This window comes from Actinoallomurus sp. NPDC050550 (assembly GCF_040655075.1).
Classification (GTDB): Bacteria; Actinomycetota; Actinomycetes; order Streptosporangiales; family Streptosporangiaceae; genus Actinoallomurus.
Genome location: NZ_JBFAJC010000019.1, coordinates 110,897 through 167,788 on the forward strand (window position 1 = coordinate 110,897; position 56,892 = coordinate 167,788).

The 56,892-nt window shown below is 69.5% G+C and carries 56 protein-coding genes (2 of these 56 only partly in view); 21 read left to right on the forward strand and 35 right to left on the reverse strand.

What is annotated here, in order from left to right; genetic code table 11:
- Positions 1-415, forward strand: the end of a protein-coding gene (locus tag AB0I04_RS25870; RefSeq protein ID WP_360889287.1) for a DUF2207 domain-containing protein. Its footprint begins 1,241 nt before the window's first position; only the last 415 of its 1,656 coding nucleotides appear in the window; its start codon lies beyond the left edge, outside the window; the stop codon is at positions 413-415.
- Here the strand turns inward: AB0I04_RS25870 and AB0I04_RS25875 are convergent.
- Complete coding sequence (locus tag AB0I04_RS25875; protein ID WP_360889290.1) at positions 412-1,332, reverse strand: asparaginase; 921 nt, start codon at positions 1,330-1,332, stop codon at positions 412-414. The genes AB0I04_RS25870 and AB0I04_RS25875 overlap by 4 nt on opposite strands.
- A gap of 219 nt (positions 1,333-1,551) precedes the next feature.
- Between AB0I04_RS25875 and AB0I04_RS25880 the strand changes: the two genes are divergently transcribed.
- Genes AB0I04_RS25880 through AB0I04_RS25890 form a run of 3 tightly spaced genes read left to right on the forward strand, consistent with a single transcriptional unit; the run spans position 1,552 to position 3,362 of the window.
- Positions 1,552-1,878 (forward strand): YbaB/EbfC family nucleoid-associated protein, encoded by a 327-nt coding sequence (locus AB0I04_RS25880; RefSeq protein WP_360889293.1) that lies wholly within the window; start codon positions 1,552-1,554, stop codon positions 1,876-1,878.
- A gap of 19 nt (positions 1,879-1,897) precedes the next feature.
- Positions 1,898-2,800 (forward strand): hypothetical protein, encoded by a 903-nt coding sequence (locus AB0I04_RS25885; RefSeq protein WP_360889296.1) that lies wholly within the window; start codon positions 1,898-1,900, stop codon positions 2,798-2,800.
- A gap of 19 nt (positions 2,801-2,819) precedes the next feature.
- Positions 2,820-3,362 (forward strand): hypothetical protein, encoded by a 543-nt coding sequence (locus tag AB0I04_RS25890; RefSeq protein ID WP_360889299.1) that lies wholly within the window; start codon positions 2,820-2,822, stop codon positions 3,360-3,362.
- 34 nt (positions 3,363-3,396) lie between these two features.
- Here the strand turns inward: AB0I04_RS25890 and AB0I04_RS25895 are convergent, their stop codons facing one another.
- The gene (locus tag AB0I04_RS25895) at positions 3,397-4,221 is read right to left on the reverse strand and encodes a 3-keto-5-aminohexanoate cleavage protein (protein WP_360889302.1); all 825 of its coding nucleotides are present in this window, start codon (positions 4,219-4,221) and stop codon (positions 3,397-3,399) included.
- Positions 4,222-4,321: 100 nt separating this feature from the next.
- Between AB0I04_RS25895 and dtd the strand changes: the two genes are divergently transcribed.
- Positions 4,322-4,765 carry a D-aminoacyl-tRNA deacylase gene (gene dtd / locus AB0I04_RS25900; RefSeq protein ID WP_360889305.1) on the forward strand — a complete coding sequence of 148 codons (444 nt, stop codon included), beginning with the start codon at positions 4,322-4,324 and terminating at the stop codon, positions 4,763-4,765.
- Here dtd and AB0I04_RS25905 read toward each other — a convergent pair.
- The 3 genes from AB0I04_RS25905 to AB0I04_RS25915 all read right to left on the reverse strand — a co-directional run bounded on the left by AB0I04_RS25905 (position 4,762) and on the right by AB0I04_RS25915 (position 6,693).
- Positions 4,762-5,214, reverse strand: coding sequence for a hypothetical protein (locus AB0I04_RS25905; protein ID WP_360889308.1), 453 nt, complete (start codon positions 5,212-5,214; stop codon positions 4,762-4,764). The two genes, dtd and AB0I04_RS25905, sit on opposite strands and share 4 nt — an antisense overlap.
- Positions 5,215-5,303: 89 nt before the next feature.
- Positions 5,304-6,266 carry a glycine cleavage T C-terminal barrel domain-containing protein gene (locus tag AB0I04_RS25910; protein WP_360889310.1) on the reverse strand — a complete coding sequence of 321 codons (963 nt, stop codon included), beginning with the start codon at positions 6,264-6,266 and terminating at the stop codon, positions 5,304-5,306.
- Positions 6,267-6,276: 10 nt separating this feature from the next.
- Entirely contained in the window at positions 6,277-6,693 is a 417-nt protein-coding gene (locus AB0I04_RS25915; protein ID WP_360889313.1) for a Fur family transcriptional regulator, read from the reverse strand.
- Positions 6,694-7,046: 353 nt separating this feature from the next.
- On the opposite strand from AB0I04_RS25915, the gene AB0I04_RS25920 reads away from it, so the two are divergent.
- Positions 7,047-7,595 (forward strand): YciI family protein, encoded by a 549-nt coding sequence (locus AB0I04_RS25920; protein WP_360889315.1) that lies wholly within the window; start codon positions 7,047-7,049, stop codon positions 7,593-7,595.
- 30 nt (positions 7,596-7,625) lie between these two features.
- Here the strand turns inward: AB0I04_RS25920 and AB0I04_RS25925 are convergent, their stop codons facing one another.
- The gene (locus tag AB0I04_RS25925) at positions 7,626-8,111 is read right to left on the reverse strand and encodes an FABP family protein (protein ID WP_360889318.1); all 486 of its coding nucleotides are present in this window, start codon (positions 8,109-8,111) and stop codon (positions 7,626-7,628) included.
- Between the two features lie 98 nt (positions 8,112-8,209).
- Between AB0I04_RS25925 and AB0I04_RS25930 the strand changes: the two genes are divergently transcribed.
- The 3 genes from AB0I04_RS25930 to AB0I04_RS25940 all read left to right on the forward strand — a co-directional run bounded on the left by AB0I04_RS25930 (position 8,210) and on the right by AB0I04_RS25940 (position 10,062).
- Entirely contained in the window at positions 8,210-8,923 is a 714-nt protein-coding gene (locus AB0I04_RS25930; RefSeq protein WP_360889321.1) for a GIDE domain-containing protein, read from the forward strand.
- A gap of 115 nt (positions 8,924-9,038) precedes the next feature.
- Positions 9,039-9,689 (forward strand): GIDE domain-containing protein, encoded by a 651-nt coding sequence (locus tag AB0I04_RS25935; protein ID WP_360889324.1) that lies wholly within the window; start codon positions 9,039-9,041, stop codon positions 9,687-9,689.
- A 10-nt stretch (positions 9,690-9,699) separates the two neighbouring features.
- Positions 9,700-10,062: a DsrE family protein gene (locus tag AB0I04_RS25940; RefSeq protein ID WP_360889327.1), complete on the forward strand. Its 363-nt coding sequence runs from the start codon at positions 9,700-9,702 to the stop codon at positions 10,060-10,062.
- 10 nt (positions 10,063-10,072) lie between these two features.
- Here AB0I04_RS25940 and AB0I04_RS25945 read toward each other — a convergent pair whose 3' ends face one another.
- The 4 genes from AB0I04_RS25945 to AB0I04_RS25960 form a co-directional block, all read right to left on the reverse strand.
- Complete coding sequence (locus AB0I04_RS25945) at positions 10,073-11,497, reverse strand: metallophosphoesterase family protein (RefSeq protein ID WP_360889330.1); 1,425 nt, start codon at positions 11,495-11,497, stop codon at positions 10,073-10,075.
- A gap of 171 nt (positions 11,498-11,668) precedes the next feature.
- Positions 11,669-12,064, reverse strand: coding sequence for a VOC family protein (locus tag AB0I04_RS25950; protein ID WP_360889333.1), 396 nt, complete (start codon positions 12,062-12,064; stop codon positions 11,669-11,671).
- Between the two features lie 74 nt (positions 12,065-12,138).
- Positions 12,139-12,702, reverse strand: coding sequence for a thermonuclease family protein (locus AB0I04_RS25955; protein ID WP_360889336.1), 564 nt, complete (start codon positions 12,700-12,702; stop codon positions 12,139-12,141).
- A 481-nt stretch (positions 12,703-13,183) separates the two neighbouring features.
- Positions 13,184-13,444, reverse strand: coding sequence for a hypothetical protein (locus tag AB0I04_RS25960; protein WP_360889339.1), 261 nt, complete (start codon positions 13,442-13,444; stop codon positions 13,184-13,186).
- Positions 13,445-13,592: 148 nt separating this feature from the next.
- Here AB0I04_RS25960 and AB0I04_RS25965 point away from each other — a divergent pair, with 148 nt between their 5' ends.
- The 3 genes from AB0I04_RS25965 to AB0I04_RS25975 all read left to right on the forward strand — a co-directional run bounded on the left by AB0I04_RS25965 (position 13,593) and on the right by AB0I04_RS25975 (position 14,937).
- Entirely contained in the window at positions 13,593-14,063 is a 471-nt protein-coding gene (locus tag AB0I04_RS25965) for a hypothetical protein (RefSeq protein ID WP_360889342.1), read from the forward strand.
- Between the two features lie 82 nt (positions 14,064-14,145).
- A complete protein-coding gene (locus AB0I04_RS25970) occupies positions 14,146-14,415 on the forward strand; it encodes a hypothetical protein (protein WP_360889344.1) in 270 nt (89 codons plus the stop codon).
- Positions 14,416-14,445: 30 nt separating this feature from the next.
- Positions 14,446-14,937 carry a recombinase family protein gene (locus AB0I04_RS25975; RefSeq protein ID WP_360889347.1) on the forward strand — a complete coding sequence of 164 codons (492 nt, stop codon included), beginning with the start codon at positions 14,446-14,448 and terminating at the stop codon, positions 14,935-14,937.
- 187 nt (positions 14,938-15,124) lie between these two features.
- Here AB0I04_RS25975 and AB0I04_RS25980 read toward each other — a convergent pair whose 3' ends face one another.
- Positions 15,125-15,553 (reverse strand): hypothetical protein, encoded by a 429-nt coding sequence (locus AB0I04_RS25980; protein WP_360889350.1) that lies wholly within the window; start codon positions 15,551-15,553, stop codon positions 15,125-15,127.
- A gap of 178 nt (positions 15,554-15,731) precedes the next feature.
- On the reverse strand, positions 15,732-16,346 hold the full coding sequence (locus tag AB0I04_RS25985) for a TetR/AcrR family transcriptional regulator (protein WP_360889353.1): 615 nt from the start codon (positions 16,344-16,346) through the stop codon (positions 15,732-15,734).
- A 105-nt stretch (positions 16,347-16,451) separates the two neighbouring features.
- Here AB0I04_RS25985 and AB0I04_RS25990 point away from each other — a divergent pair, with 105 nt between their 5' ends.
- Positions 16,452-17,192: an SDR family oxidoreductase gene (locus AB0I04_RS25990; protein ID WP_360889355.1), complete on the forward strand. Its 741-nt coding sequence runs from the start codon at positions 16,452-16,454 to the stop codon at positions 17,190-17,192.
- Positions 17,193-18,127: 935 nt separating this feature from the next.
- Entirely contained in the window at positions 18,128-18,490 is a 363-nt protein-coding gene (locus AB0I04_RS25995; protein WP_360889465.1) for an IS110 family transposase, read from the forward strand.
- Positions 18,491-18,643: 153 nt separating this feature from the next.
- Here AB0I04_RS25995 and AB0I04_RS26000 read toward each other — a convergent pair whose 3' ends face one another.
- The 6 genes from AB0I04_RS26000 to AB0I04_RS26025 form a co-directional block, all read right to left on the reverse strand.
- Entirely contained in the window at positions 18,644-19,294 is a 651-nt protein-coding gene (locus tag AB0I04_RS26000) for a hypothetical protein (protein WP_360889357.1), read from the reverse strand.
- 512 nt (positions 19,295-19,806) lie between these two features.
- Entirely contained in the window at positions 19,807-20,355 is a 549-nt protein-coding gene (locus tag AB0I04_RS26005) for a dihydrofolate reductase family protein (protein ID WP_360889359.1), read from the reverse strand.
- Between the two features lie 52 nt (positions 20,356-20,407).
- On the reverse strand, positions 20,408-20,728 hold the full coding sequence (locus tag AB0I04_RS26010; protein WP_360889362.1) for a hypothetical protein: 321 nt from the start codon (positions 20,726-20,728) through the stop codon (positions 20,408-20,410).
- A 95-nt stretch (positions 20,729-20,823) separates the two neighbouring features.
- Positions 20,824-21,834: a sigma-70 family RNA polymerase sigma factor gene (locus tag AB0I04_RS26015; protein ID WP_360889365.1), complete on the reverse strand. Its 1,011-nt coding sequence runs from the start codon at positions 21,832-21,834 to the stop codon at positions 20,824-20,826.
- 20 nt (positions 21,835-21,854) lie between these two features.
- Positions 21,855-22,598 (reverse strand): alpha/beta hydrolase, encoded by a 744-nt coding sequence (locus AB0I04_RS26020; protein ID WP_360889368.1) that lies wholly within the window; start codon positions 22,596-22,598, stop codon positions 21,855-21,857.
- Positions 22,599-22,769: 171 nt separating this feature from the next.
- On the reverse strand, positions 22,770-23,786 hold the full coding sequence (locus AB0I04_RS26025) for a sigma-70 family RNA polymerase sigma factor (protein ID WP_360889370.1): 1,017 nt from the start codon (positions 23,784-23,786) through the stop codon (positions 22,770-22,772).
- A gap of 147 nt (positions 23,787-23,933) precedes the next feature.
- Here AB0I04_RS26025 and AB0I04_RS26030 point away from each other — a divergent pair, with 147 nt between their 5' ends.
- Positions 23,934-24,533, forward strand: coding sequence for a dihydrofolate reductase family protein (locus AB0I04_RS26030; protein WP_360889373.1), 600 nt, complete (start codon positions 23,934-23,936; stop codon positions 24,531-24,533).
- Positions 24,534-24,638: 105 nt separating this feature from the next.
- Here the strand turns inward: AB0I04_RS26030 and AB0I04_RS26035 are convergent, their stop codons facing one another.
- On the reverse strand, positions 24,639-25,151 hold the full coding sequence (locus tag AB0I04_RS26035) for a hypothetical protein (RefSeq protein ID WP_360889376.1): 513 nt from the start codon (positions 25,149-25,151) through the stop codon (positions 24,639-24,641).
- 555 nt (positions 25,152-25,706) lie between these two features.
- Between AB0I04_RS26035 and AB0I04_RS26040 the strand changes: the two genes are divergently transcribed.
- Entirely contained in the window at positions 25,707-26,735 is a 1,029-nt protein-coding gene (locus AB0I04_RS26040; RefSeq protein WP_360889379.1) for a hypothetical protein, read from the forward strand.
- A gap of 7 nt (positions 26,736-26,742) precedes the next feature.
- Here the strand turns inward: AB0I04_RS26040 and AB0I04_RS26045 are convergent, their stop codons facing one another.
- From AB0I04_RS26045 to AB0I04_RS26070, 6 genes are all read right to left on the reverse strand, one after another.
- Positions 26,743-27,078, reverse strand: a complete 336-nt coding sequence (locus AB0I04_RS26045; protein WP_360889382.1) for a DUF5955 family protein — start codon at positions 27,076-27,078, stop codon at positions 26,743-26,745.
- An 11-nt stretch (positions 27,079-27,089) separates the two neighbouring features.
- Positions 27,090-28,841, reverse strand: coding sequence for a hypothetical protein (locus AB0I04_RS26050; protein ID WP_360889385.1), 1,752 nt, complete (start codon positions 28,839-28,841; stop codon positions 27,090-27,092).
- A gap of 145 nt (positions 28,842-28,986) precedes the next feature.
- The gene (locus AB0I04_RS26055; RefSeq protein ID WP_360889388.1) at positions 28,987-31,860 is read right to left on the reverse strand and encodes an ATP-binding protein; all 2,874 of its coding nucleotides are present in this window, start codon (positions 31,858-31,860) and stop codon (positions 28,987-28,989) included.
- Positions 31,861-31,960: 100 nt separating this feature from the next.
- Positions 31,961-33,451: an AMP-binding protein gene (locus AB0I04_RS26060; RefSeq protein ID WP_360889391.1), complete on the reverse strand. Its 1,491-nt coding sequence runs from the start codon at positions 33,449-33,451 to the stop codon at positions 31,961-31,963.
- On the reverse strand, positions 33,451-34,434 hold the full coding sequence (locus AB0I04_RS26065; protein ID WP_360889394.1) for a phosphotriesterase-related protein: 984 nt from the start codon (positions 34,432-34,434) through the stop codon (positions 33,451-33,453). Before AB0I04_RS26065 ends, AB0I04_RS26060 begins: the two co-directional genes overlap by 1 nt.
- A 296-nt stretch (positions 34,435-34,730) precedes the next feature.
- Positions 34,731-41,021, reverse strand: a complete 6,291-nt coding sequence (locus AB0I04_RS26070; RefSeq protein ID WP_360889397.1) for a hypothetical protein — start codon at positions 41,019-41,021, stop codon at positions 34,731-34,733.
- A 913-nt stretch (positions 41,022-41,934) separates the two neighbouring features.
- Here AB0I04_RS26070 and AB0I04_RS26075 point away from each other — a divergent pair.
- Positions 41,935-42,075, forward strand: a complete 141-nt coding sequence (locus tag AB0I04_RS26075) for a hypothetical protein (RefSeq protein ID WP_360889400.1) — start codon at positions 41,935-41,937, stop codon at positions 42,073-42,075.
- A 1,111-nt stretch (positions 42,076-43,186) separates the two neighbouring features.
- On the opposite strand, the gene AB0I04_RS26080 is transcribed toward AB0I04_RS26075, so the two are convergent.
- Together AB0I04_RS26080 and AB0I04_RS26085 are read right to left on the reverse strand one after the other, a co-directional pair.
- Positions 43,187-45,121 (reverse strand): hypothetical protein, encoded by a 1,935-nt coding sequence (locus AB0I04_RS26080; protein WP_360889403.1) that lies wholly within the window; start codon positions 45,119-45,121, stop codon positions 43,187-43,189.
- Between the two features lie 175 nt (positions 45,122-45,296).
- Positions 45,297-45,695 carry a hypothetical protein gene (locus AB0I04_RS26085; RefSeq protein WP_360889406.1) on the reverse strand — a complete coding sequence of 133 codons (399 nt, stop codon included), beginning with the start codon at positions 45,693-45,695 and terminating at the stop codon, positions 45,297-45,299.
- A 102-nt stretch (positions 45,696-45,797) separates the two neighbouring features.
- Here AB0I04_RS26085 and AB0I04_RS26090 point away from each other — a divergent pair, with 102 nt between their 5' ends.
- The 3 genes from AB0I04_RS26090 to AB0I04_RS26100 are packed head-to-tail and all read left to right on the forward strand — an operon-like array spanning position 45,798 to position 47,475.
- The gene (locus AB0I04_RS26090) at positions 45,798-46,403 is read left to right on the forward strand and encodes a hypothetical protein (protein ID WP_360889409.1); all 606 of its coding nucleotides are present in this window, start codon (positions 45,798-45,800) and stop codon (positions 46,401-46,403) included.
- The gene (locus tag AB0I04_RS26095) at positions 46,400-47,020 is read left to right on the forward strand and encodes a hypothetical protein (RefSeq protein ID WP_360889412.1); all 621 of its coding nucleotides are present in this window, start codon (positions 46,400-46,402) and stop codon (positions 47,018-47,020) included. The genes AB0I04_RS26090 and AB0I04_RS26095 overlap by 4 nt, the downstream gene beginning before the upstream one ends.
- Entirely contained in the window at positions 47,017-47,475 is a 459-nt protein-coding gene (locus AB0I04_RS26100; protein ID WP_360889415.1) for a hypothetical protein, read from the forward strand. The genes AB0I04_RS26095 and AB0I04_RS26100 overlap by 4 nt, the downstream gene beginning before the upstream one ends.
- Here the strand turns inward: AB0I04_RS26100 and AB0I04_RS26105 are convergent.
- The 8 genes from AB0I04_RS26105 to eccD form a co-directional block, all read right to left on the reverse strand.
- Positions 47,429-48,544 (reverse strand): hypothetical protein, encoded by a 1,116-nt coding sequence (locus tag AB0I04_RS26105; protein WP_360889418.1) that lies wholly within the window; start codon positions 48,542-48,544, stop codon positions 47,429-47,431. The genes AB0I04_RS26100 and AB0I04_RS26105 overlap by 47 nt on opposite strands.
- 101 nt (positions 48,545-48,645) lie before the next feature.
- Positions 48,646-49,980, reverse strand: coding sequence for a S8 family serine peptidase (locus AB0I04_RS26110; protein WP_360889420.1), 1,335 nt, complete (start codon positions 49,978-49,980; stop codon positions 48,646-48,648).
- 102 nt (positions 49,981-50,082) lie between these two features.
- Positions 50,083-51,240 carry a hypothetical protein gene (locus AB0I04_RS26115; RefSeq protein ID WP_360889423.1) on the reverse strand — a complete coding sequence of 386 codons (1,158 nt, stop codon included), beginning with the start codon at positions 51,238-51,240 and terminating at the stop codon, positions 50,083-50,085.
- A 29-nt stretch (positions 51,241-51,269) separates the two neighbouring features.
- The gene (locus AB0I04_RS26120) at positions 51,270-51,701 is read right to left on the reverse strand and encodes a hypothetical protein (protein WP_360889426.1); all 432 of its coding nucleotides are present in this window, start codon (positions 51,699-51,701) and stop codon (positions 51,270-51,272) included.
- Between the two features lie 163 nt (positions 51,702-51,864).
- Entirely contained in the window at positions 51,865-52,158 is a 294-nt protein-coding gene (locus AB0I04_RS26125) for a WXG100 family type VII secretion target (protein WP_360889429.1), read from the reverse strand.
- Positions 52,159-52,188: 30 nt separating this feature from the next.
- On the reverse strand, positions 52,189-52,473 hold the full coding sequence (locus AB0I04_RS26130; protein ID WP_360889432.1) for a WXG100 family type VII secretion target: 285 nt from the start codon (positions 52,471-52,473) through the stop codon (positions 52,189-52,191).
- A 416-nt stretch (positions 52,474-52,889) separates the two neighbouring features.
- A complete protein-coding gene (gene eccB, locus AB0I04_RS26135; RefSeq protein WP_360889435.1) occupies positions 52,890-54,296 on the reverse strand; it encodes a type VII secretion protein EccB in 1,407 nt (468 codons plus the stop codon).
- Between the two features lie 11 nt (positions 54,297-54,307).
- Complete coding sequence (gene eccD / locus AB0I04_RS26140; protein WP_360889438.1) at positions 54,308-55,708, reverse strand: type VII secretion integral membrane protein EccD; 1,401 nt, start codon at positions 55,706-55,708, stop codon at positions 54,308-54,310.
- Positions 55,709-55,880: 172 nt separating this feature from the next.
- Between eccD and eccCa the strand changes: the two genes are divergently transcribed.
- Positions 55,881-56,892, forward strand: the start of a protein-coding gene (gene eccCa, locus AB0I04_RS26145) for a type VII secretion protein EccCa (protein WP_360889441.1). The gene runs 2,912 nt beyond the window's last position; the window shows 1,012 of its 3,924 coding nt (coding positions 1-1,012); it begins with the start codon at positions 55,881-55,883; the stop codon falls past the right edge of the window.

A 56,892-nucleotide genomic window follows, 5' to 3' on the forward strand; every position in this document is an offset into this window, starting at 1 on the left:
CGTCTATACGAACCTCGCCCTGATCGGTCTGGCGGTCATCATCGCCGGCGCGGCGCTGGCCGTCGGCGGCCAGTACATGCCCGCCAAGACCTCGCGGGGCGCGACCGTGCTGGCGCACACGCTGGGCTTCCGGGCGCACCTGTTCCGCGGCGAGCTGCCGGACACGCCCGCCGGTCACCGGGTGGCGCTGTTCTCGCACTACCTGCCGTACGCCGTGGTGTTCGACGTCGTCCAGCGCTGGGCGCAGACGGTCGCCGACGTCGGCGCGGGCAACGACGGTCCCTCGGACAACCTCTACTGGTACGAGGGGCCGGCCGAGTGGGACCTGTCGAACTTCGCCGAGTCGATGCGCACCTTCACGCTCGCCACGTCCGGCGCGATCTCCGCCTCGCGCCAGTTCCGCAGCCTCTCCTAGATATTCACCGCGCGGATCTCGCCGACGATCGCTTCGCCGCCGTGCAGCGGCACGGTGGCGAGCTCGTCGGGGACCTCGGCACCGAGGGCGCGCAGCGTCGCCACGGTCACCGGGGTCCGAGCGCGCATCGCCCCGTCGTCGATCTTGATGGCGCCGGCGCGGCCGTCCGCGAGCGCGAACGCGTCGACGCCCTCGGCCCCGCACTTGACCAGCAGGCCCGGTACGGCGGTCATGAGCCGGTACTCGTCGCGGTGGGTGCCCGAGGTCCACTCCGGATAGGCGCGCATCGCGTCGGCGAGACGCCGCTCCGGCGTGCCGGGTTCGGCGGTGACGATCGCGCGCAGCGCCCGCGCCACCCCGGTCAGCGAGACGGCGAACAGCGGCGCGCCACACCCGTCCACGCCGATCGCGACGATCCGCTCACCGGTGAGCTCCTCGGCCGTCTCCCGTACCGCCAGTTGCAGCGGGTGGCCGAACTCCAGGTACGACTCGGTCGGCCAGCCGTTGAGGACGCAGGTGGCGAGCATGGCGGCGTGCTTGCCGGAGCAGTTCATCCGCAGCCGTGACTTCTCGGCGCGGACGGCGACGTCCGGGTCCAGCGGCCACTGGGCCGGGCACTGGAGGGCGTCCGGCGTGAGCCCCGCGTCGGCGAGGATCTTGCGGGCGCCCTCCACGTGGAAGTCCTCCCCGGAGTGGCTGGCCGACGACAGCGCCAGGAACTCCCTTTCGAGGGCGAGGCCGCTGCGGGCCATCGCCACCGCCTGTATCGGCTTGTTCGCCGACCGGGGGAAGATCGGTTCGTCCGGGGACCCGATGCGTAGCGCCGGGGAGCCGTCGGCGGCCAGGGCGGCCACCGAACCGCGGTGCCGGGACTCCACGAAACCGGAACGTTCCACTTCAACGAGGACGGGGTGCATCTAGTCTCTTCGGGGGTCGACGGTCGGCTACTGCCGGCTGGCCGTGGACGACCTCGGGGTCGGCGTCGACCTCGGGGGCGACGCCGGCGGCGGCCGTGACCAGCACCTCGACACCCTATGCGAGTGACGGCCCGCCTCGCGCTGGGGCCTCAGCAGGTTGATCATGGGCCTGACGGCCGGTACCATATCTATAATTATGGTCGAAAAAGTAGAGTATTGATGAACTTCGACGGGGAAATGCTCGAAAGAGAGCTTCGGGAGGCCGAAGCACGCGTCCGGCAGGCCCGTGAGGAACTGTCGGCGCTCTCGGTCGAGGCCAAGAGCAAAGACGGCCTGATCGAGCTCACCGTCGGCAGCCAGGGCCGCCTCCACGCCCTGACGTTCGATCCGCGGGTGAAACGCCTCCCCGTGGAGGAACTCGCAGCTCGGGTCGTCGAGATGATGAACGACGCCCTCGATCTCCTGCTCCACGAAACGGCGGCCAAGACGAGCGCCATGTTCCCCGACTTCACCGCCGATCCGCCCTTCGGAGGCCCGTCCCGATGACCACATCCTGGGGGCGCCCGTGGCCGGGCTGAGCGACGCGCGCGGCGGCCTGTTCGTCGGCGGCAACATCGCACTCTTCGTCTTCTCGATGCTGGCCGTCCAGTACCCGGAGGGCGACCCGGGGAAGGCCCGTGAGGCGGGCACCGTGTGGGCCGGCCTCGTGGACGACGTCATCGAGTGGGGAAAGTACGGCGACGACGCCGCGCGCGCGATCGTCACCAACAACGCCGGCATAGGCGTCCAGGCCTTCGGCGACTTCTGGCAGCGCCACTTCTCGCCCGCCCCGCCCGCCGAGGGTGAGGCAGCGCGGCTCGCCGACCTGTGCCGACGAATGAGCGAGGCGTGCGAGGAGTTCGCATCGCTCGTCGAGAAGGCCCAGTACGCCTACTGGACCCTCGCCCTGGCCAACTTCGCCAGCCTGCTCTTCATCTCCATGTTCCCCTGGATGGCGGGCGCCGCGTACGAGATCGCCCAGTACCTGCTGAGACGTGCGCAGGCGGGGATACTGGCGAAGCTGCTCGAGAGCGCCATCGCCCGGATGCTGCTCGCCAAGCTGGCGGAGTACTCCATCGGCAGCGCGTTCTTCGCCGTCGGCGACGTCCTCGTGATGGACGGCGTCAAGGCGGTGCGAGGCGAGGACGTCGGCTCGTTCGGGGACAACTTCGACGAGGTCATGAAGGAGTTCGTCGCCTCCGTCGCCTTCTACGGCGTCTTCGACGCCGCCGCCAAGCCCGTCAGCAAGATCACCAGCAACCCGGACGTGCAGTACTTCGTGTCCCGCATGGCGGGAGGCTCCCTCGGATACGGCCCCACGTACGGGTACCTGAACGGCAAACGCGGCGACGACCTGGTCCCCACCTCCAAGGACACGATCCTGAGGACGATCCTCTACACGACCATGGCCCACAAGCCCGCCGGCTAGCCCCTTGGATGGCGCCCACGTGACCACTCCCACCCTGCCCCCGGACCCGCCGAGGTACGTCACCACCACTGGACCGGGCACTCCCCACGGCTCGCTGTGGGACATCGCCGAGGACGTGTTCGAGGACGGCACCCGATGGCACGACATCTACGCCGCGAATCGGGACGTCATCGGCGACGACCCGAACCGGCTCCGGGTCGGCATGCGACTCGTCCTGCCTCCCCTGGAGATCCGCCCCGCCTACATCCGGTCCGTCGCCAAGAGCCTGGACGATGAGGGCGTCGACATCCTCGCGAAGCTCGGCCAGGCCCGGAACAAGCTGGACGCCATCGGGAACTTCTGGGGCGGCGACGACCTGGGGACCAAGTTCTACAAGGGCGCGGACGGCCGGGCCGGGTACGAGGCCTCGGCCGACCACGCCCTCGACGGCGTCGCCGCGTTCGCCGACTTCTACCGGAACGTCGCGGGGCGGCTGCGCGACATGGCAGACCGCCACGACCAGATCGAATGGGAGAACACCATCCAGGCCCTGGACGTGGCCCTGAAGGAGGCCGAGAGCTGAGGAATCCGGAGTTCGCCGAGGGCGCTCGGCGGTCTCAGCGGTCCTTCACGCCCAGGAACGTCCGCGCCTCATCGGCCGGCATCGGGTCACGCTGGGCGATCCGCGCCAAGGTGGCCGCACGCTCCACGAGCTGGGCGTTGGCCGTCACCGGCCGCCCCTTGGCGTAGCTCAGGGTGTCCTCCATGCCCACCCGCAGATGACCCCCGGCCGACAGAGCGGCGTACATCACCGGCAGGGTCGTCCGGCCGATGCCCGTCGCCGACCACGTGGCCCCGGCGGGCAACGCCTCCACCGCGGCGACCAGCGTCCGGGCGTCCCCCGGCATCCCGCCCGGCACGCCCATGACCAGGTCGCAGTGCACCCGCCCGCCGAACGGCGGACCGTACGTGTCCAGCAGCCGGTGCAGGGACGCGACCTGGCCGAGGTCGAACAGCTCGAACTCCGGCACGACCTCCCGCTCCTGCGTCAGCCGATAGAGCTCGGCCATGAACGACCAGGGGTTCATGAAGACGTCGTCGCCGAAGTTGACGGTGCCGCAGGTGAGCGAGCAGGCGTCCGGCTCGGCGTCGAGGACCCGCAGCCGATGCTCGTACGGGTCGGTGACCGCGCCGCCCGTGGACAACTGCACGATGAGGTTCGTGCTCGCGCGCAGGGCCGCGACCGTGTCGCGCAGGCGCGCGAGGTCGAGCGTGGGCCGGGCCTCGTCGTCGCGGATATGGATGTGGATCACGGCGGCGCCGGCGGCCTCGCACTCCTTGGCCGTCTGGACGAGCTCGTCGAGCGTGACGGGGAGCGCCGGAGCCTTGGCCTTCTCGGCCTCCGCCCCGGTCGGCGCAACTGTTATCAGCGTTCTGGCCATGGACAGCATGATTTCAAGTTGAGGACCGATTTGGCGAGAAGATCTTTCGCAAAGGAGTGCGTTCCTTCGGCGGATGCCGCGTGCGGCAGAATGCGGTGGCGTGCGAGCAGTCGTCCAGCGTGTGAGTCAGGCCGACGTGACCGTCGAGGGTCGCGTCGTAGGCGCGATCAAGGGACCGGGCCTGCTGGCCCTCGTCGGGGTGACGCACGACGATACCCCGGAGCAGGCGAAGAAGCTCGCGGCCAAGCTGTGGGGGCTGCGGGTGTTCGACGGCCCCTCGGACGGGGCGCCCGAGACGTCCTGCTCCGACCTCGGCGCGCCGCTCCTCGTGATCAGCCAGTTCACCCTCTACGGCGACACGCGCAAGGGCCGCCGGCCGTCCTGGCTCGCGGCCGCGCCCGGCCCCGTCGCCGAGCCGCTCGTCGACGAGGTCGTCGCGGAGCTGCGCCGCCTCGGCGCCCACGTGGAGACCGGCATCTTCGGCGCCGACATGAAGGTCGCCCTCGTCAACGACGGGCCGATCACCTTGATCTTGGAGGTCTAAGAACTCAGGCCGAGCACGGCGACGATGACGGTGACGACCGTGCCCGCGGCGGCGAGGGCCAGCACGTTGCGGTCGTTCTCCGCCAGGCGGGCGCGGACGCTCGGCGAGTAGACGACGACCCCGGTGTCGCGGTTCGGGTCCGGGACCGACTCCCGCCGGAACGGGTTCGGCAACCGGACGGCGCTCCACAGGGCGTCGTTCTTGACCTGCTGGTGTGCCGCGGAGCAGGCGAACAGCCGCCCCCGGATCGGCTCGTGGCAGGCGAACCCCTGCCGGGTCATCACCCGGCAGACCGTCGGCACCAGCGAGAACTCATACAGGCACCACCCCAGCAACGCGATGAGCGCGAGCCGCCACGACGTCAGGAACACGGCGGCCAGGAGCAGCACGCCGAACCCGATCCACCAGACGTAGGCGGGTTCCCGCACCCGCCGCCGCCGTCGCCCCATGTTCTCTTTCCTCGTCGAGTCCTCTTCCGACGGAGAAAACCTTCCCATGAGCGCCGCCCATCGCGATCCAGGTTCGGGTGATTATCGGCTTATCGGCGTCGAAGATCGATTTTGGCGTTGGCTCCCGTGTCCGGGTCGACGATGACCTCCTGCGCGGCCGCGACCCCGCCGGCCAGCAGCGGCGCGTCGATCGGCACGTTGCGCTTGATCAGGCCGAGGCCGATCGGGCCCAGCTCGTAGTGGCGGGCCGCCGAGCCGACGAACCCGACCGTACGGCCGCCGGCCTCGATCGGCTCCCCGTGCGCCGGCAGCCGGTCGACGCTCCCGTCGAGGTGCAGGAACACCAGCCGCCGGGGCGGGCGGCCGAGGTTGTGGACCCGCGCCACCGTCTCCTGGCCGCGGTAGCAGCCCTTGTTGAGGTGCACGGCGACGTCGATCCAGCCGGCCTCGTGCGGGATGGTCCGGTGGTCCGTGTCGAGCCCGAACCGGGGCCGGTGCGCGGCGATGCGCAGCGCCTCGTACGCCCACAATCCGGCCGGGCGCGCCTGCCAGTCGCGGTCGAGCTCCTTGCGGGGCACGATCAGGCCGTCAGTCGTCACCAGGGCGTCCGCGGGCGGCTCGGCGCCGGTGAGCGTGACGACGGCGTACGCGTCGGACTCGTCGGTGACCTCGACGCGCATCATGAACCGCATCGAGTCGAGGAAGCGCGCGAGCTCCGGCGCCGTACCCGGCTCGACGTGCGCCCACACCGCCTCGCCGTCGTCGACCAGGACGAGGTGATGCTCGACGTGGCCGTGCGGGCTGAGCAGCAGCGCCTCGGTCGGCGTGTGCGGCGGCAGAGCTTCCAGGTGCTGGCTGGTGAGGCTGTGCAGGAACCGCAGGCGATCCGCGCCGGCGATCCGTACGACGCCGCGGTTGCTCCGGTCGACGATCGCCGCCCCGGACGCGAGGGCGCGTTGCTCGGCGAACGGCTCGCCGTAGTGCGCGGCGACCCCTTCGTCCGGCGGATCGGCCGGTACGGCCCCGGGCGTGCTCAGCAGCGGGCTGTCCATGACCGCAAGCCTACGTCGTCCGGCAGTCGCGGCAGCGGCCGTAGACGGTGAGGTGCTGCACGTCCGTCTCGAAGCCGTACTCCTGCTCGAGGACGTCGACGAGGCCCTTGGCGACGGTCGGGGTCACGTCGTAGACCTCGCCACACCCCCGGCAGACCAGGTGGACGTGGTCGGCCTCGCTGGCGAGATGGTAGGTCGGCGGCTTGTGCCCCAGATGGGTGTGCTTGACCAGCCCGAGCTCTTCGAGAAGCTCCAGCGTCCGGTAGATCGTGGAGATGTTGACGCCGCGCGCGGTCCGCTGCACCTCGGTGCAGATCTCCTCCGGGGTCGCGTGACGCAGCGCGGTGACCGCCTCCAGCACGAGCTGGCGCTGCGGGGTCACCCGGTAGCCCCGCGCTCTCAGCTCCTCGTGCCATGGTTCCGCCACGAGGCCGAGTTTATGTCCCGTCGGGCGTCCTGCGGGGGTCTCGCGGAACGGACCGCCAAAAATCCCCTTGCCTCGTCCGTGGCTACTGATCTAACGTTCGGGCTAAGCGGGAAAGGAGGTGGTCCGAAAGTATGCATAGTACGAGGACTCGTGAGGTGGCTGTCCGTTAGCCGCAGTCCCGCCTCAACCCCGCCCCGACGCGGGTGAGGTAGACCGGCCGAGGACGCGGCCGGCGAATACCAGGCAGACACCCGACCCCCGTGGCCGGTCGACCCAGTCCTGTCGACCCCTGCACCAGCAGGAGCAGCCCGGGGGTCGTTCCATTTCTCCCAACGACACGAAGACTGCGGGGCATGGAGTACTTCTGCTACCACCGCGACCGGCCCGGCTCCGAAGCGCTGCGCGACGAGCTGATCGAAGAGCACTGGTCCTACATGGACCGGTACGAAAAAGAGTTGATCGCCCGCGGCCCGACCTTCCTCAGCGAGGATGACACGCCCACCGGCAGCGTGCACATCGTCGACCTGCCCGACGCCGCTGCCGCCCGCGCGTTCGCCTTCGACGAGCCGAACTACCAGGCCGGCGTGTACCGGGACGTGCTGCTGCGCCGGTGGCGCAACCTGCTGGGCCGCACGATGTGGGAGTTCCCCGGTGGCCGGACCGGCGGCAACCGGTTCCTGGTGCTCGGCCTCGGCCCGGATAAGGACGCCGACCTCGCCGTTCCGTCCGACCAGGACGAGCTGATCGCCTACGGGCCGCTGCTGTCCGACGACGGCACCACCTGGCTGGGTACGGCGGCGCTGGTCAGGGCACCGGATCCGGACACGGCACGCGCCGTCCTGGCCTCGGACCGGTACGCCGACATCGAGGTCCACGAGTGGGAGTTCGGCGGACGCCGGTAACCCCGCCGGCGTCCGCGACCGCCGAACCGCTCAGGACACGCGTTTCAGCTGGGCCGACAGGTGGGACTGCAGGGTCTGCCCCTCCGCCGCCATGTCGTACGCGTAACCCAGGTCCTCGCCGATCAGCCCGTACAGCCGCTTGCCGGCGGTGTACTCCTTCGCGGTCTCGGTGCGCGCCACGACGTCCGTGATCAGCTCGACCCGGTTGAACCCCGCCTGACCCACGTAGATCTCGGTGATTCCCGTCGGGTGTGCGAGCACCAGCTCGACCTTTCCACCGGGGTGCGCGCGCCAGTAACCGCTCTCCCGCGCGAGGGGAGCCGCGAGGTTGCCTTCATCGTCCAACCGCCAAGTACGGCTCGTGTAGATCAAGTACGGCTTGCCGATGTGGCTGAAGGAGAGCTCTTGTCCGAAGCGGAAGCTCTCGACGGTCGGGTAGCCGCCGACCCCGGCCCCCTCCCAGTCTCCGAGAAGGAACGCCAACGGCTCGAGGTTGGGATGCAGCTCAGGTTCCATGTTCGGCCAGCGTAGTAGGCCCGGCCCGGGCGACGACACCTCGTCGGCCGCAGGGCAATGCCCGAATCGCCCCTGGAGGTACGCGCGTGGTAATTCCCTTGATCGTTGTTCTGTTCGGCCTACTGATCGCCGGATGGGCGTACCTCCAGCAGCGCAAACGCGACGCGATGCACGCGACGCCGACCCGCAGCTGCGCCGAGATCGCCGAGTACGACCGGCCCGTTACGTGCGAGGTCAAGGGGACGGCCGCGCCCGGACCCGCCGGGCCGGTACAGGCGCCGTTCTCCGGGCAGCCGTGCGTATGGCATCGGACGAAGGTGACGGTCCGCTATGAGCACCACGAGTACAGGGACGGCGAGCGCCGGACGACGACGCGCGAGCGGACCGTGCACGACGAGACCCACGGCGGCCCCTTCGGCGTCCGGGACGCCACCGGAGAGATCGTCATCGTGCACGACGGCGAGCCGGTGGACGGCGCCGCACAGTCCCTGTCGCACTACGAGCCGGCGGGGCGCGACGTCAACCTGTTCGGGCTGCGCCTGCGGGTCAACTTCAGCAACGTGAAAGGCCACCGCTACGAGGAGTGGATCATCCCCCGCGATCAGTCGATGTACGTTCTCGGGGCGGCGAGGGCCGAGGACGGCCGGCTCGTCATGCGCCGGCCCGGCGCGGGGCCGTTCCTCATCTCGACGCGGTCGGAGGAACAACTGTCGTCGTCCCTGCGGCTCAAGTTCATCTTCGGCTATGTCGCGGGCGGTGCGGTCATCGCCGGCGGCCTGGCCTGGCTCGCGATCAAGCTGATCAACGGATGAGTCGTGCGCTCCGCGCCCAGAGCGTTGATCGGGCGGTAGCCTGATCCGATTCGCGATCAGGGTGAACCATTCGGTCCCGCATCGCGTCTGATCTTCCTATTCTCAAGGAGGACCGTTGTACGCGCTGATGTCACTGATCACGGCGGGCGTCGAGGCGGGCGCCGACGCGATGGCCAAAACGATCGGCAAGGCGCGCAGACGGCGGGCGATGGACAAGGCCGAGCCCCTCGTCGACAACGCCCCCGGGGGGCCGCGCGAGGTCGCCGGGCGCGCGGTCACCGGTCCGGGCGGCACGGTGACGGCACCGCTGTCCGGGCTGCCCTGCGTCTGGTACGCCGTGACCGTGCTCGAGCGGTACTGGGCGTGGCGGCCGGGCCCGCTCGGCCCGACCAGGGTCGTCCGCCACATCAAGGTCGCCGAGCAGCTCAGCGGGCCGCTGTACGTGAGCGGCGACACGGCCGCCGTACGCGTCGACGCGCACGGTGCCGAGCTGGAGCTGGGCGAGCCGGCGTTCGCGGAGTTCGAGGACACGCCGCACGGCCCGCTGATCGCGCGCCTGGCGGCGCTGCTGGGCGCCCCTCCCCGCCCGCGGCACCGGGAGCGGACGATCGGCCTCGTCGTCGAGGAGCGTGTGATCACCGACGGGGAGCCGCTGCGCGTCGTCGGCCCGGCCCGTACCGAACTGGGGGACCTTGTCCTTGCCAAGAGCGGGCTGCGGCCACTGATCATCTCAAGGACCGTGCCGGTTTCCAGCCCGGAGGACTAGTGTGCCGGATATGGCACGATCACTCGTCATCAAGGTGACGGCGGGCGCCGAGGCACCCGAGCGCTGCAACCAGGCGTTCACGGTCGCCGCGGCCGCCGTGGCCAGCGGCGTCAGCGTATCCCTGTGGCTGACCGGCGAATCCTCCTGGTTCGCGCTGCCCGGCCGGGCCAAGGAGTTCGAGCTGCCGCACGCGACCCCGCTGGAGGACCTGCTCGGCATCGTGCTGTCGGCCGGCCGGATCACGGTCTGCACGCAGTGCGCGGCGCGCCGGGACATCACCGACGATGAGGTGCTGCCCGGCATCCGCATCGCGGGCGCCCCCACCTTCGTCGAAGAGGTCACCACCGAAGGCGTCCAGGCCCTCGTCTACTGAGCCGCAGCCGTCACCGGGCCGCCCGGACGCCGGACAAATCCCGGGCGGTGACGCTGTTGCGGTCCGCGACGGACGGCCCGAACGAGAACTGCGGCCACAGCCCGTTGATCTCCTGCCGGCTGCGCTCGCTCCACTCCCTGGCGAGGTCGTCACGGGTCTTGTAGAAGTTCAGCGCGTACCCGCCGCTGTGCACGCGCAGCAGGTTGAACCCGCCGGGATACTCCTTGACCGCGCCCACCTCCTGCTGCGTCACGTGCCGGCTGCCGGGCAGCACCGTGCGCTTGTTCCGGTGGGTGTGGCCCGCGTGATGCAGGAAGACCCCGGGCGTCCGCTCGTACGCCGCCATGATCGACACGGTCTGGCCGACCTCCAGCGAGGTACCGCCGCTCACCGCCAGCGGATCGTCGAGGGACAGCAGCGGATGGTGGCCGAAGACGATCGTCGGCTGATCCTTGTGCTCCTTCAGCTCCGTCTCGAACCAGGCGAACTGCTCAGGCGACAGGCCGCCCGCGTCTCCACCGTTGCCCGGCTTGTCGTAGGTGTCCAGCCCGATGATCCGCAGGCCGCCGAGGTCGTGGGTGAAGTACGTCGGCCCGTCGGAGAACACGTCGCGGAAGCAGTCGTGCCCCTGCCACTCGCCGACCCGGCAGGAGGCGTACGCGGTGCCGTCGTGGGCGCGGTCGTGGTTGCCGCGTGCGACGAAGTAGTCGCGGCGGTAGGCGCCGAAACCGTCGAGGATGCCCTTGGCCGTGCCGAGGTCGCCCGGCACCGCCTCCGAGGACACGTCGCCGGCCGCGACGAGGTAGGTCGCGCCGCGATGCCGCGCGTCCTTCACGAGCGCCTTCGCCATGATCTCCGGGTACGCCGGCCGGCCGGGAACCTGGGAGATGCCCTTGATCGGCAGCCCGCCGATCAGCCCCGCGACGGTCTCGCCCAGGTGCAGGTCGTTGCAGAGCGCGATGGAGAACAGGAAGCGGCCGGGCGGCGGATGCGGCGTCGTGAAGGAGAAGGTGCCGCCGGTCAGCGGCGTCCCGGCGGCACCCGCCACGGGGGTCGGCGACGCCGTCCGGCCCCGCGACCGCCCCTGGTAGTAGTACGTCCGGCCGGGCTCCAGGCCGGTGACCTCGACGTAGTGGTACGGCGTGTGCGCCGCGCCGCCCACCGTGCGGGTCAGCCGGTCCGGGCGCGTGCCCCAGAGGATCTCCCCGTCCGCCGGGGCGGGCCGCATCCGCCCGAGCCCGTCGTCGGTGCCGGCCACGCCGGTGTACCAGGTGAAGATCGCGCTGGTCTCGGTGAGGGTGACGAGTTCGAGGTTGACCGGCCGGACGTCGGACGCGAACGACCGACCTTCCCCGACCATCGACATGAGGGAGAACCCGGAGACGATCGCGCTCAGGCGCAGCAGTTCGCGACGGCCGGGCCGGCAGCAGAACATGAGCCGGACGCTAAGCCGCCGCGAAGATCACGTCCATAGCGCCACAGCCACAACACCAGAGTCAGGCCACACCCGGCCACCGCCTCTCCGGGGAGGGCTCCGCACGCGGGCACCGTACGGTGCCGCACGCGCGAAGCCCCCAGGGTTTTCCACAGCCTGTGGAAGCTTCGGTCAGTGGCCCTGCCCGCTCGGGGTGACCCACTCGACCAGTTGAACGATCACACCGTTCGGATCGGTGACCTGGAACAGCCGCTCGCCCCACGGCTCTTCTCGCAGGGGCATGGTGATGGCGACACCCTCGGCGCGCAGGCGCGCCTCTTCTGCCGCCAGGTCGGTGACCACCAGCGCGATGATGACCCCGGCCGCATGCCGGTCCCGGAATCCCTCGGGGAGAACCTCGATCCCCCGCCTCAGGAAGATCACGTCCATGGCTGCGTCGTCGCGGCAGAGCGAGGCGAACCCCTCGGCGGCCATCGCCTCCTTGTAGCCGAAGTGGGTGGTCAGGAAGGCGGCGGACGCCGCGACGTCGTCAACGGTCAGCGAGACCGCCGAAGAGGTGACCTGCATGGAAATCCTTTCATCCGAACTCCGTACAGCATACGACGTACAGACTACGGAGAAAGTTCCCGCTCTCCGCCGACTCATCGGCATGCCCGCCAGAGACCGGCGCCGGACCGGCGGGCGTCGGCCTCGGCCGCACCCAGAAGCGGGGCGTATCGGGTGTCGGGCGGGATGGCCAGCGCACGGGCGAATCCGGCTCGGACCAGTGCCGCGCTGACGAGGCGACCGCGGCTCGTCCACAGGTGGAGGAGCCGCCGGCCGAAGTGGTCGTACGGCTCGCGATCACCGATGACGCGCACCTCGGAGCCGACGGGGACCAGTCGGCGCAGCGCGCGGGCCGCCTCGGCGCCGTAGCAGTCTCGGCGCGCCCAGGTCTCCGGGGCGTCCACTCCGATGAGCCTGACGCGCAGCCGTCGGCCGCCGATCCGCAGCAGAAGGGTGTCCCCGTCGACGACCCGCACCACGAGAGCGGTCCGCGCCTCGCGTGGCGGCCCCGGCCCGGACGTACCCACCGCCGCGTCGCTCCCCGGCAGCCGGCCGGCTTCTCGCGCCGTGCCGCCTCCCGGCAGGCGCCCTGCGTCCCACGCGAAGGCACCGCAGACCGCCGTCAGCATCGTCGCCCCAGCGAGAGCCCATCTCCACATGACGTGCAGTATCCGATACGGCACCGACAGTCATCACCCCTCGATGGCTCGGCGAACCCCCCGGGCACGGGCGTCTTCGGGGGGCAGACCAAGTAAGCCGGAAAGGGGCAACGGCGCAGTTATCTGGGGTCCTTCAGTGCCCTCAGCCATGTAAGGCAAGTGGGTCGGCGGGTACATGGCTTACTTGTTATCTGGGGTCTTCAGAGATGTAAGCCATGTCAACCACGGCCGCCCTGGGGTTGCTGAGGTCGTCGACGGCCTCGACGGCGACCAGGGTGAGGAGGAGGGAGGCGTCGTCATCGTCGAGGAGGGCTATGGGGACAAGCGGTGGGTTCGTCTCCAGATGCCGGTGATGGTGAAGGTCGACTGGCTCCGCTGCTGGGCACCTCCGGTGTCCTGTACGCCCGCCACGGTCTTCTGGATGGGGGTGGGCGTACCAGGTTCTCCTCCGGGTTGGAGCTGTCGGGTCAGAGGTGGGGTTCTAGCACTGGGAGAACCATCTGACGCTGGTGACCTGGAAGGAGAGGGCGGGGTTGATCGAGACTTTTACGTCGCTGTCCCAGCGGTACACCTTGCTGGGGCCTGAGGAGCCGTTGGCGGGGAGCATCTGCGGTGAGGCGAAGGGCACGCCCCCTGCCATGTAGAGGATATCGCCCTTGCTGTTCATGAAGGCGAAACTGCTGTGCCAGACGTCGGCGCGGCCGTGCACCTGATCGCTGGTGCTGAACCCTCGCAGGTGCACGCGGTCGATCGAGATGGCGACGGTGGATCCCCGAAGGAGACGGCACTGGCCCACCTTCCAGGTGCCGTTGGGGCTGGCTCCTTCGCCGTAGCCAGGGGGGCCGTGGCGAGGTTCAGTGCTCCGACCGGCAAAATCATCTCGCCACTCGGTGGTCGAGGCATGCGACGGCCCCGCCATCGCCAGACTCGCCACGACCGCGGACACATTGCGACCCCTGCTCCAGCCGGACGAGCCGATCGAGGTCATGGTGGTGGCCGGGGTCGGTGCGGTGTCGGTGCGCCGCACGATGGTCACAGCCGTGGTGACCGGCATCCTGTCTGGCGGCACGATGATGCTCGCCGTGCGCCCGCAGTCGATGTATATCGCGCTCACCGACCGGAGGCTGTTCTTCGTCGACGTCAACAGGTTGAGCGCCCGCCCCCCCCGGATGGTCATGGAGATCCCGCGCAACGCGGTGCGCACCGAGGGTCTACGGAAGGGGCCGTTGGGACTGACATTGCGCACCACGCTGGTGGACGGCTCCGAGCGCGGTCTGACGATGGTTTTTGCGCATCCGGCGAAGGCCGATGGCCGCGCGCTCACCGCGGCGCTACCTCAGCTCTCCCGCGAGATTCGATGACGGGCTGGCGCTCGGACCCGACACAGCGGTCCCACAGCTGGTCATGGCGCTGAACCGGCGGGGGGCAACGAGTCGCCACGGCTTGGACGTCCTGGCCGACGTGCGGGACGGGAAGGTGATCGACGACGCGACGCAATGGCCCGTCGTCGCTAACCTCAACCGCGAAGTGCTGACCCGGCTCAGCAATGACGGCGCCGTGCTGTCCGACGCCACCGAGGCCGATACCCAGCGGGTGATCAACCAATGGACATTCCCGCTGCACGATCTCGACCTGAGAGAGATCGACGTGAAGGTCAAGGACTTGCAGGAACTCCGCGAGCGGCACCTCGCCGCGCAGTACGGCGCCGGGTAGCGCGCATCCCTGGACCCGATCTGCCTGAAGGTGTTCGAGGAGAAGATCAGCGGCAAGCTGGCCACCGATGAGCGGCCCGCGCTGCTGGAGGCGCTGTCCCACATCCGCGACGGGGACATGCTGACCGTCCAGGAGGTCGACCGCCTCGGCCGCAACCTCCTCGAAGGACTGATCGTCCTCAACGACCTGTTCCAGCGCGGTGTCGCCGTCAAGGTGCTGGAGGGCATCGCGGCCGGCGAGCACAACGAACGCTCCCTGATCCTCGATCTGGCCCTCGCCCTGGCTGAGGACCGCTGCCGCGACATCGTCCGCAAGACCAACAACGGCCTGGAGGCGGCCCGCCGCCGGGGCCGGGGCGGCGGCCGCCGCCCCGTGGTCGACGACGACAAGCGCGCCGCGATCCTGGCCCGCCGCCAGCGCGGAGAATCCATCCGCATCATCGCCGCCGGAGTCAAAGTCTCCGTCGGCGTCGTCCACAAAACCCTCACCGAAGCCCAGCGAGAGACTCAGCGGGACCAGTAGCCCTCTCAGTGCTCGGAGTCCCGGCAGCAATCGCCGAATCCTATAGCTGACCTGCGGGAACGTATTCGCGGTGCGACAGTCGGCTCGTACTGCTCATCTACGGTAGCCCGCCGCAGGATCATGCCGCTGAGCTGCGCGCGAAGAGATTCGCTTTGGGCTCATCACACCAACCCAAGCGAAGTGGCTGTTAGCAGCACATCTTGCAGTACAGGTGCTCGTTCTTAGCCGTGGCCCGCTTAACGAGGCCGGCGAGTTCCCCGAGGAAGTCGACCAGACCCGACGTGTTCGACCCCTGGAAGTCCTCGAACCGCGACCATGACTCAGCCGCCTCGGCGAGCCGCTGGCCGCTGGCTGCCGCGAGGCCGGCCATGAGCTCGTCAGACACCGTCACCACCACGACCTGATCGTCGTCGACTGACGCCACTAGTCTGCCGTGGCGGGGACCCTCCTCGATCTCCTCAGTACTGCGGCCAGTGAGAAAGACCTCCACCGGCACCAGGTGATACTCCGGGAAGAGGCCCTTCATCTCGATCACGTCGTAAGACGAGATATCAGTGACCGCATGGGCGGCCGCCTCGTCGGAAGGGGCTGAGAAGTAATCGCTCAGAACGCTCATGGCCGCATAGTGCCATTGGCCCTCCCATCGCACGAACCCGAGGGCCGGGCCTTCTAGCTAGTACTCCAGTGGTAAGTCGTGATCTTGCTGGCGGTGTCGTTGATGGAGCTGTTGTGGTGGCGGGGGCCGGCGTGGAGGCGCATGACGGGCCTGGTGCGGGTGTCGGGTTCTTGTGTCTCTACCGGTTTGTGCTCGCCAGGGTGGGCCAGGCGGCCATTGCGCAGGTGATGGTGGCTTGGAGTTCGGCGCGGCTGGCGCCGTCGCGTGCTTGTACGGAAAGGCCTTGGACGATGGTGGTGTAGTAGCGGGCGATGGCGTCGAGCCCGGTGGTCGGGGCGATGAGGTCGCCGTCGGTGACGCCGCGTTCCAGCCGGGCTCTGATCAGGTTGAACATGTCCCGCCGTAGATCGGCCAGGAACGCCCGCACTCGGGTGTTCTCCACCGCTCCGGTGGGTGCGGCGAGGATGAGCATGCAACCCGGGGGGCTGTCGGGCAGCGTGACCGCGTCGGCGGTGGCGCGGAGCATGGCCTCGATCGCGGCTTGGGCTGTCGGTTGTTCGCGCAGTGCTCGCCTGGGTGATTCTCCGGCGATGGTGCCGTACAGTGCCACGGTCTCCTGGAACAGTTGCTCCTTGCTGCCGAAGCAGGCGTAGATGCTGGCCGAGGCGACGCCCATGGCCTTGGTCAGGTCGGCCATCGAGGTTCCTTCATAGCCCTGCTCCCAGAACACATCCAGGGCTTTGCGGAGCACGGTGTCCCGGTCGAACGTGCGCGGACGGCCTCGGGAGCTCACTCCACCACCTCATTTCTGGATCGATTGACCAATATACCTCTTGACCTGGGTCACGATCAGGCGGTACCTACTTGTTAGTCGATCGATCAACAATTAGGAGTGATCATGGGAGAACTCGTCGGCAAGGTCGCGCTGGTGACCGGCGGCACCCGCGGCATCGGCGGGGCCGTCGTGCGTCGGCTCGCCCGCGAGGGCGCTGCCGTCGCCTTCAGCTATCTCACCTCGCAGGACCGGGCCCAGCAGATCGTCAAGGAGATCGAGGCCGATGGCGGACGTGCCCTCGCGCTGCAAGCTGACAGCGCCGACCCTGACGCCGTCCTCGCCGCGGTGCAGGCCACCGCGGACGAGCTTGGGGGGCTGGACATCCTGGTCAACAGCGCCGGGGTGCATGTCGCCCAGCCGCTCGGCGAGATGACCGCGGCCAGCATCGACCGGTCGCTGGCCATTCACGTCCGCGCCGTACTGCTGGCCGCCCAGGCCGCCACGGCCCACCTTCCCGCAGGCGGGCGCATCATCACCATCGGGTCCGCCGTAGCCGACCGAGTCCCCTCACCGGGCCTGACCCTGTATGCGACCAACAAAGCCGCGCTCAGCGGGCTCACCAAGGGGCTCGCCCGGGATCTGGGATCCCGCGGCATCACCGTGAACCTCGTGCAGCCCGGCCCGACCGACACCGCCATGAACCCGGCCGCCGGACCGGCCGCCGACCCCCAGCGCCAGATCACCGCACTCGGCCGCTACGCCGACCCCGACGATATCGCGGCCGCCGTCGCTTTCCTGGCCAGCGCACAAGCCGACTACGTCACCGGCGCCACCATCGCAGTCGACGGCGGCTTCACAGTGTGATCCAGGCAGGTATCAGCGCCCAGGACAATCCTCCGCCAGTGAGCCTTGATCTCACCGGCGCCAGGAGGACGCAAATGGTCACCCGCGGGATCACCGAGATCGAGATGGCATCTGAAGATCGTGTGGTGGCCGGCACGCCGGGTGCAGATCCTGGCCAATGGCAGGTGATGTTCGACGGGGGTTCCCCCCCGAAGCGTGGACACCGGTTGTCATGCGGCTAGTGGCACCTTATGTGACATCTGTTCGTAGTTGATCGGGCTGATCTGGCCGAGCGCCGAATGCCGAATGCCGAATGCCTTCGGATCGTGTTGTATCTCGTGAGCCACCGGAAAACCGTACGTCTGCGAGGGCGGCGGCTGGAGTACTGGCCACCTTCCTGCTGTTCGGTGCTTCCGTTGACCTGCGGTTTCGCTGTCTGCCCGCTGGCTCGGTCGGTCGAACTGTCTCACTGGTGTTCGCTGGTCGGCGCTGGTACTCGCTGGTCGTGGGCCATATACGGGCCATACGCGGGCCGCTGGGTTGCCCCGTTCCTGCTGGTCACGGCGCTACGGCGGGAAGGTGGCAGTACGCCAGGCGGGTGGGCGGGATGGCTGGCGAGGGGTGGACCGGGGCGGTCTCGGGCGGGGCTTGGCCTGAGAGTGGGGCCGCTTAGCCTGGCGGCGAACGGGCGGGAAGCGGCGGCATGCCGGAGGCACCTGTAGGGCCGCGCAGCGGTGCCGCTGCTGGATCTGCCGCATGGACCGATGGTGCGGCCCCACCGAGGCTCAGGCCAAGCCCCGCCCGTGGACGCTTTGGGCCACCCCGGCCGGTGGGCACCGCAGGCAGTATCACCGGTATCCGAAATATGGGCCAGAATCCCACTCCTGGTCTGTGAACTCACAGTCCGTATGCTCCAGTGAACGCAAGCGGCCGTAAGCGGTCATCCCCTCACCGACCTGCACGGGATCGGTGACCTGCTGGCCGCCAAGATCCTCGCTCGCACGGCCGGCGTCACCCAGTTCCGCTCCGCCGCCGCGTTCGCCTCCTACTGCGGCGTCGCGCCCCTGGAGGCCTCCTCCAGTGATGTGAAACGCCACCGGCTCTCACGCGCAGGCGACCGGCAGCTCAACTCCGCCCTGCACATCATGGCGATCACCCAGATCCGACGCCCGACCCAAGGCCAGGCCTACTACCAGCGCAAACGCGCCGAGGGCAAGAGACACAAAGAGGCCCTGCGCTGCCTGAAACGGCGCCTATGCGACGTGGTCTACCGAACCATGAGCCGCGATACGGATACCTCTCTGCTCGCAGCGGCTTGACACAGAGAGGTGCCGAAAACCGTACAGTCCCGCCCAACGCAACGTCACCCGGACCGGGTGCGAGGGAGGCTTCGGCATCGTTGAACCGTTTCGGGGGCGAGCCGACGCCCACCCCAAAGATCAATTACTCGGCCGCCGTTCGGTGACGAGCCACTAGAAGACCTGGGAGGTGTCCAGGGTGGTGCGGGAGTGAATGAGGATGAGGGCGGCGGTGAGGCGGGGGTCGAGGGCGGGGTTGGGGTTGAGGTAGCGGTTCTTGCGGGGGCGGTAGTCAAGGATGGGACAACGGTTGGCGCGGAGGATGAGGCGCCGGGGTGGAGGAGCGGCGCTGCCGGAGCCGTTGGAGATGGCTGAGGCCGCGTAGAGAGCGACGGTCAGGGGGAAGAGAAAAAGCCAAAGCCACCAGAGGATGAGGCGGCCTTTTCGGGCTACGGCCTCGGGTTGGTCGGCGGGGCGGAGGATCCAGCGGGCCCGGGCGGGCGGGAAGGGTTTGAGGCCTTTACGCGTGATGGTTCCCAGGAGGGTGCCGTCGGGACCTTGCACGTTGTAGGTGAAGGAGAACTCGCTGCCGGGCCCCTGGCGCCGGATGGTGGCCACTGGCTGGGCGGCGGGAGCATCTGGCCAGAGGTTGAAGTCGTGCCCCCTGATGAGTTCCTTGCCGGCCTGACAGGGGGCGAGGACGCGGTCGGCGCGAAAGAGGGTGCGGGGCTCGGGCGAGGTGGAGTCGCCCGCTTGGATCAGGAAACGGGTGGAGTCATGGAAGGCGTACTCGCGCCCCTCCTTGTTGACTCTGGTCGTGCGCACCGGGGCCAGAAGAAGCCAGCCGTCCATGAGACCGCCCGTTGAATCGGTGGGTTTGTTGTGATGCGTACGGATATTAGCGGTACTAACAAATAACCCCAGAGTTCCTTGAGCCGCCTCTGGCCTCTGTAGCCCCTGGACCTGGGGGGGTTCTTCCTGGATCTATGCGGGTTCTGGCTTGTGAAGGCAGCTCGGGATTCCTGAAGACCTATCGTCTGCGTTACCGATCGTGCGAGATGGGTGAAGGCGAGGAGGTCCGGGTTGAGCCTTGCGGTCGTACGAGATTCCGCGTGGCCCGCCCGCCGGCCACCACCGACGAGGTGGCAGCGTTCGAGACTGACGTGCTGGCCGGGTTCGTGCTCGCCCGGGCCGCCGCCGGACTGTCGGACGGCACGATCGCCTCCGACGTAATGCATCTGGAGCAGGTTCGGAATCTTTGGAATTGGTCGCGTCGTCGTAGATTCCAGCATCCGCAGAGTGTGGGCCGGTCGTCGGCGGCCCGTGACAACGTGGTCTCAGCTGGTGGTCTCGTAGGTCAGCTTCACGACCTTTGAAAAGGTTTTCACGGCTGCGAGCTTCAGTTTGGCGGGTTGAACGGCTTGGGAGTACTGCTTGCCGCGTCCGAGCAGGAGGGGGTAGATGGTGAGGTCTATGACATCTATCAGCCGTTCCCGCAGTAGGGTTTCCCCGAACTGGCCGTGGCCGAGGATGAGCAGGTTCCCGCCGTCTTGCTGTTTGAGCCGGGTCACTTCGGTGACGACGTCGCCTCGAACGATGGTGGGATTGCCCCAGTCGGCCTTGTCCAGTGTGGAGCTGAACACGTATTTCGGGATTGTGTTGAGCCGGTCGGCCCACATCGGCTTGTGGGTTCCGCCGCCGCCGTAGAGTTCGGCGAATGCCTCGTAGGTGTTGCGGCCGAACAGGATTGCGTCGCACGCGGTCAGCAGGCCCAAGCCGTCGCGCAGGTATGCCTCATCTTGGTATTCGCCGACCCGCATCATGCCCACGGGGTCTTCGTAGACCCCGTCGGTCGAGACCAGAACGTACTCGATTATCTTCCGCATAGCGCTTGCCTCCGTAGTCGATTTTCCGGTGTGCCGGTTTCCCAGTCGGTGCTCATGCCGCACCACCGGCCGGCGCCGCACCCGGGAGGTCGACCGCCGCGCCGACCTGGACTCCGCCGCCCTCGGCCAGGGCCGGGCAGCGCTCGGCGATCGTGACCGCCGCCTCGAGATTCTCGGCCTCCACGACCGAATAGCCGCTGGGCACGCTGCCCGCCCCGCACTCGCCTACGGCGGTTGCTCCGTGTGTCGGCAAACCCTGATCGATCACCTGGTCTCCCAGGGTGCCGAACCAGGCACCCCACGCCGTGAGTGTTTCGGGCTTGCCTGGGGTGAATTCCGGGGGCATCCGGTAGGTGAACACGAACTTGGCCATCGTCGGCTCCTTCGATCTCGTCTGAACGTTTCGGTGCACCGTGGAGTGCGCCGTCATCCGTTCAGATCCCACCGCCACGCAGAAGTGGGCGGCGCTTATCCGGGAAGGGTGCGGGGGAGGCCGAATCGGGCCAGGATGCTGTTGTCGAACCGGGTCAGAGCGGTGATGCGGTCGGCGGCGAGGGTGAGGACCATCAGGCCCGTGGCGTGCCAGGCGGAGGTGCGGGCGTCCAGGAGATAGACGCCGAAGGCAGGTTGGCCGTTGGCTCGCGTCGCGACCAGACGATAACGAGGGACTTGGGCGAAAACGGCGGCCTGGAAACGGGTAACCGCCTCGCGGCCGAGGTATTCGACCGGCAGCGGCGGCATCGTCAAGCGAACGTCGTCGGCGAGCAATGCGACGACGCCGTCGACGTCGCATCTTTCGAAGGCCCGGGTGAACCGCTCAACGAGCAGCCGCTCGGCGGGTGAGTCGGGCGAGGGCGGTTGCTGCACATCTCGGGGTGCCCGCTGTTGCATGGCGGCGCGGGCGCGTTTGAGGGCGCTGGTGACCGATTCCTCCGTGGTGTCGAGGAATTCGGCGACCTCGGCGGCACGGTAGCCGAGCACGTCGCGCAGGATCAGCACGGCCCGCTGACGTGGCGGTAGAAGCTGGACGGCGGTCACGAAAGCAAGCGATATCGCCTGTGTGGACTCGTAGCGCGCTTCGGGGCCGGGAGCGGGGTCACCGAGGCCCTCGAGCAGGACGTCGGGGTACGGCTCGAGCCACACCACCTCGCCGTGCGCGGATGGCTCGGGCAGCTCGAACCTGGCCGAGCTTTCACCGGAACTCGCCATTCGAGGCCTCCTGCCCGCCGACCGCAATATCTTGAGACAGCGGTTCGTCGCGACGCGGTAGAGCCAGGTCCGGACCGAGGACCGCGCCTCGAACGCGCCCAGTCCCTTCCAGGCGTCCAGCAACGTCTCCTGCAGGGCGTCCTCGGCGTCGTGAATCGAACCGAGGAACCGGTAACAGTGCGACATCAGTTCTCGACGGAAGGGCTCGACGAGCTCGCGGAACGCGTCGGCGTCACCGGCCCGGCACCTGGCGATCAACTCCGCTGTCACCGCATCGTCCTCGTATCGAATCAGTCGCAGCCTGCCGAGACGAGCGTCTCGGCCAGGTCCGCGGGTCGGTTGAACATCACGTAGTGCGAGCCCGGGATCTGCAGGATCCGGGCAAGCGGACCCAGACGTTGGGCGAATCGGGGGAAGGAGGCGTATTCGCCGGGCGGCAGCGCCATGTCGCTGATCGGATTCACGTAACTGGCGTGCAGTCCGCCCGACGCGATCAGCTCGTGAAACGTGTCGAGGTCGAGTTTGTCGGTGAAATATCTGACCGGAATGGGCGACATCTGGGCGTAGATCACTGTCGCGGCAGCGGAATCCATGTCGTTGCACGCGCGTTCGCGGATCACCGGGAACGGCAGCAGGAAACCCTGTGCCGGATCGGTCATGTCGAAGAAGGCGGCGTCCGCTGGTGGGAATTCGTCGGCCAGTGCGTGGCCGGCACCGGGAACGAACGCGCTCAAGAACACCAACCGCTTGATCCGCGTCGGCGCCTGTGCGGCGGCTTGGGCGATGTAGGCGCCCCCGATCGAATGGCCGACCAGGACCACGTCGGACAGGTCATGGTCGTGAAGATACCCGGTCAGGGAGGCGACAGCGTCGGCGTGCGCCAACGTCATCGGATCGCCCGGATCGTGCCCGGCCAGGGTCGGGGTGTGCACGATGTGCCCGTCGCCGCGCAGCACGCTTGCGGTCTGCTTCCACATATCGCCGGTCATAAACGCGCCATGGACCAACACGAACGTCAGAGATGCGGGGGTCATACGAACTCCTGTCAGTCGGTGACGGCGGGGTGCGCCGGATGACTCGTCACCCAGATAGATCCCATCCGACGGGCAAAACTGGGCGGCACGCGCCACAAAATCGGGTGGACATGACGGCGCCGCCGGCCGGGGGCGGTGTGACGGCGGTACGTGGCATGAGTCGACGGCGTTCTACCGTGCACGTGGCAGGGATGGCGGCAGCCCGAACGTAGGGAGGACGATCTTTTCGAAGCGGATCATGGCGCTGATTCGGTCGCCGGCGAGGGTGAGCACGAACAGGCCGACTCCCTGACTACCGGTGGAGGTGGGTCGGTAGACACCGAACGCCGGTTGACCGTTGGCTCGCGTCGGCACCAGTTCAAATCTTGGTGCCGAGCCGAAAACGAGGGCGCAGAAGCGGGCCACGCTGTCTCGGCCCCGGTACTCCAACGGTATCGGTGGCATCGACATGAAGACGTCGTCGGTCAACAGCGCCACCAACGCATCGATGTCGGCGGATTCGTAGGCGCTGACGAACTTCGCCGCGATCGCGTTCTCGGCAGGCGAGTCGGCGGCGGGCGGCTGGGCCCCGGCAGCCGTCACCGGCAGTCGACGTTGCATGCCCGCACGTGCGCGTTTGAGGGCGCTTTTGACCGATTCGACGGTCGTGTCGAGCATGTCGGCTACTTCGTTGGCGTGGAATCCGAGGACGTCGCGCAGGATGAGAACGGCGAGCTGGCGAGGCGGCAGGATCTGCAGGGCGGTCACAAACGCCAGGGAAATGGATTCGGATTGCTCGTAGCGGGCCTCCGGACCCAGCGGCACACTGATCGCACCGTCCAGAAGGGTGTCGGGATAGGGCTCGAGCCAATGGATTTCGCCGAAGCCCGTCGGTTCCGGCGGTTCTACTCCCGGAACGTCCCACTGCTTCGCGGGACGCCGGCGCTCGGCGCGCAACACGTCGAGGCACCGGTTGGTCGCGATGCGGTAGAGCCACGTGCGAACCGAGGCGCGGCCGTCGAATCGGTCGAGGCCACGCCACGCGGCCAACATCGTGTCCTGAAGAGCGTCCTCGGCATCCTGAAACGATCCGAGCATCCGGTAGCAGTGCACCTGTAGCTCGCGACGGAGCGGCTCGGTCAGCGTTCGGAACGCCTCGCCGTCGCCGGCCCGCGCCCTCGACATCAGGTCTGTTCTCGCCAACTCCACTCCCGCCGCCTCTCTCCGTGTGTGCGGTTCCACCCCTGTATGGACGCCGGCCGCTGCACGAAGGGGGCGCTCGGGCAGCGCCCCCTTTTCCGGTGGCGCGGCGTCCATACCCGTGACAACCGACAACATCGTCAAGGAGCGCGGAAAATGGGAAAGATCGTCCTCGCCTCGAACGTCACACTCGACGGAGTGGTCCAAGACCCGGACGGCGCGGAGGGCTTCGAACACGGCGGCTGGTTCCACCAGTTCGTGGGAGCCAAGGACCTCGAAGACTGGACCGTCCGCGAGACGCAGGAGGCGCTGGCTGCCGAGGTGCTGCTGCTGGGCGGGCGGACCAATGAGTGGTTCGCGGACCGGATGACAGAGCAGAACCTGGCGGAGGGCCGTGTGGGCCCCGAGTGGGCGAACAGGGTGCGCAGCATGCCCAAGTACGTCGTGTCCTCGACTGTCGACGACCCTCGGTGGAGCAACGTCACCGTCCTGCGCGGCGACGCGGTCAAGGAGGTTTCGGAGCTGAAGGGCAAAGTGGACGGGGAAATCCTGATCTACGCCAGCTACCAGCTCGCACGCACACTGATCGAACACAACCTGCTCGACGAACTGCGGCTGGTCGTCTTTCCGGTTGTGGTGGGAACCGGCCGGCGTCTGTTCGACGAGGCCAGCGCCAAGAAGCCGCTGCACCTGGTCAACACCCGACAGCTCGGTGACGGCCTGGTGTACTACAGCTACGAACTCGCGCAAGGCTAACGCCTGCAACAGCCCCCAGCCCGGTTGACCATGACCGCGTCGACGTCCCGCCGGCGGCGCGGTCATGGCAACGCTTACTTCCGGCGGTTCCCGCCAGCTCGAACATCACCGCCCGGTCCTTGCGGAAGAACCGGTGCACCAGCACCTCGTAGTTGTCGCCGTGGAAGGCCGACACCTCCTCGATGTCGGCCAGCTGGGCGGCGAACCCGCCCGCCTGCCGCACCACCTCCACCGCGCGGGAAGCCCCATCCGGCCGCTCCGGTGTCGGCTCCGGACCGCCCGCCTCCTCACCCGTGACGTCGCCGTCCTGGTCTGCGGGCGGTCGGGGTCCAGGTGCTCCAGCACGCCGCGATAGGTGCCGATCAGCCGCTCGGAGGTCGCGCGCTGGCGCTGGCGGATCTCCTCCAGCTCGGTCTTGGCCTTCTTGACGTTGCCCGCCACCCGCTTGCAGAACATCTCGGCCAGGTCGTCACGGGCCTGCATCCGCGCGGTGTGCACCAGGCACGCCACCAGCGCCAGCCGCTTGGTCGGCTCATACCGCGACAGCGTGTCGACGTCCTGGCCGCCGCCTCCCCAGCGAAATCGGCGATCTTGCCCGGGGAGACCCCCTCTATCCACGCGGCCGTGTCACCCAGCTCTTCGACCTGGTCCAGGTACTCGGCCTGCGCCTTGAACCGCGACCAGGTCGCGCGCTGCGCGGGCTTCTTGAGCCGGTTGAACATCGACCGGCCGTCCAACCCGGCCGTGGACAGCGCGGGGCCTTTCCGAACCGCGTCGAACCAGGACCTGCGCACCGTAACTGACTGCAACCATCTAACATCACACAGTTCACGGAACCGTGAGCAAGGCAAGGCGGACCTGCGCCGTTGCCCCTTTCCGGCTTACTTGGTCTGCCCCCCTCTTCGCCCCAATTCGCCAGCCCCGCCCCGGCTCTTCGCCGCACCTTTCGCACACTTCGTGACAGAGGCGTGTCCTACGGCGATCCACATGTGATCGTCAGTCGGCAGAATCTTCCGAGGAAGGGGGCAGTGCATGAAGTGTCCGGCATGCGACAGCCATACGCCTTCGGGGCGTCCGACCTGTACCCGCTGCGGGGCGTCGCTCCCGGCGCTCCCACAGCCGCCCGAGCAGGAGGCCTCACCACCGCCTGGGCAGGAGGCTTCACCGCCGGGAGTGGAGATCCCGCCCTCTGGGCCGGAGATCCGACCGACACGGCTGGAGAACCCGCTCTCAGGACTGGAGACCCCACCCCTAGGATTCGGTGATCCGCCCCTGGGGTATGAGACGCCGCCGTCGGAGCGCGGTCCCTTCCAGCCGCAGGACGGCGAGACCGTCGGATACGAGCCGGTCGAGACGCCTCTCGACGCCTCGACCGCGCCGTTCGAAGCCCCCACTGAGGAGCGCATGGCGGCGCAGGCGGAGGCATTCCTCCACGGCGGCGCCCCGTCGTCGGACACGGCCTACCTGGACGCCGACGGTCTGCGGCACTGGGGGGCTCCGCCGACCACCCACGACGCGGCCGCGCAGGGGGAGCGGCACGGGCACCGCAAGACCCCCGAGGGGAGTGCGCGGAGGCGGTGGACGATCCCCCTGGTGGCCGCCGGCCTCGTCACCGTGACGGCGGTCGGCCTGGCACTCGTCGTCGATCTGTCCAACGGCTCTCATCCGGCGCCGAAGCACCGTACCGGCCCCGGGCCCAGCGCGCTTCAATCGACCGGAACGCAGCTCGACACGCCGCAGGCCGGTGACTCACCGTCGGGCGCCGCGGCCCAGGCCGCCGCGGTCAACACGATCCTGCAGGCGGGCAAGGACGCGCACGACAGGCTGTCCGTTAGCATGGCGACCTGCGACGACCTCGTCTCGGCGGCCCCGGCGTTCCAGCAGGTCGTCCAGGAGCGGCAGAGCGAACTCGCACAGGCCCGCCAGCTGCGGACGGACCAACTGCCCGGCGGCGCCGACCTGAAGCAGGCGATGATCGACGCCTACGCGAGTTCCCTGGACGCGGACAAGGCGTATGTCGCCTGGGCCCAGGAGGCGCAGGCCGCGGGATGCGCCGGGGGCCAGCCCCCGCAGTCCGCGAACCACGATGCCGCCATTGCCGCCAATGACAAGGCGGGCCCCGCCAAACGCCGTGTGGTCGCGCTGTGGAGCCCCATCGCGCAGAGCCAGGGACTGCCCGTCTACGCGTGGGGCGCGTTGTAGGACGCCGTCAGGGCAGGTGAACGCCGAGCTTGTCGGCGACCTCTTTCACCGCGGTGGCCAGCGTGCCGACGGCCGCGACGCGTTCGGACAGCCGCTTGAGGGTGTCGGTCAGCCGGCGCTTGTCCGGCTTCTCCTTGCCGGCCTGCTCGCGTACGTCGGCGAGGTCTTCGCGGGCCTCGTCGCCTTCTTCGAGCCGGGGCGCGTGCTCGTCGAGCAGCCGCTCCAGGTGCGCCAAGGCGTCGGCGGACTCCGCCGAGCCGATGGTCATGCCGCGGTTGTCCTGTGATCCCGAGCCGGTGTTGATCGGCCCGTAGTTACCGCCGCTGATGGAGAAGTCGCCCATACCGTCCTTTCCTACGTGATCGTCATGCCGCGGTTGTCCTGCGAGCCGGACCCGGTGTTGATCGGCCCGTAGTTGCCGCCATTGATCATCACGCTCTGCTCGATGATCTGGTTGACCTGCATGCGGTAGGCCGACACGTCGATGTCCTGGCTCCGCAGATGGTCGAGCACGGCCTCGTTCAGGCGCCGCTCGACGAGCCGGGAGTACTTGTGCGCGTCGAGGACCTGGAGGTACGTCGGGAGCGTGTCCTCGGCGGCCAGTTCCCGCGCGCTCAGCCGGGCGCCGTAGTCGTACGCGGTGAGACGCTCGGGGTGCTGGTCGTCCTGGAGCCGGGCGGCCGCCATCTGGCCGAGCGTGCGGATCGCCCGGAACGGCCCGATGACGCCGTCGCTCAGCGCGGAGAGCCAGCGGCGCCGTATCGCCATCGCGATGAGCGAGGCGTCGGTGCACGAGGCCAGGTGGTCGATCAGGTGGTACTCGCGGCGAATGGGAGGCAGCACGTCGGCCACGAACTGCGCGTAGAGCATGTGCCCTTCCACCGCGAGGTAGATGAACACCGACACGACGATGTCCGGATCCTCGGCGGGCGCGACGATCCGGTCGTCGGCGTCGCGGACCGCCTGGCCCTCCGCGCCGATGGTGACGCGCTGATAGCAGCGGACGCCGCCCTGCGGGTAGCGGATGATCGATTCCCGGCATGCCGCCGTGGCCTTGGAGTACGGCATGCCCGCCGATCCGTCGATCAGGGGATGCCCGGCGTAGTCCGGCACGTTGAAGCCGGGTTCGGACGCGCGCGGGTACTGCGTGCAGGTGCCGCGCGCCACGACGTGATAGTCGATGTTGAGCCCGGCGATCCGTTCGTTCGGGGGGAGACGCCGGCGCGGGTCGGATCGGTCCGGTCGATCGCCGTCGGCGGTCGGCCATTCCTCGCTCATGGCCATGAGCCGGCGGCGCACATGCTCGTGCAGCGCGACCGGGTCGATGGTCTGCGGCGTCGCGTCCGGCGTGGCCGGGCGATCGAGTTCAGCGACGATCGACCACGCGCGTGCCCACGCCGAGTCGGGCGCCCCCGACCCGATGAAGGGGTTGCCGTCGGAGTACAGCGTGACGTTGCCGACCTGGGCTTCGACCAGCCGCGCCGCACGGCGCCGCGCGCGCCCGGTGAGCACGTCCAGCGGCGGGGTCCTGGTGCCGGGGGCTAGATCCGTCCGCATCATCCGGAAGACGAGCACCTGCCAGCCGAAGGAGATCACCAGCATCGCGATCCCGAGCAGGAAGGTGCACGCGACGTACAGCGCCGGATTCCCCCAAAGGCTCGTGGACACGTACGACCACGCGTCCGTGGAGTCCGTCGAGTCGAGTCCGGCCAGGAAGAGCCAGACGAGGATTCCCGCCTGAGTGAACAGCCAGATCAGGAAGTAGGTCCCCGCCAGGGCCCAGGCGATCTGAAGGCGCCGGCGCCAGCCGAACCGCCGCCAGGGGACGAGCCGGGCCATGGCGAAGGGAAGCGCCAGCATGACGTAGGTCAACGCGGCGGGCGGGCTGATCAGCGCGCAGCCGATCAGGAGCGCCCAGATCGTGACATCGCGGATGAGCTGGAGCCGGCGGGCACGGAGGCAGTGCGTGATGACCGGCCCGACGTCGAAGCCGTACGACGGGACGATGGCGCGGTGTTCGGGGTCGACCAGCTCGCCGATGACCTTCCGGCAGAAGCCCTCGTCGAGGTAGGCGGCGGCGCAGAGATACCGGGTCGCGTTGCTCATCACCCCGGGTATCGCGGCCCGTCGCGCGTGTTGGAAATGGCTCTCGGTCCGCACCGACTCCGCAACCATGCGGGGATGGTAAACGTCCGACGACTCCCGGTATCGGCCGAAGCCTGGAGTTGATCTCCGATCGTGACATCGCGAGTCAGCCGGCGAAAGGCGGTGGGCCGTCCGGGTCGGCGAGGCCGTCGATGAGGTGCTCGGGCCAGGAGAGCACGTGCGGCAGCCACGCCGCCCGCATCGTGTCGGCGATGTGCCGCAGTCGTTCGTCGGCGTCGACGCCGACCGCCACCACCGCGAGGTCGCGGTCGAACTCGGCGTGGTCGTCGGCGCCCAGGATCGCCGTACGGGCGATGGGCCGGTTCGCCTCCAGCGCCATCGACAGGGGGTGGCGGCGCAGGGCGCGGACGCGGTGGCCGAACAGCGGCTCGGCGGGCTCCCGCAGCCCCAGCAGCTCGTAGTCCAGCGGCGGAGCGGGTGCGTACTTGTCCGGCACCCCCTGGCCGGGCGGGAACAGCCGGTCCATCTCGTGCAGCCAGCGCAGCTGCGGGATCACCCATTCGGCGCCCGGCCGGACGCCCGCCAGGCCGGGCTCGCCGCCCAGCAGGCGATCCGCCGCACCGGCCACGGTCGCGGTGAGCTTCTCCGGAGCGTACGCGGTGCGCAGTGCCTCCGAGCGGCGGCCGACCGCGCGGTCCAGGACGGTCGCGAGCATGCACTCGCGCAGGCGCGCGGGCTGCGCCGCCCATTCCCGGTGAAGGTCGGCCGGCGCGGCCGGCGTCGAGCGGTCGACGACGTACGCGAGGACCAGCGCGTCGGCCCAGACCCGCAGCCACGCCCACGCGGCCGCCGAGGCGAGCAGGTCGGCCTCGCGCAGCTCGTACAGCGAACACGCCCGGCCGTCGCGGCACTCGCAGCCGCACGCGGCCGACCGGCGGCCGGCGATCGGCGGGACGGGGCCGGGCAGCGCGCGCTCGCGGTCCTCGCCGAGCGGGACGCGGACCCGCACCGGGCGGTCCATGCCGTCCGCGAAGACCGCGGCCACGCCGGGACGCAGGGAGACGACCTCGCGGGACTGCCGGTCGTCGAGGTTCATGGCGGCCCCGACGATGTGCCGGTCGTCGTACGCGGGCAGCCGATGCACGACCTTGAGCGCGGTGTTCTTGACGACGTCGGGGACGAGTTTGGTGGGGATCTGCTCGGCCACGACGATGCCCTCGCCGTACGCGCGGATCTCGGCGAGCATCCCGGCGAACAGCTCGACCGCGTGCGCGCCCGCGCTGTTCTCGCCGCGGTTGCGCAGCAGCCGGTGCGCCTCCTCGATGACGATGACGTGCCCGAGGCCGCGCGGGGTCCGTCCGCGGCGGGCGCGCAGCCGCAGGTGCTCGACGATCCGGATGATCAGCGTTCCCATGAGGAAGGCCTTGTCCTCGTCGTTGGCTACGTCCTCGACGGCGAGCACGATGTTGCGGCTCAGCAGCCCCTCGATGTCGGCGGGGTGGCCGCCCTGGAAGAACCGGCCCGCCGACCCGATGCGCAGGGACCGGAGCCGTACGTCGACGAAGCCCTTCACGTCGGCCATCAGCTCCTTGCCGTAGCCGACGTCTCCGATCACGTCGAGGGCGGCGTTCTGCAGCTGTTCGAGGGTGGGGATGGCGGGCTCGATCGGGGATCCGGGGCGGCCCCGGCCGGTGACGACGTCCCAGCCGTTCGCCTCGTACACCCGCTGGAGCGCCTGCGACATGATCTGTGGGAAGGGCTCCTCGGCGTCGAACGCCGCCTGGAACAGCGCCCGCACCATGTCGATGTGCGCCTGCACGGGGTACCCGGGCTCGGGCGCGAGCGGGTTGACCGACAGGGGCACGGCCGCTGGGTCGGACGGGTTGATGACGGTGACCGGCGCGCCGACACGGCCGGACATCGCGGCGTACTCCGACTTGGCCGGCTCGATGGCCAGCCAGGGGATGCCGCTGCGAGTGAGCTGTTCGAGCAGGTGGCGAACGGTCTGCGACTTGCCCGACCCGGTCGACCCGGTGACGAAGACGTGGCGGTTGACGGTCTGCAGCGGCACCGTGAACGTCCCGACCTGCCGGTCCTGGCCGTCGAGGATCGCACCGAGGGCGACCCCGGCCGCGTCTTCCTCTCCGCCGACCTCGGAGGTGACGTCGAAGTAGCCGGCGTCGAGCACCCGCAGCCCCGGCACCTCGCGACGCGGCAGACCGGCCAGCGCGGAGAGGGCGCCCGCCGTCGCGACGAACGGCGACCGCAGATCCTGGTCCTGCGTGTCGACGTGCAGCGACTCATGGAAGCGCACGGCGCGCTCGCCGGAGCGGAGCCGGTACGGGTGATGGCTCAACTCCACCGACCCGACGAGCACCGGCGCGATCTGCTCCAGGGCCTGGACCGACTCCGCGCCGGCCAGGACCCGGACGTTCCACAGCCCCGCCTCCTGGAACGCGTCGAGCTCGGCCAGCCGGCGCTCCAGGCGTTCGACGGCGAGCTCGTCGTCGCCCCGGCGCCGCATCTGCAGCTCGTACTGCAGGTCGGTGACCTGGTCGCGCAGCACCTGCTCGCCGCACTGGTCGGCGATGACGAGCCAGCCGAACGGCCGGTCCATCAGCGTCACCAGCGTCGACTCGAACAGGCCCGGCCCGGTGTCGGCCCGCGAGGAGGCCAGCGGCGGCGCCAGCCTCGCCGGGCAGCGCGTCCACGTCATCGCGGCCGCGTCGTCCAGCCACTCCTCACCGATCGGTACGCCACGCGCGCCGTGTGGGAACAGCAGCCCCTGCTGCCGGTCGTGCGTCAGATTCAGCGGCCCGGCATTGGTGATGAGCTGGAGCGGCGCGCCGCCGCCCCGTGACATCCATCCCACGACGAAGGGCCGCCGGCTCTGCGCGGCCGACAGCACGGCCGGCAGCACCGTGACGAAGTCCCACTCCGCCGACGCCGCGTGCGCCGGCGAGAGGATCGCCTGAATGCGGTACCACGGCCCTTGGAGTCCCCCGATCACACCTGCCACCCGAGCAGGATTTCAGGGCCGCGCCCGCCATGCCAGAGGATCTGATGCGGCATCGGCCGCGCCTGCTCAGTGCGGCGGCTCTTCCATCCGGTAGCGCCGCTCAGCGCAGGGGGCCGCCCCACTTGGTCTCGTCGCGGACGCGGCGCTTGAGCAGCTTGCCGCCGGGGTTGCGCGGGAGCGGGTCGGTCCGTACGGCGATGTACTGCGGCACCTTGAAGTCGGCGAGGTGCTCGCGCAGGTGAGTCAGGACCGCGTCGACGTCGAGGTCGGTGGCGGGCATCGGGACGATGACCGCGCCGACCTTCTCGCCCATCACCTCGTCGGGCACGCCGACGACCGCCGCGTCGAACACACCGGGCGCCCCGGCCAGAGCGTTCTCCACCTCGACGCTGTAGACGTTCTCCCCGCCCCGGTTGATCATGTCCTTCGCCCGGTCGACGATGTGGACGAGCCCCTCGGCGTCGATGCGGGCGATGTCGCCCGTGTGCAGCCAGCCGTCCACGAACGCGGCGGCGGTGGCCTCGGGCTTGTTCCAGTAGCCGGCGACGACGTTCGGGCCCCGTACGAGGAGCTCACCGGCCTCCTCTTCACCGTCGAGCAGGTCGAGCCGCAGGTCGCACACTGGCACGGCGAAGCCGACCGAGTCCGCGTGCGCCGCCGCGTACTCGTGCGGCAGGTACGTCGTCAGGCTCGAGGTCTCGCTGAGCCCGAAGCCGTTGCCGACCCGCGCGGTGGGGAAGGCGTCCTTGATCCGCCCGACCAGGTCCGGAGCGATGGGCGCCCCGCCGTACGACAGGTAGCGCACCGTCGAGACGTCGGTCGCGCGGAACGCCGCGTCGTTGATGGCCAGCCAGTAGATCGCCGGGACGCTCGTGAGGACGTCGATGCGCTCCTCCTCGATCGCCGCCAGGAACGGGCGCACCTCGAACTTCGGCATGATCACCGTCGTGCCGCCCAGATGGCAGGTGAGGAGCAGCTGGCTGTTGCATCCGGTCACGTGGAACAGCGGCACGGACACGAGGTTCCGCGTCGGGTCGCCGCTCTGGATCCCCTTCGCGCGGCGGCAGCTCTCGCAGTTGGACAGGAAGTTGGCATGCGTGGTGACCGCGCCCTTCGGGAAGCCCGTCGTGCCGCTGGTGTAGAAGATCGCCGCCGGGTCGTCCGGCCGCAGGTCCTCGATCGCGTACGGGGCGCCGTCCGGGAGCGGGCCGTCGGCGACGTACGCCGCGCCGCTGTCGTCGATGACGTAGCGCGCCTCTTCCTGGGCGAACCGCGTGTTGACCGGGACGGCGATCGCCCCGGCCAACTGCGTGCCGAAGAAGGCCAGCACCCAGTCGACGCCGTTGCCGTACCGGATCGCGACGCGGTCGCCGCGGCCGACGCCGGCCGCCCGCAGGCCGCCGGCCACCCGCGCCGCGCCGTCCCACAGCTCCCGGTACGTCAGCCGCGGGCCGCCGCCGGTCTCGACGACGGCCTCCCGGTCGGGGTTCGCGTCGACGGCCGCCCGCAGCATGTGGACGACGCTGTCGGGCAGGCCGGTGTACCGGGCGATCCCGTCGGAGCCGCGCACCACTCCCGAAGCGTCGAACATCAGATCCCCCGGGTGAAGTAGCGCCGCGGGTTGCCGACGAGCATCTGGTCGAGCTGCACGTCCGAGACGCCCAGCTCGCGGAGCGCGGGCAGCACGTCGTCGCTGATGTGCTCGAACTGCCAGTGCGGCATCGTGGACCGCACCTGGTCGTGGGCGCCGGCCCAGTAGTCGATGAAGCAGCTCGCGTCGTGGCTGAGCACCATCCGGTCGGCGTAACCCCGCTCGCACAGGGCCGCGATCGTCCGGACGCGGTCCGGCGTGGAGTTGTAGACGTCGAGCCCGAACCGGTCCATTCCGAGGATCGCGCCGGTGTCGGCCAGCTCCATCAGGTAGTCGAGGTCGTTGGTGTCGCCGGCATGCCCGATGACCACCTTGGACAGGTCGACGCCCTCCTTGGCGAACAGGTCCACGGCGAGGCGCCCGGCCTGCGCCGGGCTGGAGGTGTGCACGGTGATCGGCGCGCCGGTCTCCCGGTGAGTACGGGCGACGGCGCGGGCGATGCGCTCGACGCCGGGGGTGAGGCCCTTCGACTCGACCACGCACTTAAGGAACGCCGCCTTCACGCCGGTGCCCGCGATGCCCTCGACGATGTCGCGAGTGAAGTCCTCGACCATCGGCTCGGGCATGTCGACCAGGAGGCCCGGCCCCCGGTGCTCGTACTGATGCGGGACCTCGTCGTAGCAGTACAAGCCGGTGGCGACGACGATGTTGAGCTCCGGCACCTGCTCGGCGATCCGCTGGACGCGCGGGATGTACCGCCCGAGGCCCCACACCGTCGGGTCGACGATCGTGGTGATCCCCTTCGCCACCGCCGCCCGCAGCTTGGCGACCGCGTCCTGGACGCGTTCCTCCTCGTCCCACCAGGCCGCGGCGCCGTAGTTCTGTACGTGCTCGGCGGCGAGCACGAAGACGTGCTCGTGCATCAGCGTCCGGCCGAGCGCGGAGACGTCGACGGTGCCGCGAACGGTCTCGACAGTGGGCATGGAGGGCCTCCCATGGCGTACATACCGACCAGTCGGTATCGGTCAACGTAAGGCCGACACCGGAGCGCCGTCAATGGACTACGAGGAGCGTTCGGAAAGGCGCCGGCGGCCGGGCGGGCCGGGCATGGGATGCCGCCACCAGCGGAGAGCGCGGTGCGGTAACCGGCCCCACCGACATCCGGCTTCGGTGGGACCGGTGATCGAGAACTGTAGACGCCATGGATCGGCGACTCCAGCCGCCGCACGCGGCGGCATCGCGGCCATAGTCGGCCACCGCGATCACTTCGACGCGCTCACTACTCGCCCTCCTGCGGACGCTCCACCGGTTCCGGCTCCCGTACGGGCGCCGTCGGGAAGCCCGGGACGGTCGGCGGTGGGTTCTCGATGCTCGCGGGCCGGTGGACCAGGCCGGGGTGGCGGCGCTCCAGCTCGGCGGCGTCGTCCGCGGTGAGTCTGATGTGCAGCGCGTCCGAGACGTCGACGAGCAGGTCCGGGGCCCCCTCCCGGTGGAACACCAGGACGACGTCGGCGCCGTACATGATGTTCTGGTCGGTGACCTCGATGTTGCGTTCGCGGATGTTGACGTTGTCCGCCTCGTGCGAGACGGACGAGCCCTTCCCCTGACCGTGCGAGACCATCAGGCCGTGGCCGCCGGAGGAGCCGCCCGATCCTCCGCCTCGCACGCTGGAGTCCGTCCCGTGCGCTCCGCCGTCCCGCTGGTTGGTCGCGGTCTGGGAGTACTCCCGCCGCTTGAGCAGTGCCTGGGCGTCCTCCTTCAGCCCGGTGACGTTCATGCCCACGGTGATCTTCTCGCCCGGCCGCAGGCCGTCCACCGTGTACGAGTGGTCGAGTAGCGACTTGACCTGCGACAGCATCGTCGCCGGCTCGGTCTGCTTCCACAGCTTCATGCCCTGCGGCCTGCTCAGCTCGAACCCGCTGGGCCGGTCGGTCTCCGCGGGTGTCGGGCCGCGGCGTTCCGGGGGCAGCGCCGCCACCGGGGCGTACTCGTGCACGATCTCCGCCCCGGGGAAGGAGATGCGGCCGACCATGTCGCCGAGGGTGCCGTTGACCTCCGTCGGCCCCGTGTGCGTCTGCCATCGCGGGAACTCGCCGCTGACCGGCGCCCATCCGGACACGTGCTCGCCCTCGCCGGCGACCGTCGTGAGGTGATCGGGGACGACCAGCCGGACGCTGCCGTCCACGGTCGCGGTTTCGGTCCCGGCCGAATGGAGGCCGTCGAAGTACCGCGAGGCGGCGTCGTTGTGGGTGAGCCGCGTGACCGCGTCCGCACCGCGCCGGATCGCGTTGATGCCGTGCTCGAGGCCGTGCGGCGGATCCTTCGTCTCGACGATCTCGATCTCGTACTTGAGTCCGTGCGTGAACTCCTGCGAGCCCTCGCGGGTCTGGCGCCGGTCGATGTCCTTCACGCCGGTGCCGTCGCTCTGCTCGGTCTCGGACCGGTGGACCCGTCCGCCCCCGACCTGGCCTCCGCGGCTGGAGCCCGTCTTGCCCTCGGCCATGCCCCGAACGAGGCCCTTGAGGCCGTGGCCGGAGCCGTGCCCATGGGATGTCTCGGATCCGCTGAGGCCCTGGACACGCGCCATGTGGCTGACGTCCGGGCGTTCGGCCGTGTGCGCCCCGCCTTCCAGCTCCGCCCGGACGCGGACGCCCACGTGCCGGGTGAAGCCGTAGGCCGACTCGACCGGGTACCACTGGACGACGCCCCTGCGCAGGGACGGCATGTTCGCGGCCAGGGCCGGTTCGCCGAACGCGTTGCGGAGCACTTCCCTCGCCGGGCCGCTCTCGGGCAGCAGACCGCGGGATTCGAGCATGCTCTCGACCTTCGGCAGCACCGCCTGGCCGTCGAAGCGCTCGACGTGCGCGGAGGTGATGGCGAGGTCGGGCCGGTAGGTCCGCGGCTCGCTCACCGGCTTGGGCACGACGGGGTCGCCGTCCTGACCGTGGACGTCCGGCGCGGTCGCCAGTTGGTGATCGTGGGCGATCCGGTCCGGCATCATGAAGTCCGCGCCGTCGTGCACGCGCAGGTGAACGGTCTGCGGGTGCTGCCCGGCCGGCGCGTCCGGGGTGACCGACAGGTACAGGTCCGAGCCGCTGAAAGAGTGCGTCAGCCCGTCGCTGCTGTAGGTGCCCCGAATCACGTCGCTCGCGCCGGTGTACTCACTGCCGCCGGTCCGGCGGCCGACCTCGCCCATCCCGCCGGCCTCGCCGACGCCCTTGAGCTCGGCGCCACCCGTTTTGAGCTTGCCGCGGATTCCGGCCTTCAGTTCGCCTTCGGCGCGGAGGTCCGTGCTCGCCGCGTCCTTCATCCGGGAGTTGGCGGCCCGGTAGTGCTCGATCTCGATGCCCGTCCGAGCGGTGGCGTGCTCCGGCGTGCCGAAGTGCGCCCGCAGCGTCATGCCGCGCGTGCTGCCGTCCGGCTGGGTCACCTGGATCCGCCAGCCGTCCCGTGAGGTCAGGTCGGCGAGGTGCGCCTCCAGCGCCGACGGCCGGGTGGCGTGCAGGATCTCCGGTGGAACATCCAGGAAGTCGGTCGGCGCCGGCCGGCCGTTCGCCTCGGCCTCGGCCCGCGCCACCTCGAACGGAAGGTCGTGCGAGGCCCCGAAGCTCGGGAAGACGCCGGTGGTCTGGCCCGCGAAGTCGATGTGCTCGTCGGGGAGCGTGTCCACCCGCTCGACCTGGCCGACCTTCGCGACCTCATCCGGTGTGACCGTGGCCGCCGGCGCGTGCTCCTGCGGGACCACGACGCGAGCGGAGACGTCGTCGCCGCTCACCGCCCAGGACCGCTCGGTGAGCTGCTTCCGCCCGTCGTTCACCCGCAGCTTGACGTGGTGCTGCATCTCCTTGGTGATCTCGGTGACGGGCCCGTCGGTCTCGGTCCGGCGGTACTCCGTGTTGCCGCCCAGGAAGGTCACCGACTTCGACTTGCTCCCGCCTGCGTGCAGGGCGACCTTGGGAGCGTCGACCCCGACCTCCCCCACTTGGAACCGCACGTTCCCGGCGACCTCCGCGCCGCCGCCGGAGTGCCTGCTCTGCCCGACGGCCGTCCCAGAGCCGGCGACCTTCCGGTCGTTCACCGTCATGTCGAACTCTTCGACGTTCCGGCGTTCGCCCAGCTGAGCCCGGTGGGCGATCTCGATCGTGTGCTTCCCAACCTTGATCGTGTGCTTGTCGCCGTGCAGCAGGTCGGCGAGCGTACGGCCCTCCATGGCAGAGCGGCCGAACCGCGCCTCCAGATCCAGCGCGAGCTGACGCCGTGCACGCTCTGGGAGGTCGGGCAGTGCCGCGTCGATCTCGTTGCGCAGTTCCGTGACGACGCGCTCGGCACCCCGGAGACCGGTCAACGTGCCCATCCCGGCCCCACGACCCGCCGCGAGTTGCGCCGGCTCAGCGGGGTGCGGCTCGTGCGGCGCGACGGGCGGGGAGCTCGCCGGCTCGGCGTGCACGGGGAGCCCGTGGCCCGGCGCCTCAGCCGTGGAAGTGCTCTTGCCGGTCTCACCCTCGTGGGCCGACGGTCCCTGCTCGCCGGTCTCGGCCCCGTGGGGCGACGGGCCCTGCTCGCCGCTCTCGCTCTCGTGGGGCGACGGTGCCTGCTCGCCGGTCTCGCTCTCGTGGGGAACCGGGGAGGTGCCCTTGCCGGCCTCGCCTCCCAGGCGGTCGGGCACGGCGTGGCCCGCCGGCACCTGGTGGCCCTCGTCTCCCGTCGCCGGGTCGCTCGTACGAGGCGTCTCCCCCTGCGGCAATGACGGGTGGGTGGCGTGCTCGCCGGAGCCCGGGGGAAGGACACCCTCCGTCTTGACGCCGCCGAGAAGGTCCGTCTCGAACCGAGCGGCGTCGCTCTCCTTCACGGCCAGCTCCATCGGCACGTCGACCGGGAAGCTGCCGAACCGGGTCTCGACCTCCATCCGGACGATCGCGTGGTACCGGGCGACATCGGTCTTCTGCACCAGCGTGATCTTCGGGAGGGTCGTGTGCGAGTACGAGACGACGTGGTTCTTGCCGCCCTGGTAGTTGCCGCCGATCCGGGCGAAGAACTTCGCCGCCGGGTTGTCCATGCCGAGCTTCAACCCGAAGTTGAAGCCCCACTTGTGGCCGAACTGGTGGGAGTCGTTGGTCGTGGTCAGCAGGCCCTGGTCGTCGCGCAGCACCGCCTGGCGGATCGGCGTGTCGCTGTCGGGCAGCCGCTCGAGGCGCAGGACGCGCGATCTGACGGTGCCGTCCGGGGTCGGCAGCTCGCCGTTCAACAGGTCCCGGCTGCGGTTCAGCAAGATCTGCTGACCGAGGTGACCGTTGAGGTCCCGGTTCACGAACTCCGCGATCCGCTTGGGCGGTACGCCCGCCTGCAGCGCGCGGCGCTGGAAGTCCGTCACCAGCCTGTCGGTCTGGACGGCGGTGACGACCACGTCGTGCTTGCGCACCGAAGGCGCCCGGTCCGACGTCACCATGTGACGCGGCGCCGGAGGACGGTCATCGGCGCCGACGGACGGCCCCTCGCGGTGGAACTGCTCAGGGAAGGGAACGGTCAGGCGCAGGTCGGGAACGACCCCGCCGTACCCCGGCTCGGCCCCATTGACGTGGGCCTCGATGCGAGCCGTCCAGTCGAAGAAGTCGTGCTTGAACGCCACCGACTTGTGACCGGCCATGACCTCCGTCGAAGAGCCGTGCGCGTGACCCGAGACCTTGCCCACGCTCGGCCCTGGGAAGCTGACCCTCTCCAGCCCGTCGGAGTTGTCCAGGAACTCGACGACGCCGCCGGACTCGTCACGATGGACGCGCCCGGCCTCCTTCGCCCCCGCGCCCGAGCCGCCGAAGGACACCGTGTAGCGACGCGGGCCTTCGGGCGTCTCCACATGCGTGTACGTGTCGAGCCTCGGCTTGATCCACACCACGTGTCCGTGCGACTCGAACGCGATGCCGTCCTGGAGAAGGTCGGTCCAGCGGTCGGGGTTGGGATCGCACAGTAGGTCGCGGACGTATGCCTCGACGTCGGCACGGACCTTCGGAGGGAGATACTCGGGAAGGTCCGCGGCCCACCGCCGCGCGGCCTCCGCCGGATCGGTCGGCAGGCGGACGCCCTCCACCCCCGTCCCGTCTCCGAGCGCGCCGTAGTCGGTGTACCGAGGCGGGTGGATCTCGGGCCGCGGCTCCGCGGAAGGCTCCCCGCCACCTGTCTCGGTCCGCGGCGCGGTGGTCTCGGACGACCCCGCGTGCCCCGAGGACGCCCCGGTCGGTTCGGGCGTATCGGGGTGCGCGGCAGGGGACTCCCCGGTCGACTCGCCGGACTCGCCGTGCGGGAGCGGCGATTGCCCGTCCGCCTCCGTGCTCAGGTCGGTGTGCTGCGTCGCAGTCGGCTCGATGTGCGGCTCGCCGGTCGACTCGCTTCGTGGCTCCTCGGCCGGCTTGGAGGGATCGGCGTGCGAGGCCGGCGACGTACCGGTCGGCTCGTTTCGGCCGGCCTCGGCGGGCTCGGTCGGCGGGCGGGCGCCCTCCACCGTCGTCCGGTCTCCATGTTCGCCATGGTCGGTGTTCTGAGACGGATGCGGCGGCGTCTCAGACCTCGCGTCGTTGTAGGCCGCAAGTCGATCCTGCGCGTTCTCGGCGAGCCTTCTGGCCGTGCCGGCGGCCACCTGCGCCTCGAACTCCGAGGGGTGCTCATTCGTGGCGGCGTGTTGGAGGGAGTTCCGCAGCGCGTCGTAGCCGATCTGCGCCTCACGGGCCTTCTCCAACATCTTGCGGCAGGACGCGGCGTCGTCCGTGTGACGTGCCTGGTCACGCAGTGCGGCCCTGCTCTCGGCGAGTGCCCTGTCGCTGCGTTCCTGGGCCCCGTGACCGCCCTCCGCCAACGCCGTCAGCGAGTCCTTGAGGGCGGCTTCCGCCTTTGCTCCCGCCTCCCGCGCCTGTGCCTCGTGGGCGGCCACGCGTTCCTCCAGAACCCCGACGTCCCGCCGCAGGGAACCGGCGAGCCTGTCGACCTGCGCGGTCACCTCCGCATGTGGGGTGGCCGTCGCCTCCCCCTCGGGGGTTCCGGCCGGGTCCGAGGCCCGTGGCGCGTGGGGGTCCGGCGGAGCCGACGCCGTCGTCGGCGCGGAGTCGGCGTCGAGCTGGACGACCTGGTGTGTGATCGCCTGTCCCGTGTCCTCGTACTGTTCCGGCTGCAGCAGCGGATCCGGCTCCGTGGGTCGGCCCTCACCCGGCTCCGCATGCGCGGGAGAACCGTCCGGCGTCGAACCGGGTGCCGGCCGGGACGGATCTGCCGGCCCATCCCCCGTCTGTTCGGGTGAGTGGTTCAGCAGTCTGTCGAGCTCGGTCGTTCCCCGGCCGGAGGTGCCCGTCCCCGCGTTCGCCGGACGAGGCGGCTCGGAACCGTCTCCGTTCAGAAGAGAGCCGATGTCGCGGCGACCGGTGCCCCCAGTCGACGGTTCGGCCGGCCGGCTGCCGCGGACCACCGGCTCACCCGGACGCGGCGGGAGCGCCGCCCGGGCCCCCGGAGCACCCGGAGCACCCGGAGCACCCGGCTGGATCCCTACGGTCGAGGTGCCGTCGGGGCCGTGCGCTGCGCCGGCACCCACGCCGCCGTCCCCTGGGCCGCCGGACAGGGGCTGCGAGGCCGGCGGAGCCGGGGTCGCGCCGGGCGATTCCACGGGACGCCCGTCCCCGGGCGCGAGGCCCGAAAGGTTCGTTCCCTGCGCCTGATGGCCCGGGGTGCCGCCCTGGGAGTTGCCACCGCCACCGGCAGGGGTGTCGTACCGCGACCCGCCGGACGATGGCCCGCCGGGTGGCGGCCCGTCATTGCCGTGTGAGGACCCTCCAGACGGCGGGGGAGGCGGGGGCCCGTCATCGCCGTGTGAGGAGCCTCCAGGCGGCGGGGGTGGTGGGGGCCCGTCATCACCGCCACCGGTGGTGGTGGACCCACCACCGTCGCGGCCGAACCGGCCCGCCGTGTACTGACCGGCCTCCTTGGCAGCCCCGAACCCGGCCATACCAAACCCGAACGCCGCCGCCTGACCCACATTCATGTGACTCGGATCAAAAACCGCCTGACCGGCCAGGTTCCCCGCCGTACCCGTCGTACCAGCGAACCCGAACCGCGCACCCACCCCCTTCATCCCCGGCGCCGCCATCCAATCCGCCAACTTCGTCGTCAACGGATTGGCCTGTCGCGCCACCGCACGCCCCGCCAACCCCATCACCCCACCAGCAACCGCACCCATCCCCACCGACTTACCGAACTCACCCCAATTCCAGCCCTTCTGCACCCCCTCATGAATCCGCGCATACTGCCCCGAAGCATCCATCCCCGCCCCGAACCACGCACCCACCACCGCCGCACTCAAAACCTGATGCTCCCCAGCCCACACCGCGATCCGCTGAAGAAACAACTTCAACGAAAACCCCTCAGCCCGCGCCGCCGCCATCGCAACCGCCTCAGAGGCGCCCGCCGTGAAAAACGACCACGCAAACCCGATCGCCATCGTCAAAACGATGAACCCACACGAAATCTCGAACTGCAACCGCGCCGCCCGCTTCTGCGCCGCCAACCCCTCCACCGCCGACGCCAACCCCTGCAACGTCCCCTCCAAAAACCGCAAACCCCCGAACTCACCCGCACCCGACAACGCCTGAGCGAACGTCTTGAACTTGTCCGTCGCCTCACCGGCGTTCAAACTCGTCACCGCACCCGCATGATCATCCAACGCACCCGCAGCCTGACCCACCACATCCGCACACGTACTCAACGCCGACTGCATCCGAGCCAGACCCGCCATATCCCCATCCGGCCACTGACACCCCCCCACCAACATCTCCAAAAAGAACAACCCCTGCTGCACCCACCCGGGCAGCTCATCGAACTCACCCACCGCACGATCAAAACCCGGCCGAGCCCGCGTATACGGATCCCCCACCGCCTGCGCCCCATGATCCGCACCCTTCGGAACATCGGCACCCACCGTCGACGCCGACTCCGCCAACTGATACTGCTGACCCGCCAAACCCAACATCCCACCCGTAGCCCGCACCAAATTCACCGCATCCTCAAGCGCGTCCAAACACCCATCCCGCGCCGCACCAAACCCCGGAGACCCCTCCGAACCCTTCAAAAACGCCTGACCAATATCATCGTTACCCCACGCCGCCCCCACCCCCGACAACTCCGACACCAAAGTGTTCACCGCCGAAGCCAGCGTGTACGACAACCCCGAAACACCCTGACCCGACTTCCCCCACGACTTGAAATTGACATCAAGACCGACGCTCACCACTCACCCCAAGGCGCGATTCGGCGGGGCATCGCCGTGCGGCCGGCGGCTCGGCGTTCATGCTCTGGAACGCAGGGGGCCGAAGCGGCTGCCGCGCGTCCCGACGCGTGGACCGATCGTGACGAAGATGGGCGCTTGTCTGGGCGATCGCGGTCACGGATGCTGTGCGGCAGCCGCCGAAGTTCCTTGAGCCATTCCCGGTAGTTGACGATGACGTCCTGCACGGGCGTCTGCATTGTCTCCCCGACTCCAGATCCCCTGATCTTCCTGGCCCATCGTCCCGATACCGGGCGATCTGTCAACGCGCGGCGCCCATCGGAAAGGGTCGCTCATCTAGGGTCATGACCTGCAAAGACGCGACTTTGAGCACCCCGAAGGTAGGCGGTGTTCGGCGTATGGCGGCTGATCGTTCAACAAGAATTCAGCCGCCGCCCCGGCGAGCCGCCGCGGGCACCAGGCGGGCTCCAGCGGGCGGCCTAACGCTTCTTCTTCCGGAAGTCGAGACGCTCCGGCGGTGGGCCGAGGTTGGGGCCGGGGCGCGTACCGTCGTCGGGCATGACGTCCGGCTTGGCGTGGCGGGCCCGCGACGGGTCGGTGGCCTCTTCGTACTCCTGGATGTTGGCCGTGGGAAGCGTCATGATGCCCGGGTTGGCGTCGACGACGAGGATGCGCCGTCCGGACGTCTCCGCGTGCGTGAAGATCATCGCGGTGGGCGGAAGCTGCTGCAGTTCCTGCGGGTCCACGGCGAGTTCGCGTGCGCCCTTCCCCGCCTCGGCGGCGGCAGACGTGCTCTCCCCCCACGCGGTGGCGCGGCCGATCCCGTCGGGAAGCGCCGCGTCCGTGGGCTCGTTGCCGTTGAACACCGGCAGCGGAGCCGACGGTCCGACCGTGCTGACGTACGAGTCGTCCTTGTCGAGGCTCACGGCGTCACCGACCTTCTCGGTGAGCTCGGCGACCTCCAGCTTCTGCTCCGCGCCGATGTGCTCCGCCGCGATGCGGGCGTCCTCCGCGTTGCCGAGGCGCATGAAGCCCACGGCCGCGTGACCGCGGCCGAGTCGCTCCTTCACGTGCGGTCCGATCGACCGGTACATCAGCACCAGCCCCGTCGAGGTCGCCTCGCACGAGTCGATCAGCCGGTCGATGACGTCACCGCGAAGCTTCTCCGCGCCGCACACCAGCAGGGTGTGCTCCCACGGCTTTCCCTGCGGGGAGTTGCGCAGCACGTGCGTCAGTGCCGCCGTGACGTACGTGCCGAGGACGCGGTTGGTGAGCACCCCGGCGCGGCGATCGGTCGCGATGACGCGGAGCCGGCTGGGCGGCATCAGGGTCGGGCTCGATCCGAGCTTCTCCAGCTTGCGCAGCTGCGACTCCAGCGCCCAGGCACGCTCGATCACGACGCGATCCGCCGCACCGCGGCCGAACATCGTCGTGATCTTCGAGAGCTGCTCATCGGTGAGGAGACCGGCGCGAAGGTCATCGCGGGGGTCACCGACCTGTGCGAGCGCGCGCAGCGCCGCGGTGATCCGCGGGATCGGCGCGCGTCCGCCGAAGACGCCGAGGACGCGTTCGAGGATGGCGTTGTCGAAGGACAGGTCCCGGGCGCTGCCCTGCTCTTCGCTCACACTCACCACGAGCGAGAGCACGTCGGCCAGTTCCTCAGAGCCGAGGCCATGGGTCAGGTCCAGTTGCGGCAGGTCGCTCGGCAGCACCCACACCTGCGGCCGCTCGCCCTGGTCGTTGCCGAGCTCGGTGAGCTCCCGGGCGACCGCGCCCTCGGACAGGTCCAGGACGGTGACCTGAGACCCCGCCGCGAGCCGCGCCGCGCCCATCATGGTCACCATCGCCGACCAGCCCGCCAGCGTGCCGCCGGCGACGTCCACCCGGTCGACGCCCTGCGGCAACGTCACGGCGTACCACTCGTGCTGCGACTCGAACACCTCTCGGCGGTGCTGCCACTCCCGGTACGCGCGGGCGTGCTCGGCGTGGGCGGCCTCGAGTTGGCGCCGGCGCTCCTCACGTCGGTGCTCCAGACGCTCCCTTTCCTCCACCGCCTTGGCGCGCAAGGACTTCTCGCCCTGCCAGATGGGGTAGGCGATGATGGCGGCGACCACTCCGCACGCCACCAGCCCGGCCGCCGCGAACGCCCACGGCAGAATCCCGGTGGCTCCGAGCAGCACGAACAGCAGGGCACCGACCCCCGCCGCGCCGATCACGGTCTTGAGAGGGCGGTTGAAGAGGTTGTCCTCCCGCTGCTTCGGCATCACCCATTCGGGCGTGACGGTCTCGACCTCGGGCGGAGTCGGACGCTTCGGCGGCGGCCCGGGGTCGTCGTGTACTTGCGCGTAACGCCAGCCGACGTACACGCGTCCCGGTTGCAGTAACCGGGTTTCGCGAGCTGTCACATCGACCACGCCCCGTGTTCCTTGAGTGTCCTTGCGGCAAGCGTAGAAAGCTTCGCCCGAAACGGGGGTCTGTTTCAACCGGCCGGCATGCCACCGGCCGACCAGAGCCCCACGACACCGACGATCACTGATCGTACGGCCGGACGAGCGCGCTTCGCGCGGACGCGCGCCGTCCTCATCGAGGTCACCAGGAGCCGTACGGCGGGTTCTGCGGCGGCTGCCCGCTCGGACCCTGGGGCGGAGGCCCGCCGGGACCGTACGGCTGCCCTCCCGGCCCGGGTGGCGGCTGAGCCCCGTATCCGGGTCCTGCCGGGTCTCCGTATCCCTGCGCGGGCGGAGCGCCGTACCCCTGGGCCGGCGGCTGCCCGGGGTACGGCTGCTGCGGTTGGCCGCCCCACGAACCGTACGGCGCCCCAGGAGGCGGCCCCGGCTGCTGCCACGTCTGCTGCGGAACGTGACTGTACTGGGCCATACTGCGTCGCCTCGACGCCCGTGCGATCAGGCCGATCACTGCGACCACGCAGAAGATGACCAGGTAGATGGCGAGCCGGATCAGCGAGAACATCGCACTGTGCTGGACCATTCGCGCACCCTCCTCGCGGACCGGACCTCCGGTCGATCACTCCGCTAACCGCCTTGTCGGTCATCCTGACCTCCGACGGCCAATTTCGGTAGCCTCACGGCCGTGCCGATTTCGCGGCCTTCGGGGCAGATCGCGACGCGTCCGTTGTTGTGGACCATATCCGTCGCTCTGGCCGTCGTGCTGCTCATCGGCGTATGGGCGACCGGCGGTCTGCGTGCGGCTCCCCGACCGCGGATCCGACGGCCCGCGACCGCGATCGATCTCGGTGGTTACGAGGTCACGGTGACCGATGCCGTCCTCCGCCGTCCCGCACGCGGCAGTGTGGTCTCGCTCCTCGTCACGCTGGGGGTGAAGAACAAGGAGCGCAGGTCGGCGCTGCTCGACGACTTCACGATCAACGCCCTGTCCCTGGAGTCCGCCGGTGGGCCCGCGGTCACCGCGGCCATGGCCCAGGCGACCAGCCAGGGGGCGGACGTGAACATGCTGCCGCCGCGCGTGCCCGTCACGGTCGTACTGAGGTACGTCCTGCCCCGTGGCACCGTGCCCCCGCCGGGATTCCACGCCCGTCTCGCGTTGTGGCGGTACGACCACCGGGAGGACTTCTTCTACGGCCATGTCGAGTGGGTGTCGCGCAAGCCCGCCGATCCGAAGAGCCGCCAAAGCGCCGAGTTCGCCGTGCCGTTGCCGCTCCGCCGGGAGGGTCTGTGAGACGCGTCGCGGCGATCCTCCTCGGGCTCGTGCTGGTGCTCGTCGCCGGATGGGTGAAGGCGCACACACCGGACGACTACGACCACCGGTACGCTCCGCTGGTCTCCACCGGGCACTCCGGTGCTCCGGTCACCGCAGGTGCGTTCACGGTACGGGTGGACGGCGTCACGGTCGCCCGATCGGCGACACCCGACGGGCAAGAGGTCCTCCGGCCCGACGGTGTCTTCGTCATCGTCACCGCCGCCGCGACGATCCGGCGCGTTCCGGCGCGGCTGGCGACCGCGTACCTGCGGACGCGGAACGGCTACGAATACCGGGAGAGCGTCAAGAACGTGATCGCTCAGAACGGCGATCCGCTGAGCGGCCTCATCCTCGGCCCGGGACTCTGGCGGCGAGGCCCGTTGGTCTTCGAGGTCCCCCCGTCCGAACTGGCCGGATCCACACTCGTGGTCTCCGACCGCGCCGTGAACGAGAAGGATCCGCCGGGCGGCTTCCCGCCCTACGGTTTCGAGCTGACCGCGCAGGCGGAGATCGCCCTGCGCATCGGAGAGGCACGGGCGCGGCGCCTGGTCGCGAACGCCCCCGATCGGGTGACCATCCCAGGAGCCGGCACGTGACCGCCCGCGCCGCCGTCGCACTCGCGGTCCTCCTGCCGCTCGCCATCGGCGCCCCGCTGTGGGAGCAGCTTCGCTACTACGACCGGCATCGCGTACGGGAGGCGGTGACGACCGTGCCGCCGGGTGGCTCCGGGGTCCTCGATCACGCCTCCTGGCGACTGCTGAGCCTTGGTCGTACGGCGACAGGCGTCCGCGTACGGCTGGCCAAGACCCCGCTCGACCAGGACGGCGTGTCGAACCTGGAAGTCGTCGTCGACGTACGGGATCGAAGCGGCCGGCGCTGGATGCTCCGGCAGGACCTGAGCGGCGCTTTCAGCAGGCCTGGGCACGCCGAGACGATGACTCTGCGCGGTGACGTTCCGGCCGACGTCGCGGACCAGGTCGAACCCGAGGTGCGCCACTCCCCGCTCAAGCCGGAGCCGCGGCCGGTTCCGGTGCTTCGGTTTCGTCGCTGACCGTACGTACCAGGCCGACGGCGGCCGCGAGCAGTGCGACGTGCAGGACGTTCCTCAGCAGCTCGCGGGTGAACTCCAGCGGGACCAGGATCGGCTTCCAGGCCGCCGGGTCGTGGTCGGGTCCGATCAGGTACAGCGCGCCGCGGAAGCCGTACGCGACCGCCGCGTCCACCGTGACGTAACAGAGGCAGAACACGCCCAGAGCGGGTGCTCCGGCCCGCAGGATCAGGCGCGTCGCGTGCAGCAGCGGCACCCAGCGTTCGCGCAGACTACTCGTCAGGCCGACCAGCACCCGGTGGCGATCGCCCGCCACGGCCAGTCGGTGCAGCCGGGTGCCCTCGAGCGCCGCCCGATGGTCGTCCGGTTCGACGCCGATGCCCTCGACCACCGCCGCCATCGCGAACCACACGAGCGGAAGGGCGAACGTGCCGAGCCCGAACCCGATCGCCGGACCATGGGTGTCCAGGCCGGCCGGCCAGAACCGCCGGCTGGTCACCCAGTCGGCGGCCTTCCCGGCGAGAAGGAACACGGACGACACCGCGAAGAGGTTGAACGCCATCTCGGTGTAGGCGAGCACCGGCCCGGCCCACCGATCTTCGCGACGACGCTCGAGCAGGAGCCGGAGCGACCAGGCGACGGCCGCGGCCAGGAGGGCGATCCACACGTCGGAGATGAACAGCGCCTGACCGGCCACCGCACCGTGCGTGGCGCTGTGCAGATTGTGCTCGACATCGACCCGGCTGAACAGCCGCACGTCGTCCGTGTACATCCCCCACGCCGTGTAGATGACGACGAATGGGAACAACGCCCGGCCGATCGCGTCGATGAACGACTCGTCGTCCGGCCGCCGGATGGTCCACAGCATCCCGATCACGGTGGCGAGCGTCACGGTGACGAGCGCGGTGAAGACGAGGGTCGCCGCCATCCGGCGCCACTGCTCGTACTGCCCATGGCCGACCACGACACCGGCCCACGTCAGCAGGTAACGGGCGAGGTATCCCGCACTGAACCAGGCTGCGAGCGGCACCAGATGGCGACCGGCCATGCGCACCGACGTCACGGGGAGCATGACAACGCCTCGGACGGATCGGGTGTCCACCGGAGTCGGCACCCCGGCTTGCTCATCGCTGTGGATAGGCGACCGGTCCACGTTCTGAGCGCCGTACGCCGCTACCGGCCGTATCCGGTGGGTGGTCCGTGATCCGGCGGCTCGAAGGTCGGCCTCGATCCGTCGCGTGGCGGCTCCTGCGTCTCCGCCGGTCCGAATGACGGCGGGGGTGCGTGACGCGGATCCTGGTACCGAACATGTTCGGACGGACCCGGAGTGGGGGCGGGCCGCCGGGTACGGCCGCGCCGCGCGCGGGCGATGAGGGCTACGACCGCGGCGATCAGGATGATCGGAATCAGGGCCATCAGTGTGAGCTCGGTGGCCGATCGGCGGCTGCTCGGCGTCTTGGTGGGCTCGCTCCCCGGGCTCTGGCCGGTGCTGCCGCCCTGCCCCGACTTCCACTTCTCGTACGCGGCGAAGACCGGGTTGGGGGCGTCCTTCGACACGGTGTCGTTCAATGCTTGCATCGGCCGGAGCAGGCCGTATCCGGTGCTGTCGTCCCGGCCCGCCGGCGCGATGTCACGACAGGACGCGACGATGCGCTGAACGACCTCACGCGCGTGCATGTCCGGGTACTTCGCCCGTACCAGGGCGACCGCCGCCGACGTCAAGGCGGCCGCACTGCTGGTGCCGCCTTCGGATGTGTGGAACCGGCCGTCCTTCAGCACACTGCCGACCTCACCGGCAGGCGCGGCGACGGCGACATAGGCCTGCCGTTCGGTCTTCACGAAGGGAACGAAATTCTGCCCGGAGACCGAGACCCCTCCGACCGCGAGCACGCCGGCGCAGTTCGCCGGGTATTCCGACGGGTTGCCGGCCTGCCCTTCGTTACCGGCCGCGGCGACCACCACGACGTCATGGTCGACGGCATAGCCCACGGCGCGCTGCAGTGCGTCCGGGCACTGGCCCTGTACCGTCTGCGAGATGTTGATCACCTTGGCGCCGTGGTCCACCGCGAACCGGATCCCCGGGACGATCGCCGCGCTCGACGCGTGAATGTCCACCGGGAGGATCTTCGATCGAGGTGCGGCGCCCAGAAAGCGCGTCGGCCCGCCCTGTGCCGCGATCAGAGCCGCCATGGCGGTGCCGTGGCCCGCCGTCGGACCCGTCTCGCTATCGGTGCGACCGTCGCCGCTGCCCGTCGAGTCCGATCCGGGGAGTACTACGCCGCTCAGTTCTGGGAGGTCGGCCTGCACTCCCGTGTCGAGTACGGCGACGGTGACGCCGTCGCCCTGGCTGACCGGCCAGACCTTCTGCTGGAGCTGCCAACTGGTGAACCACCACTCATTCTCCAGGGGGGCCGGGTAGGAAGCGGCGGTCGCTGTGGGGCCCACGGCGACCAAGGCCGTCAGCGATACCAGTGCTGCCGCGAGCGTGGATCGGATCAACCCTCGCACTGACTCACCTCGATTGACTTGACGGTCTCAGAACAGCCGTGTGGGCGGACGGAGCCATCGCTCCGCCCGCCCATCATCGGACCGCGCTTCACGTAGGAACGCTCAGCCGATCTGTCCAGGTACGGCGTCGCCGTCGCCGCCCCAGACGTCCTCGTCCTCGGTCAGCCAGGTCGCGCGCTCGCGCTCCTTCTCTCCCTGACCGTGGCCGGGGTGCATGGGCGGCATCATGCCGCCGGCGCCCATGCGGCCGGCATTGGCCAGTCCGTTCGCGCCGGCTCCAGTGCCGAGGGCACCGTTGGCGAGAGTGCCCGCACCCATCGTTCCGGGGCCGGTTCCGCCGAACGGGTCGCCGCCGAGGCCGGTGCCGTTCGGGAGGCCGCCACCGCCCGGGCCACCGCCCGGAAGGCCCGCGAGGTTCGTGCCGTTTCCGCCGGGGAAGTGCCCACCATTGGGTAGATGGCCACCGTTGGGAAGGTTCCCGCCATTTGGCAGGTGACCGCCGTTGGGCAGGTGACCGCCGTTGGGCAGATTGCCGCCATTAGGCGGGTTTCCGCCATTAGGCAGGTGACCGCCGTTGGGGAGGTTTCCACCGTTGGGCGGATGTCCGCCGTTGGGCAGGTTTCCGCCAGTTGGCATGTGCCCCCCGGGACCGTTCGGACCGCCGGTCGGCCCGCCGTTCGGGCCACCGTTCAAAGTGTTGGGGTCGAACGGCGAGCTGTTCGTCGTCGGAATGTCCTGCTGGATGTCGCTCGGGAACTTGTTGTTGGACTCGACCGTCTGGTCCTGGAGCTTCTGCATCAGCTTCCGGCCCATGGAGCTGTCGCCGTCCAACCAGTCGCCCCAGCCGGTGCCCCCGGTGCCCTCCTTGACGCCGTACCAATGCTCGTCACCGAGGCTGTCGTTCCAGCTTTTCTGCATCGCCGCGTGGTCGTTCAGCGCGGAGCCGGTCGTGAAGCTCTTGTCGTGGAGCTCGCGGGCCTGGTCGTACAGCTTCTGTAGCTGCTTCATACCCGCGTCGGTCGAGTCGGCGTTCCAGTTGTCCGCCAGGACGCCGGCCTGCTTGTAAATGAGCTCGATGCTGGTCTTCATCCGGGTGGCGATGTCGCTGTAGGCCTCGCCCGCAGATCCCACCCGAGCGGGCTTCATCGCCCGGACGATCTTCAGGAGGCCCTCGTAGTCGTTGTCCCAGAAGTTCCAGCTGGAGTGACCCCAGCTCCCGGCCTGGGCATCCTGCCGAATGTTCTGATTCTGCGGCGCCATCGTCGTTATTCCTTCCCCATCCGGAACGACTACGCCGTTGGCGCGTTATTCGTCGTAGTTTGGGCGTTTCGGGCACTCTGCACGTTAGCGGCTTCAGTGTTGTCGTAGTTACCTGCCGCCCGCTTGATCGTGTCGATCATCGCCTGGTACGAGTCCAGGAACTGGCTGTAAACGCCACCGATAACGTTATAAGCCGTCTTGGTCGTGTTGTAGACGCCGGTCGCGGCGGGGTATTCGCCCAGGTCCTGCTGGGTCAGCAGGCCCTTCGCGGTGGATCCGTCCATCGACTGCAACTCGAAGAGAGAACCCTTCGTCACATGCTTGTTCAGGTCGTCCAGGTCACCCTGGAGGGCTTTCCACACATCGTGCAGCTTGTCCCTGTGCGTTTGGATGCCCTTGCCCACCTGGGGAAGATCCGGGGACGGGAGGGCGTCTCCGCCGCCATTGTCCTTAGGTGCCACGATGACCTCCTGTCGGCCACGGCGGCCGACGTTACATCAGCTGTTCGTTATGACGGTCCCTGTGGCGATCCGGTTCCCGTCACCAGGCGACGATGGCCCCGGTCGCGTGGTGCCGACCGGGGCCATCGTCATGACGTCTCGCTCTCGAACACGGTCGAGGCGGTCACCACATCTGGGCGTTGGCCTTCTCGACCGCCGTGTAGTTCTCGTGCGCCGTGCCGATGACCGCGGCCAGCTTGTTCATGGCCACCGTCATGTGGTTCGCTGCGGCCGTCCACTGCGCCTTGGCGGTGTGGTACTGGCCCTGGGCGTCACCGGACCACTGCGCCAGGTTCTGCTGGAGCTGCGTGTCGAGCTCCTCCAGCAGGCCCACCACGGCGTTGTGGACGGCGACGAAATCCTGCTCACCGGTGTTGAGCGCGGCGAAGTTTACTTGGGTGAACTCATCGGACAACATCAGGGTCCCCTTCCGCCAGTGTCAGATCCGTCAGACGCCGTTGATGAACTGGTGGATGTTGTTGACGGCCTCTTTCTGAGACTCTTCGTTCTTCTTGTAGTTGATCTCGTTGTGGACCAGGCTCTCGTGAAGGCGGCCCAGCGTGGTGAGCACCTTCGTCATGTCCTCGTCGAAGGCGGTGAACGCGGCGCCGAAGGCACCTGCGGCATCGCCCCTCCAGCCCACCAGGACGGCGTCCTTGTGGCCGTTGAGGTTGATCTGCTGGCCCTTGATCTGGCTGGCGATGTCGTCGATGTGACCGGCTGCCACCCTCATCGCCGCGCGATTCTGTGCCGACTCCTGCGCCACAGTCGTCACCTCCATGTGATCGGCTACGTGCGGTACTCAGCGTCCCACCACCGCGACGCGCCACCCGAGCGGGAAGAACGATCGGCTTAGAGAACACCCCGTTACCCTAAATCGTCGCCAATCTTACGGCGCTTGTCGCGATCTGTCCAGCAACATACGAAAATCCAGTCGGCCCGACCATTAGCGAATAATGTTATCGCCCGGTTACAGCACGCCAACGAATGGGCGACGACCGACCAACGACCCTCTGACCTGCGGTTACCGCCTAGATCCGAACATCTTTCAGAACCGTCGTGACGGCATGGCGATAATCACGTTCGCCGACATGGAACCGTCCTGAGCGGTCCTGCGTCTAAACCCGATTAGGTGTCGAATGTCCATCCTCAACCGTTCGCCTTAGGTGCCGGCGCGGGCTGCCGCGCCCTGGTCGGATCGAGGGTCGGCCCGGTCGGCATCAGCTGCAGCACGCTCTTGGGGATCGGTGCGGCGTTCGCCACCTTGTAGCCGAGCTTGTCAGCGGTGTCCTTCGACGACAAGGGGAAGCAGACGCCGGCGTCGTTGACGACGTACCAGGAGTTGATCGAGTTGAGCTGGTTCGGTCCGGGCAGCAGACCGACGAGCGCGGCGCCACCCGGCGGAAGGATGACCTGGTCCACGGTCGTGCCCTGATCGGCGGTCGTCGCCTGGATGTTCGGCAGCGAGCCGCCGATCGCGAGCCGGGCGGAGGTCGAGCCCTTGTCCGTGTCGGAGTAGACCGCGCAGAGCGGCTCCGAGGGATCCCATGGCACGAAGTCCGGGAGGGTCTGCGGCAGCCGGCTGTCCAGCAGGTGCTGGCTCGACGGCTTCGACGTCACCGTGCCGAAGTCGGTGTCACGGGCGACGGCGGCCTGACCGTGGTAGGCGAGTCTCTTCGTGTCGGGCTCCGCGAGGAGCAGGATGGCCTGCGTTCCGGAGACCTGCGCGAAGCCATCCGACGTCAGGACGTAGTAGGCACCCGAGGGCACCTTGAAGACCTGGCCGACGCTGCCGACGCCGGACACGTCCTGACCGCGGTTCCCCACCGGTGGCGCGGCGAAATCCGTCCCCGGGTCGACGGTGTTCAGCCAGGCCCGCGAGACCTCGGCCGGTTGGACCTTGGTGACGCTGCTCGCCTGGTCCGGCGGCAGCGTCATGTGCATCCGCTGGTTCTGCCAGATGACGTACGGCTGGCCCGACACCTGAACGACCACCGCCTGGTCGACGCCGATGAAGTTGCCGCCGACGTTCGTGCCGGCGACGAGGCTGGTCACCGGACGGGTGCCGCCGGCCGTGGTCGTACCGTTGCGGACGCAGACCGACCACGGCTTCTTGACCAGGTGGTCGGGGTCGGGGAGGGAGTCGGGCGCGCCGGGGATGCCGATCATCGGGCCGCGGGTGAACTTCGACAGGGACTTCCGCGACACCACGCGCTGCTGGGTGGTGCTGGAGTTCAGGGCGAGTTTCGCCGAGGCGAAGTTGAGCACCGGCAGCATCCGCTTGCCGTTCGTGTCGTAGACGTACTTCGTGCCGGTCTCGCGCTCGATGATGACCATGCCGCCCTGGTCGAGGCCCTTCGCCCCGCCCGGTGAGATGAATCCCATGACACCGAAGACGGCGGCGAGGAGGACGGCGACCATGGCACCCGAGAACGCCGCCACCGACAGCCGCCGCATCGGCGACTCGGAGACGTCCGGCTCCCCTTGCAGCAGCGCCAGGCCGACCCGCTGCATCATCAGCTTGTGGGCCTGGTAGACATCGCGCCGGGTCTGCATCGATAACCCTTTCAGCCCTTGAGGCCGCGGATCGTGGAGTAGATGTCGAGTGCGGCCAGCGCCAGCGGGATCAGAGAGATGATCAGGATCATGTCGACGATGTCGCCCGCGCGCCCCCAGAACGGGGTCGGCCGGTGGGCGGGCAGCCACATGGCCATGCCCACGACGACGCCGGCGAGAACGAGGAGCGGGAGCAGCACGCCCGCGAGCGTGCTCACCTGGTCGCCGCGGAGGGCCAGGCCGATGTCGAGGGCCCCGAGCCCGACCAGGCCCGCGGTCAGCATCCACACGCGCTGGCCACGGCCACGGAAGATCCGGGCGCGCAGCAGCAGCGAGACCGCCATGGCCGCCGCCGTCGTCGGGCCAGACCACTTGTCGGAGGAGGCGAGAAAGAGCATGCCGCCCATGGCGACGAGGGCGACGGCGGCGACCAGGCCGGTCGCGAACCTGTCGGCCACGACCGTGCGCTTGAGCACGGCGCGGCCTTCGACCAGTTGGGTGTCGCGGCGCAGGTCCTCCGCGCTCGTCGGCACGGGCGGCAGCGGCAGCCGGGCGAGACGGAACGACAGCGCGGGGATCAAGGCGGTGAACGCCATCACCACGGCGGCGACCGTCCCTGCCACGCCGGGTGCCGGGAGGCTCGGGAAGGCGTAGGCGAGGCCGCTGCCCACGGCACCCATGGCGGCGGCGATGGCGACGCCGAGGAAGACGGGCACGCCGTCGGCGACCACGAACGCCGCGATGACCGCTACCAGCATGGCCGCGCCGAAGGCCGCCAGGAGGTGCGGGGCGCCGACGTGCGTCAGTTCAACGCCGCGCCGGGCCGGCGCCAGCAGGCCGGCGAGGAAGGCGTACGGCACGGCGGCGTAGCCGAGGATCGCGCCGGCGCCCGAGTCGCCGAACGCGCGGGACACGGCCAGGCCGCCGATGAGCAGCAGGATCGCGACGATGCCGGCGGCGATGGCCGGGGCCGTCCACGGCGGACCCGACAGCGCGACGGCGACGACGCCGACGGCGAGCGCGGCCCCCGCCGCGCCGAGACCGTAGCTGCGCGTGCTGTGCGGCCGCCACCGGTCGGAGCGGTCCTTGATCCCCGTGGCGATGACGTCGGCGACGTCGTCGAAGGACATCTCCGGGATCTGCGCCATCCCCGGCCGGAGGTACAGCACCTCACCGTCGCGGATCCCGAGCTGGGACAGCGAACGCCCCGGCTCGAAGGGCGCGTCGTCGAGGCGCTGAAGCACCCAGCCGGAGTGCGCCAGACCGGCGTCCGCCAGGTTCGTGCCGGCCACGCGCAGCAGCGTCGGCAGCATGTGCGCCAGCGGGACGTCCGCCGGCAGCGAAAGGTCGATCCGTCTGTGCGGGGCGACGATCGTGACCCGGCTCAGTTCCGTTCCTGCCGTCGAGCTCACCGGTCTTCCATCCTCTTCGGCTACACGGCTCGGGTTACCTATGCGTCACACTCTTCATAGGATGACCCCGAATACTTGCAAACAAAATCTGGCCACAGCAGCGTAACGGCCGCGGAGGCACCGGTTGAGTACGATCTTGGTACGCCGTCAGGAAAGGCGGCCCGCTCCGCCCATGCCCAAGGGCGAGATCCTGCTCGAATCCCCGCCCGAGATCCCCGAGGTGACCAGCGGCGGATTCCAGGCCGTCATGATGTACCTGCCGATGGCTGCGATGGCGGGGATGAGCGGCCTGATGGTCGCGGCCGGCGGTGTCACGAATCCGTTGTCGATGGTCAGCAGCGGTGGCATGGCCCTCGCCATGGGCGGCATGATGCTGGGCCAGATGGGCCGTGGAGCCGGTGACCGCAAGTTCAAGCTGAACGGCGAGCGCCGCGACTACTACCGCTACCTCGCGCAGACGCGCCGGAAGGTGCGCCGGGCGGCCAAGCAGCAGCGTGAGGCGCTCGAGTGGAACAGCCCCGCCCCCGACTCACTGTGGTCCCTCGTGATGAGCGCCCGGCTGTGGGAACGCCGCGCGCGGGACGGGGACTTCGCCAACGTCCGCGTCGGGACGGGTCCGCAGCAGCTCGCCGTGCAGCTGATCGTGCCCGAGACGAAGCCGGTCGAGGACCTGGAGCCGATGACGGCGGGTGCGCTGCGGAGGTTCGTACGCGCCCACTCGACCGTTCCCGAGCTGCCGGTCGCGGTCTCGCTGGCGTCGTTCGCCCGGATCCAGGCGATGGGAGAGCCGGAGACCACCCGCGGCCTCGTCCGCGCGATGATCGCCCAGATCGCGTCGTTCCACTCGCCCGACGACGTGCGGATCTGCGTGTGCGCGTCACCGGAGCGCATGTCGCACTGGGAGTGGGTCAAGTGGTTGCCGCACTCCATGCACCCGAGCGAGAACGACGCGGCCGGCCCGGTCCGGCTGATCACCCGCAGCCTGTCGGAGCTGGAGTCGCTGCTCGGCCAGGAGGTGAAGGACCGGCCGAGGTTCAGCCCCGGCCTGACCCAGGACGACCTGCCCTACCACATCGTCATCGTGGACGGCGGAATGGTCACTCCCGACTCCCAGATCGGGGCGGACGGCATCGATGGCGTCTGCGTGATCGACCTCACGGGCTCGGTGAGCCCCACCTCGGACA

Excerpts from the sequence above, each read along its gene's own strand:
- AB0I04_RS25875 (WP_360889290.1), bottom strand. The coding sequence starts at position 1,332 with ATGCACCCCGTCCTCGTTGAAGTGGAACGTTCCGGTTTCGTGGAGTCC.
- AB0I04_RS25880 (WP_360889293.1), top strand. The coding sequence starts at position 1,552 with ATGAACTTCGACGGGGAAATGCTCGAAAGAGAGCTTCGGGAGGCCGAA.
- AB0I04_RS25895 (WP_360889302.1), bottom strand. The coding sequence starts at position 4,221 with ATGGCCAGAACGCTGATAACAGTTGCGCCGACCGGGGCGGAGGCCGAG.
- AB0I04_RS25905 (WP_360889308.1), bottom strand. The coding sequence starts at position 5,214 with ATGGGGCGACGGCGGCGGCGGGTGCGGGAACCCGCCTACGTCTGGTGG.
- AB0I04_RS25910 (WP_360889310.1), bottom strand. The coding sequence starts at position 6,266 with ATGGACAGCCCGCTGCTGAGCACGCCCGGGGCCGTACCGGCCGATCCG.
- AB0I04_RS25920 (WP_360889315.1), top strand. The coding sequence starts at position 7,047 with ATGGAGTACTTCTGCTACCACCGCGACCGGCCCGGCTCCGAAGCGCTG.
- AB0I04_RS25925 (WP_360889318.1), bottom strand. The coding sequence starts at position 8,111 with ATGGAACCTGAGCTGCATCCCAACCTCGAGCCGTTGGCGTTCCTTCTC.
- AB0I04_RS25940 (WP_360889327.1), top strand. The coding sequence starts at position 9,700 with ATGGCACGATCACTCGTCATCAAGGTGACGGCGGGCGCCGAGGCACCC.
- AB0I04_RS25945 (WP_360889330.1), bottom strand. The coding sequence starts at position 11,497 with ATGTTCTGCTGCCGGCCCGGCCGTCGCGAACTGCTGCGCCTGAGCGCG.
- AB0I04_RS25950 (WP_360889333.1), bottom strand. The coding sequence starts at position 12,064 with ATGCAGGTCACCTCTTCGGCGGTCTCGCTGACCGTTGACGACGTCGCG.
- AB0I04_RS25955 (WP_360889336.1), bottom strand. The coding sequence starts at position 12,702 with ATGTGGAGATGGGCTCTCGCTGGGGCGACGATGCTGACGGCGGTCTGC.
- AB0I04_RS25980 (WP_360889350.1), bottom strand. The coding sequence starts at position 15,553 with ATGAGCGTTCTGAGCGATTACTTCTCAGCCCCTTCCGACGAGGCGGCC.
- AB0I04_RS25990 (WP_360889355.1), top strand. The coding sequence starts at position 16,452 with ATGGGAGAACTCGTCGGCAAGGTCGCGCTGGTGACCGGCGGCACCCGC.
- AB0I04_RS26005 (WP_360889359.1), bottom strand. The coding sequence starts at position 20,355 with ATGCGGAAGATAATCGAGTACGTTCTGGTCTCGACCGACGGGGTCTAC.
- AB0I04_RS26010 (WP_360889362.1), bottom strand. The coding sequence starts at position 20,728 with ATGGCCAAGTTCGTGTTCACCTACCGGATGCCCCCGGAATTCACCCCA.
- AB0I04_RS26020 (WP_360889368.1), bottom strand. The coding sequence starts at position 22,598 with ATGACCCCCGCATCTCTGACGTTCGTGTTGGTCCATGGCGCGTTTATG.
- AB0I04_RS26030 (WP_360889373.1), top strand. The coding sequence starts at position 23,934 with ATGGGAAAGATCGTCCTCGCCTCGAACGTCACACTCGACGGAGTGGTC.
- AB0I04_RS26045 (WP_360889382.1), bottom strand. The coding sequence starts at position 27,078 with ATGGGCGACTTCTCCATCAGCGGCGGTAACTACGGGCCGATCAACACC.
- AB0I04_RS26050 (WP_360889385.1), bottom strand. The coding sequence starts at position 28,841 with ATGAGCAACGCGACCCGGTATCTCTGCGCCGCCGCCTACCTCGACGAG.
- AB0I04_RS26060 (WP_360889391.1), bottom strand. The coding sequence starts at position 33,451 with ATGTTCGACGCTTCGGGAGTGGTGCGCGGCTCCGACGGGATCGCCCGG.
- AB0I04_RS26065 (WP_360889394.1), bottom strand. The coding sequence starts at position 34,434 with ATGCCCACTGTCGAGACCGTTCGCGGCACCGTCGACGTCTCCGCGCTC.
- AB0I04_RS26075 (WP_360889400.1), top strand. The coding sequence starts at position 41,935 with ATGAACCCACACGAAATCTCGAACTGCAACCGCGCCGCCCGCTTCTGC.
- AB0I04_RS26085 (WP_360889406.1), bottom strand. The coding sequence starts at position 45,695 with ATGGTCCAGCACAGTGCGATGTTCTCGCTGATCCGGCTCGCCATCTAC.
- AB0I04_RS26105 (WP_360889418.1), bottom strand. The coding sequence starts at position 48,544 with ATGCTCCCCGTGACGTCGGTGCGCATGGCCGGTCGCCATCTGGTGCCG.
- AB0I04_RS26115 (WP_360889423.1), bottom strand. The coding sequence starts at position 51,240 with ATGGCGCCGCAGAATCAGAACATTCGGCAGGATGCCCAGGCCGGGAGC.
- AB0I04_RS26125 (WP_360889429.1), bottom strand. The coding sequence starts at position 52,158 with ATGTTGTCCGATGAGTTCACCCAAGTAAACTTCGCCGCGCTCAACACC.
- AB0I04_RS26130 (WP_360889432.1), bottom strand. The coding sequence starts at position 52,473 with ATGAGGGTGGCAGCCGGTCACATCGACGACATCGCCAGCCAGATCAAG.
- eccB (WP_360889435.1), bottom strand. The coding sequence starts at position 54,296 with ATGCAGACCCGGCGCGATGTCTACCAGGCCCACAAGCTGATGATGCAG.